Source organism: Pseudomonas sp. 910_23, from assembly GCF_052850795.1.
In genome coordinates, this window is sequence record NZ_VXCZ01000013.1 from 53,357 (window position 1) to 111,027 (window position 57,671).

Annotated in this window: 43 protein-coding genes (2 of these 43 running past the window's edge); 29 read left to right on the forward strand and 14 right to left on the reverse strand. The window is 59.9% G+C overall.

Annotated features, from left to right (window positions below; all coding sequences use genetic code 11):
* Window positions 1–52, reverse strand: partial view of an FAS1-like dehydratase domain-containing protein gene (locus tag FW800_RS16850; protein ID WP_446438046.1) — the 5' end (the start) only. Its footprint begins 767 nt before the window's first position; the window shows 52 of its 819 coding nt (coding positions 1–52); it begins with the start codon at window positions 50–52; the stop codon falls past the left edge of the window.
* Window positions 53–183: 131 nt separating this feature from the next.
* Here FW800_RS16850 and FW800_RS16855 point away from each other — a divergent pair, with 131 nt between their 5' ends.
* From FW800_RS16855 to FW800_RS16865, 3 genes are all read left to right on the forward strand, one after another.
* Window positions 184–1,065 (forward strand): LysR family transcriptional regulator, encoded by an 882-nt coding sequence (locus tag FW800_RS16855; protein ID WP_005787897.1) that lies wholly within the window; start codon window positions 184–186, stop codon window positions 1,063–1,065.
* 137 nt (window positions 1,066–1,202) lie between these two features.
* Window positions 1,203–3,029, forward strand: coding sequence for a serine hydrolase domain-containing protein (locus FW800_RS16860; RefSeq protein WP_446438047.1), 1,827 nt, complete (start codon window positions 1,203–1,205; stop codon window positions 3,027–3,029).
* Between the two features lie 16 nt (window positions 3,030–3,045).
* Window positions 3,046–3,837: a MipA/OmpV family protein gene (locus FW800_RS16865; RefSeq protein WP_446438048.1), complete on the forward strand. Its 792-nt coding sequence runs from the start codon at window positions 3,046–3,048 to the stop codon at window positions 3,835–3,837.
* 89 nt (window positions 3,838–3,926) lie between these two features.
* Here FW800_RS16865 and FW800_RS16870 read toward each other — a convergent pair whose 3' ends face one another.
* Together FW800_RS16870 and FW800_RS16875 are read right to left on the reverse strand one after the other, a co-directional pair.
* Window positions 3,927–5,204 carry an ATP-binding protein gene (locus FW800_RS16870; RefSeq protein ID WP_446438049.1) on the reverse strand — a complete coding sequence of 426 codons (1,278 nt, stop codon included), beginning with the start codon at window positions 5,202–5,204 and terminating at the stop codon, window positions 3,927–3,929.
* On the reverse strand, window positions 5,205–5,912 hold the full coding sequence (locus FW800_RS16875) for a response regulator (RefSeq protein ID WP_032880845.1): 708 nt from the start codon (window positions 5,910–5,912) through the stop codon (window positions 5,205–5,207).
* 157 nt (window positions 5,913–6,069) lie between these two features.
* On the opposite strand from FW800_RS16875, the gene FW800_RS16880 reads away from it, so the two are divergent.
* Window positions 6,070–7,269, forward strand: coding sequence for an MFS transporter (locus FW800_RS16880; RefSeq protein ID WP_248131409.1), 1,200 nt, complete (start codon window positions 6,070–6,072; stop codon window positions 7,267–7,269).
* Here FW800_RS16880 and miaE read toward each other — a convergent pair.
* Entirely contained in the window at window positions 7,225–7,827 is a 603-nt protein-coding gene (miaE, locus tag FW800_RS16885) for a tRNA-(ms[2]io[6]A)-hydroxylase (RefSeq protein ID WP_032880843.1), read from the reverse strand. The genes FW800_RS16880 and miaE overlap by 45 nt on opposite strands.
* A gap of 147 nt (window positions 7,828–7,974) precedes the next feature.
* On the opposite strand from miaE, the gene FW800_RS16890 reads away from it, so the two are divergent.
* Window positions 7,975–8,838 carry a universal stress protein gene (locus FW800_RS16890; protein WP_446438050.1) on the forward strand — a complete coding sequence of 288 codons (864 nt, stop codon included), beginning with the start codon at window positions 7,975–7,977 and terminating at the stop codon, window positions 8,836–8,838.
* Window positions 8,839–8,961: 123 nt separating this feature from the next.
* Here the strand turns inward: FW800_RS16890 and FW800_RS16895 are convergent, their stop codons facing one another.
* Window positions 8,962–9,432: a DUF1289 domain-containing protein gene (locus FW800_RS16895; protein WP_078821225.1), complete on the reverse strand. Its 471-nt coding sequence runs from the start codon at window positions 9,430–9,432 to the stop codon at window positions 8,962–8,964.
* A gap of 396 nt (window positions 9,433–9,828) precedes the next feature.
* Between FW800_RS16895 and acnB the strand changes: the two genes are divergently transcribed.
* A complete protein-coding gene (gene acnB, locus FW800_RS16900) occupies window positions 9,829–12,438 on the forward strand; it encodes a bifunctional aconitate hydratase 2/2-methylisocitrate dehydratase (protein ID WP_446438104.1) in 2,610 nt (869 codons plus the stop codon).
* Window positions 12,439–12,655: 217 nt separating this feature from the next.
* Here acnB and FW800_RS16905 read toward each other — a convergent pair whose 3' ends face one another.
* Complete coding sequence (locus FW800_RS16905; protein ID WP_005787881.1) at window positions 12,656–13,933, reverse strand: serine/threonine transporter; 1,278 nt, start codon at window positions 13,931–13,933, stop codon at window positions 12,656–12,658.
* Between the two features lie 550 nt (window positions 13,934–14,483).
* Between FW800_RS16905 and FW800_RS16910 the strand changes: the two genes are divergently transcribed.
* From FW800_RS16910 to FW800_RS16940, 7 genes are all read left to right on the forward strand, one after another.
* Window positions 14,484–14,984: a DUF4822 domain-containing protein gene (locus FW800_RS16910; protein ID WP_446438051.1), complete on the forward strand. Its 501-nt coding sequence runs from the start codon at window positions 14,484–14,486 to the stop codon at window positions 14,982–14,984.
* 53 nt (window positions 14,985–15,037) lie between these two features.
* Complete coding sequence (locus FW800_RS16915; RefSeq protein WP_446438052.1) at window positions 15,038–15,472, forward strand: hypothetical protein; 435 nt, start codon at window positions 15,038–15,040, stop codon at window positions 15,470–15,472.
* A 145-nt stretch (window positions 15,473–15,617) separates the two neighbouring features.
* Entirely contained in the window at window positions 15,618–16,571 is a 954-nt protein-coding gene (locus tag FW800_RS16920) for a 2-hydroxyacid dehydrogenase (RefSeq protein ID WP_032880839.1), read from the forward strand.
* A gap of 129 nt (window positions 16,572–16,700) precedes the next feature.
* Window positions 16,701–17,768: a phosphotransferase family protein gene (locus tag FW800_RS16925; protein WP_446438053.1), complete on the forward strand. Its 1,068-nt coding sequence runs from the start codon at window positions 16,701–16,703 to the stop codon at window positions 17,766–17,768.
* Window positions 17,769–17,789: 21 nt separating this feature from the next.
* Entirely contained in the window at window positions 17,790–18,557 is a 768-nt protein-coding gene (locus tag FW800_RS16930) for an SDR family oxidoreductase (RefSeq protein ID WP_198844697.1), read from the forward strand.
* A 70-nt stretch (window positions 18,558–18,627) separates the two neighbouring features.
* The gene (gene pdxR, locus FW800_RS16935) at window positions 18,628–20,061 is read left to right on the forward strand and encodes a MocR-like pyridoxine biosynthesis transcription factor PdxR (protein ID WP_446438054.1); all 1,434 of its coding nucleotides are present in this window, start codon (window positions 18,628–18,630) and stop codon (window positions 20,059–20,061) included.
* A gap of 84 nt (window positions 20,062–20,145) precedes the next feature.
* Complete coding sequence (locus FW800_RS16940) at window positions 20,146–20,547, forward strand: cupin domain-containing protein (RefSeq protein ID WP_446438055.1); 402 nt, start codon at window positions 20,146–20,148, stop codon at window positions 20,545–20,547.
* A 160-nt stretch (window positions 20,548–20,707) separates the two neighbouring features.
* Here FW800_RS16940 and FW800_RS16945 read toward each other — a convergent pair whose 3' ends face one another.
* Window positions 20,708–21,337 carry a DNA-3-methyladenine glycosylase I gene (locus tag FW800_RS16945; RefSeq protein WP_122733838.1) on the reverse strand — a complete coding sequence of 210 codons (630 nt, stop codon included), beginning with the start codon at window positions 21,335–21,337 and terminating at the stop codon, window positions 20,708–20,710.
* 216 nt (window positions 21,338–21,553) lie between these two features.
* Between FW800_RS16945 and FW800_RS16950 the strand changes: the two genes are divergently transcribed.
* From FW800_RS16950 to FW800_RS16960, 3 genes are all read left to right on the forward strand, one after another.
* Complete coding sequence (locus FW800_RS16950) at window positions 21,554–22,879, forward strand: C4-dicarboxylate transporter DctA (RefSeq protein ID WP_177327440.1); 1,326 nt, start codon at window positions 21,554–21,556, stop codon at window positions 22,877–22,879.
* A 158-nt stretch (window positions 22,880–23,037) separates the two neighbouring features.
* Window positions 23,038–23,739 (forward strand): FadR/GntR family transcriptional regulator, encoded by a 702-nt coding sequence (locus tag FW800_RS16955; RefSeq protein ID WP_005787865.1) that lies wholly within the window; start codon window positions 23,038–23,040, stop codon window positions 23,737–23,739.
* A gap of 17 nt (window positions 23,740–23,756) precedes the next feature.
* Window positions 23,757–24,440 (forward strand): GntR family transcriptional regulator, encoded by a 684-nt coding sequence (locus FW800_RS16960; protein ID WP_078821218.1) that lies wholly within the window; start codon window positions 23,757–23,759, stop codon window positions 24,438–24,440.
* A gap of 137 nt (window positions 24,441–24,577) precedes the next feature.
* On the opposite strand, the gene FW800_RS16965 is transcribed toward FW800_RS16960, so the two are convergent.
* Window positions 24,578–29,446, reverse strand: coding sequence for an NAD-glutamate dehydrogenase (locus tag FW800_RS16965; RefSeq protein WP_446438056.1), 4,869 nt, complete (start codon window positions 29,444–29,446; stop codon window positions 24,578–24,580).
* 481 nt (window positions 29,447–29,927) lie between these two features.
* Between FW800_RS16965 and FW800_RS16970 the strand changes: the two genes are divergently transcribed.
* From FW800_RS16970 to FW800_RS17000, 7 genes are all read left to right on the forward strand, one after another.
* Entirely contained in the window at window positions 29,928–30,281 is a 354-nt protein-coding gene (locus FW800_RS16970) for a hypothetical protein (RefSeq protein WP_446438057.1), read from the forward strand.
* A 259-nt stretch (window positions 30,282–30,540) separates the two neighbouring features.
* A complete protein-coding gene (locus FW800_RS16975; protein ID WP_005787860.1) occupies window positions 30,541–31,500 on the forward strand; it encodes an AAA family ATPase in 960 nt (319 codons plus the stop codon).
* 5 nt (window positions 31,501–31,505) lie between these two features.
* A complete protein-coding gene (locus tag FW800_RS16980; protein ID WP_005787858.1) occupies window positions 31,506–32,438 on the forward strand; it encodes a DUF58 domain-containing protein in 933 nt (310 codons plus the stop codon).
* Complete coding sequence (locus FW800_RS16985; RefSeq protein WP_017136650.1) at window positions 32,435–32,929, forward strand: DUF4381 domain-containing protein; 495 nt, start codon at window positions 32,435–32,437, stop codon at window positions 32,927–32,929. Before FW800_RS16980 ends, FW800_RS16985 begins: the two co-directional genes overlap by 4 nt.
* Window positions 32,922–34,010 (forward strand): vWA domain-containing protein, encoded by a 1,089-nt coding sequence (locus tag FW800_RS16990; RefSeq protein ID WP_446438058.1) that lies wholly within the window; start codon window positions 32,922–32,924, stop codon window positions 34,008–34,010. Before FW800_RS16985 ends, FW800_RS16990 begins: the two co-directional genes overlap by 8 nt.
* On the forward strand, window positions 34,007–35,746 hold the full coding sequence (locus tag FW800_RS16995) for a tetratricopeptide repeat protein (protein ID WP_446438059.1): 1,740 nt from the start codon (window positions 34,007–34,009) through the stop codon (window positions 35,744–35,746). Before FW800_RS16990 ends, FW800_RS16995 begins: the two co-directional genes overlap by 4 nt.
* A complete protein-coding gene (locus FW800_RS17000; RefSeq protein WP_446438060.1) occupies window positions 35,743–37,383 on the forward strand; it encodes a BatD family protein in 1,641 nt (546 codons plus the stop codon). Before FW800_RS16995 ends, FW800_RS17000 begins: the two co-directional genes overlap by 4 nt.
* Before the next feature lie 139 nt (window positions 37,384–37,522).
* On the opposite strand, the gene FW800_RS17005 is transcribed toward FW800_RS17000, so the two are convergent.
* Window positions 37,523–37,993: a hypothetical protein gene (locus FW800_RS17005; RefSeq protein ID WP_177327417.1), complete on the reverse strand. Its 471-nt coding sequence runs from the start codon at window positions 37,991–37,993 to the stop codon at window positions 37,523–37,525.
* Window positions 37,994–38,315: 322 nt separating this feature from the next.
* Between FW800_RS17005 and FW800_RS17010 the strand changes: the two genes are divergently transcribed.
* From FW800_RS17010 to FW800_RS17020, 3 genes are read left to right on the forward strand one after another with little or no spacing between them, the layout of a single operon-like run.
* Window positions 38,316–39,557, forward strand: coding sequence for an exonuclease SbcCD subunit D C-terminal domain-containing protein (locus FW800_RS17010; protein WP_078821214.1), 1,242 nt, complete (start codon window positions 38,316–38,318; stop codon window positions 39,555–39,557).
* Window positions 39,554–43,192, forward strand: a complete 3,639-nt coding sequence (locus FW800_RS17015; protein WP_446438061.1) for an AAA family ATPase — start codon at window positions 39,554–39,556, stop codon at window positions 43,190–43,192. Before FW800_RS17010 ends, FW800_RS17015 begins: the two co-directional genes overlap by 4 nt.
* Complete coding sequence (locus FW800_RS17020; RefSeq protein WP_446438062.1) at window positions 43,189–43,782, forward strand: glutathione S-transferase; 594 nt, start codon at window positions 43,189–43,191, stop codon at window positions 43,780–43,782. Before FW800_RS17015 ends, FW800_RS17020 begins: the two co-directional genes overlap by 4 nt.
* A 66-nt stretch (window positions 43,783–43,848) precedes the next feature.
* Here the strand turns inward: FW800_RS17020 and FW800_RS17025 are convergent, their stop codons facing one another.
* The 3 genes from FW800_RS17025 to FW800_RS17035 all read right to left on the reverse strand — a co-directional run bounded on the left by FW800_RS17025 (window position 43,849) and on the right by FW800_RS17035 (window position 45,643).
* The gene (locus FW800_RS17025; protein WP_005787847.1) at window positions 43,849–44,028 is read right to left on the reverse strand and encodes a hypothetical protein; all 180 of its coding nucleotides are present in this window, start codon (window positions 44,026–44,028) and stop codon (window positions 43,849–43,851) included.
* Between the two features lie 156 nt (window positions 44,029–44,184).
* Window positions 44,185–45,360, reverse strand: coding sequence for a lactonase family protein (locus FW800_RS17030; RefSeq protein ID WP_446438063.1), 1,176 nt, complete (start codon window positions 45,358–45,360; stop codon window positions 44,185–44,187).
* Entirely contained in the window at window positions 45,347–45,643 is a 297-nt protein-coding gene (locus FW800_RS17035) for a DUF5629 family protein (RefSeq protein WP_078821210.1), read from the reverse strand. The genes FW800_RS17030 and FW800_RS17035 overlap by 14 nt, the downstream gene beginning before the upstream one ends.
* Before the next feature lie 292 nt (window positions 45,644–45,935).
* Here FW800_RS17035 and FW800_RS17040 point away from each other — a divergent pair, with 292 nt between their 5' ends.
* Window positions 45,936–51,023, forward strand: coding sequence for a dermonecrotic toxin domain-containing protein (locus tag FW800_RS17040; protein ID WP_446438064.1), 5,088 nt, complete (start codon window positions 45,936–45,938; stop codon window positions 51,021–51,023).
* Window positions 51,024–51,080: 57 nt separating this feature from the next.
* Here the strand turns inward: FW800_RS17040 and FW800_RS17045 are convergent, their stop codons facing one another.
* On the reverse strand, window positions 51,081–53,456 hold the full coding sequence (locus FW800_RS17045; RefSeq protein ID WP_446438065.1) for an efflux RND transporter permease subunit: 2,376 nt from the start codon (window positions 53,454–53,456) through the stop codon (window positions 51,081–51,083).
* 16 nt (window positions 53,457–53,472) lie between these two features.
* The gene (locus FW800_RS17050; RefSeq protein ID WP_248161022.1) at window positions 53,473–54,513 is read right to left on the reverse strand and encodes a WD40/YVTN/BNR-like repeat-containing protein; all 1,041 of its coding nucleotides are present in this window, start codon (window positions 54,511–54,513) and stop codon (window positions 53,473–53,475) included.
* A 297-nt stretch (window positions 54,514–54,810) separates the two neighbouring features.
* On the opposite strand from FW800_RS17050, the gene FW800_RS17055 reads away from it, so the two are divergent.
* Together FW800_RS17055 and FW800_RS17060 are read left to right on the forward strand one after the other, a co-directional pair.
* A complete protein-coding gene (locus tag FW800_RS17055; protein ID WP_446438066.1) occupies window positions 54,811–55,926 on the forward strand; it encodes a Gfo/Idh/MocA family protein in 1,116 nt (371 codons plus the stop codon).
* A 379-nt stretch (window positions 55,927–56,305) separates the two neighbouring features.
* Window positions 56,306–57,671 carry the 5' portion of a M10 family metallopeptidase C-terminal domain-containing protein gene (locus FW800_RS17060; protein WP_446438067.1) on the forward strand. It continues 635 nt past the right edge of the window, so only the first 1,366 of its 2,001 coding nucleotides appear in the window; the start codon lies at window positions 56,306–56,308; the stop codon falls past the right edge of the window.

Here is a 57,671-nt window from a genome sequence, read left to right on the forward strand (position 1 = left end):
TCAGGTGGTCGTGGGCGGTCTCGCTTCGACCGATCCAATCAGTGGCGCTCATCGGGTGCAGATCCTCAGGCAGTGGGTGTCTGCTGCCGATCATGCAAGGGCCTGCCCGTTCTGAGAATTTGCATTTCAATAAACCAGCGTTCGGTTATGCTGAACGCTGCCACCCTGTACCGGGAGTCTTGCATGCACTTTGATCTCGCCGACCTGCGCCTGTTTATCCATATCGCCGAATCCCCCAGCCTGACCCAGGGCGCCAGGCGCGCGTTTCTGTCGCCGGCCGCCGCCAGTGCGCGGATCAAGGCCCTGGAAGGCCAGCTCGACACCCGCCTGTTGTACCGCGACAGCCGTGGCGTGGAGATCACCCCGGCGGGCGAGCGCCTGTTGCACCATGCGCGATTGATCATGCGTCAGGTGGATTACCTGAAAAGCGAGTTCACCCAATACGGCGTGGATTCAGCCGGGCATATCCGCATCTTCGCCAACACCACGGCGGTCACCGAGTTCTTGCCGGAAGTGCTGGCGGGCTTTTTGTCCCAGCGCCCAGGCGTGACCGTCGACCTCCAGGAGCGCCTGTCTCGGGACATCGTGCGCGGCGTACTCGATGGCACCAGCGACATGGGCATTATTGCCGGTCCCGTGGAAGCTGCTGGCTTGCAGGTGCTGCATTTCAGTACGGATGAATTGGTGCTGATGGTGCCCGTCGGGCATCCCTTGGCCGATCAGCCTTCGGTCACCCTCGAACAAACCCTCGCCTACCAGCATATCGGCCTGCATGAAGGCAGCACGCTGCTGAGTTTCCTGCGCGAACATGTCGAGCGCCTGGGCAAGCAGTTGTCGCTGCGCATCCAGGTGTCGAGCTTCGAGGCGATCTGCCGGATGGTCGAGGCCGGCGTGGGCATCGGGATCATTCCCGAGTCCGCCGCCCAGCGCCACAGCCGCACCATGCAGTTGGTGACGGTGAAGCTGGACGAGCCTTGGGCGATTCGCGAGCGCAGCATTCTGGTTCGGGAACTGGAGGCATTGCCGGGGACCATTCGGGCACTGATCGCCACATTGATGCCCTGATCTTGTAGGCGCGAGCAAGTTCGCTCCTACAGTTGGCCGTTAACAGTCTTTGACAGTTTCCCGACAAAGCACTCAAAGATTCTCAGCCCCCGCCGCCCTAGCATTCCAGCATCCAAATCATCATTCGGGTGCTCTTGATGTTTCGCAGACTGCGCGGTATTCCGCTATTGGGTTGCCTGCTGAGCAGTATCGGTTGCCACTCGCAACCGCCTGCTCCGCCGCCGATTCAAAAAGGCGATTACGGCGCGATCATCCGTTACCTGCAAACACGCATACCCCGGGAGATGGTCCGGGAAAATGTGGCAGGCTTGTCGATTGCCCTGGTCAATGGCCAGGAGTTGATCTGGGCCCGTGGCTTTGGCCTGGCCGACAAGGCCCAGGGCGTGCCGGTTACGCCCAACACGGCGTTTCGCGCCGGGGGGATTTCCAAACTGATCACCGCCACGGCGGCGCTGCAGTTGGTGGAGCAACAGCGTCTGGCACTGGATGCACCGATCCAGCAAACCCTGCGTGAGTTTTACGTACGCTCGCGCTTTCATGACGACCAGGCCGAAGCAGATCGCGCCATCACGTTACGGCGTTTGCTCAGCCATCAATCCGGCCTGCCCAGTGAGCACCTGCGTGACCTGCACAGCACCTATGCCATGGGGCAAATGCCGATGCGCGTGTCGGGCGTATGGCTGAGCAGCCCGCCCGGTTTTCAGGTGGCTTATTCCAACCTGGGCTATTCGCTGGTGGGTGCCGCCATCGAGCGCAGCAGCGGCAAAAGCTTCGAAGCCCAGCTACAAAGCAGCCTCTTGACCCCCTTGCACATGAACCAGGCCAGTTTCCTCGGCACCGGCGCGCAATTGAGCTTTCGCGCCCTGGGTTATGAGGACGGCAACGCCAGCACCGACGCCCAGGTACGCGACCTTGCCGCCGGTGGCCTGTGGGCCAGCCCCAAGGATCTGAGTCACTACGTGCAGATGTTGTTTGCCAAAGGCACCTACAAGGGCAACCGCGTGCTGGGCAGCGCTTCAATAGATCAAATGTTCACCCAGCAAAACACCGGCAACGCCTTGGATTTTGACTGCCAGATGGGCCTGGGCTGGTTTCTGGCGCCATGCGGTGACGAGCCGATTGCCCCCGGTGTGCGTACTTACCAGCACAGCGGCGGCGGCGATGATTTCGCCACCCAGGTGACCCTGCTGCCGGACCAGCAACTGGCCGTGATCATCATGGCCAACGACAGCAATGCCGAAGAGATGGTGGTGTCGCTGTCCATCGACAGCCTGCGCCTGATGCTTGAGGCACAAACCGGCGAGCACGCCTGCGCCGACGACTGCCAGGCCCCCAGCCACGGTCTGAAACTGCGCCACGTGCCAGCGGCCGTCGACCGCAAGCGCCTGGCCGGGTTCTACGCGACCCCCTGGGGCATATTCCGTATCAAAGATGACCGTGAGCGCCTGGCCGGCGAACTGGCCGGCTACACCTTCGACTTGTTGCGCGATGACCAGGGCTGGCTGCGTGCGCAGAAAAAGGTCCTGGGTTTTTGGCTCAAGGACCTGGGCGACCTGGGTCGCATCCAGCTTGATGTAGTGACGGTACAAGGCCGGCAGATGCTCACGGCGGCCCGCAGCCACGGCCAACGCATTGCTATCGGTGAGCGCATCGAGCCGCCGACCCTGTCTACGGCTTGGGCCGACACCATCGGCACCTATCAGGTACTCAATAGCCATGAACCCGACGCACCGTTGAGCGGTATCAGCGTGCGCCTGGAAGACGGCTTCCTGGTGATACGCGGCCAATTGCACGACGAGCCTCTGACTGACTACATCCTGCTGCCGGTCGACAACGCCCACGCGGTACTCGCCGGCACCGGCTACGGCCTGGGCGACACCGTCAGCCGCCAGGTCAACGGGCTGAGCGCTTCGGGTTATTCCTTCAAACGCACCCAGTCCCCCCACACACCCTTGAATTTCTAACCTGGAGAAACACCTGATGCACGCAAAAAAACTGTGCCTGTCAGTGACCTCACTGTGCCTGCTTGCCGCCGCCGACACGGCGCTTGCCGAAGACTGGCAATACAGCCTCAAGGCCGGCGTAGCCAACGCACCCCGCTACAGTGGCAGCGACGAGCGCATGACGGCGCCTGTGCTGGGCGGCAAAATCATCAGCCCCTGGGGCGTCTTCCTCGACACTGATACGGGCCTGGGCTGGGGTTACGAAGGCAATGCCTTGAGCTTCAGCGCATACGTTGGCGCAAGCGATTCGCGCAAGGATAAAAACGAAAGCATGCATGCCGGTTCCAAACGCCTCAAAGGCATGGGCGAGATCAAGTCACGCCCGCAACTGGGGGTGAGTGCCGCCTACAACCTCGGCGGCGTGATCATCGGCGCCACCCTGGAACATGCGCTTGAAGAAGATAAACACAAGGACACCGGCAAGGCTTTTACCCACGTGGAGTTGAGCTTGGGTACCAATCTGTATGAGGGGCGCTTCGGTTCCGTCGATGCTGCCATCAACAGCCACTTTGGTGACCGCGACTACCTGCAGACCTGGTACGGCGTGACCACCGGCCAAGCCGCGCGCAGCCGCTTCAAGGCATATACGGCCAGCGGCGGCAATATCAGCAATGGCATGAACCTTACGTGGAGCTTGCCAATCAGCGAGCACACACAGTTCTCGACGCTGCTGGATGTGCAGTACCTGGCGGATAAAGCGGGCAAGAGCCCGATTGTGGAGCGCCGCTTGCAGACGTCGGTGATGGGGATGGTGGAATACACCTTCTGATTCAAGTTGGTAACCCAATCAAAATGTGGGAGCAAGTCGAATCGTCGCACCGCCCCTCCCACATTTGATCTCCACAACGTTCAAGAGTGTTACTCGGCATACGCCCAGGTCATCCGAAACGACGCCCCGCCCCACTCCGAATCCAGCACTTCCACCTGCCCGCCATGCCACTGGCTGACGCGCTTGACCAACGCCAGGCCCAAGCCAAACCCTCCAGTGCGGCGGTCGCGGCTGGCGTCGAGGCGCAGGAAGGGTTCGAAGATCTTGGTGCGGCCCTCCAGTGGCACGCCTGGGCCATCGTCATTGACCCGTACTTCATAGCCGTTGCCGAACTTGACCAGCGACACTTCCACGCGGCGATCGGCATAACGGATGGCGTTACGCAGCAGGTTGATCACCGCCCGCGCCATAAAGCGTGGCTCGATGCGGATAAAGTCGACCTCACAGGTACGCAGCGATAACTGCACCCCCTGTGCTTCGGCCTCCAGGGCCACACTGCCGATCACGCTGTCGAGCCAGCTGTGGGCTTCGATGTTCTCGCGGGTGACCTGGGTGGCACCGCGCTCCAGGCTGGCGTAGGTCAACAGTTCGGAAACCATTTCTTCCAGCTCGCCGAGGTCGGCGTACATATCGGCAATCAACTCGCTGCTCTGGCGTGGATCGATCTGCTGGCGCAGTTGATCAAGTTCAAACGACAAGCGCGCAATCGGCGTGCGCAATTCGTGAGATACGGCGTTGGTGAGTTCGCGCTGGTTGGCGATCAGGCTCTCGATGCGCTCGGCCATCTGGTTGAAGTGCCCTGCCAGTTCGCGAACGGTGGAGCGCCTTGGCAACAGGATGCGTGAGCCGAGGTCATTGTCACCAAAACGTTGCGCCGCCAGGCGGATATGCTCCAGGTCACGCCAGTGCGGGCGTACCCAGAAATACAGGACGATGGCCAGGCCTGCGCCCAGAAAGCCATAAGCCCACAAATACAGCCATTTGGGTTCTTCCGGCAGCTGGATCTCAAGTAATTGCGGGCCGCCGTCAATCGCTGACAGGAACTTCATAAAATCCTCGCGTACCACCACTTGGTCACTCGCCAGGAGTTTCTGTTCGCGCTCGCTCAGGTGCTGGGCGTCGCGCTGCACCAGTTTCAGGCGCAAGCCATAATGCGGTTGCAGCTCAGCCAGGCGTGCCTGGCGCGCCTCTCCCTGTACCGGTCGCAATTGTTCCACCAGGGCCCACGCCGGGCCGCGCAAGGCTTCACGGTTATAGGTCTCGTTGGACTCGGGCATGTACGCGTCCAGGCCATAGTTGACCAGCCAGACCGACCCGGCCAGGCCGAGCGCGAGGATCACATAGAGGCGCAGATACAAGCGCAGCATCTAAACCTCCCACGCGAACGGATTGAACAGGTAACCCTTGCCCCAGATGGTTTTGATGCACACCGGCTCGCGTGGGTTGTCGTTGAGCTTACCGCGCAATTTGCTGATGTAGACGTCAACGCTGCGATTGAGGCCATCAAAGGCAATGCCACGCATACGGTTGAGGATGTCATCGCGCGAGAGGATCTTGCCCGAGCTGCTGGCCAGTAACCACAGCAACTCGAACTCCATGGTCGTCAGATCGATGGTCTGACCGCCCAGGCTGACGACCCGGCAGCTGCGATCAATCGACAAGCGGCCGAACTCCAGGGCACCCCGCGCCGCGGGCTCGGGCACCTGGCGGCGCTGCAACGCACGCAAACGTGCAAGCAGCACCGGCGGCTTGATCGGCTTGATCACGTAATCGTCAGCCCCAGACTCAAGGCCCAGGATATGGTCCAGATCGTCTTCCTTGGCCGTCAGGATCACGATGGGCGTGTCTGACACATTGCGAATTTCGCGGCAAACATGCAGCCCGCTCTGGCCTGGCAGCATCAAATCGAGCACGACAATCCTGGGTTTGAAGTCCAGGAACGCTGCCAGGGCTTCATCGCCCCGGTGCACGACACGCACCTCAAAACCATGCTGCGACAGGAACTGCGCGATCAGCCCTGCCAGCTTTTCATCGTCCTCAACGAGCAGGACCTTGCCCAGACCCAGGTTTTCCATAAGTTCTCAGTGTAGAAACGCAGATTGAAGTGCGCGCATTATAGGTGGCAAGCAGGCGCACAGAAGCAGCTGGCCAGTACGAGCTGATGAAGCTTCATGCTTTTAAGAGTTTTTAACAAATAGCCTGCAATCTTTAACGCCATTCTCAAGGAGTTGTATGCGCAAGGATTATCTGGCGTTCTTCGTTTCGCTGTTCCTCTCGCGGCTGGCCGACCAGATCCTGCTGTTCATCGTGCCGCTGATCGTGTTCCAGACCACTCAAAGCGTGTCGTGGGCGGGCCTGGCGTTTTTTGTCGAATCGCTGCCGCGCTATCTGGCATTTCCGGTGTGCGGAGCCTTGTGCGACAGGTTTTCACCCGTACGCATTCTGCATATCAGCCAGGTGTATCGGGCACTGGCCTGCGTGGTGGCGGTGGCGCTGTATGGGCTGTTCGACGGGATCCATTGGCTGGTGATGCTGTCCGCGTTGTGCGGGGTATTGACCACTCAGGGCATCATGGCGCGGGAGGTGGTGATGCCGCATGTCTTCCAGCATTACACCTACGCCAAGACCTTGTCCTATTCGCAGATTGCCGACCAGAGTGGCCTGGTGCTCGGGCCGTTGCTGGCAGCGTTGATGCTGCAGGTTTGGGCCTGGCCCTGGGTGGTGCTGGCCATCGCCGCACTGTTTGTTCTCGCTGACCTGGCGATGCTGATCTGGCAGCGCAACACCACGGTGAGCCTGCAAAGCCATGAGCAGCACCCGGGTATCTGGCTGCAACCGCTGCGCACCGCGTTTGGCCACATCCGCAACCTGGTGGAACTCAAGCGCATCATCATTCTGGCAGTCGGCGTGAACCTGATTATCGGGGTCACACTGGCCACCTCGGCCGCCATGGTTACCGGCCAATACGCCGCCGACAAGGATGCCTACGCCCTGCTGCAAGCCGCCGGCGCGCTGGTCACCATCGGGATTCTGTTTTACCTGGCACGCTCGTCACTGCCGTTGAAAGTAATGGGTGGGCTGTCGTATTCGATGATTGCAGTCGGCGCGCTGATCACCGCCGTCAGCCCCGGTGTGTGGGCGTATGCCGTGGGCTTCCTGCTGGTGACGGGCTTTGACAAGATGTTCAACGTGTACCTGCGCAGCACCCGTCAAAAAGTGATCCCGGTGCAGGATTTCGGCAAGACGGTAGGCGTGATCACCTTGCTCAACAACCTGCCGCAGCCGTTGGCGGGCCTGATGATCGCCGTGCTGGCAGCGCCGTTGGGCACGCAAACGGTGATCCTGCTGCTCGCCGGGATCACCGCCTTGATCGGCGTGGCGGTGGCCTCAGGCTGGCACGCCACTGTGAAAGCGGAACTCGATGTCGGGTGATTCGATCAGCTCCTGCTCGGCCGCCCTCACCCGCTCGATCACCTGGGCGATGTCCTTGGCGTCGCCATACTGGTAGGCCAGCTTCAAGTAACCCTGGAAGTGCCGGGCTTCGCTTTTGAGCAAACCGAAGTAGAACTTGCCGAGCTCTTCGTCCAAATGCGGCACCAATGCTTCGAAACGCTCGCAGCTGCGTGCTTCGATAAAAGCGCCGACCACCAGGGTGTCCACCAGCTTGACCGGCTCGTGGCTGCGCACCACCTTGCGCAAACCCGAGGCATAACGGCCCGCGTGCAGTTGGCGCAGTTCAACCTTGCGCTTCTTCATCAGGCGCATGACTTGCTCGTGGTGCACCAGTTCTTCGCGGGCCAGGCGCGACATCATATTGATCAGGTCAACATGGCCGTGGTACTTGGCCATGAGGCTCAGGGCGGTGCTGGCGGCTTTGAATTCGCAGTTCTTGTGGTCGATCAGCAGGGTTTCCTGATCGGCCAGAGCGGCCTGGACCCAGGCGTCGGGGGTGCGGCAGCCGAGGAATTCGTGGATTTCGGGCAGGTTCATCGGGCTCACGGGCAAAGGATCACAAAAGGGCGCCGATTATACCGACCCCGCCGCAGACCACCAGCCACCGGCCTTGATGTGCATCAACATGACGTCTGGCGGGCAGCAACTATAGTTGTTGCATGCCCCTTCCTGGAGATCCCGATCATGCAAGCCATCCGCAGCATCCTGGTGGTCATCGAGCCCGAGCATTCGGAAAGCCTGGCCCTCAAGCGTGGCAAGCTGATTGCCGGGGTGACCGACGCACATCTGCACTTGCTGGTCTGCGACAAGAAACACGAGCATTCGGCGCTGTTGAGTGTGCTCAAGGAGGGTTTAAAGAACGACGGTTACAGCGTCTCCACCGAGCAGGCGTGGAACGAAAGCCTGCATGACACCATTATCGAGGTGCAGCAAGCCGAAGGCTGTGGCCTGGTGATCAAACAGCATTTTCCCGACAGCCCGCTGAAAAAAGCCCTGTTGACGCCGGCGGACTGGAAGCTGCTGCGCTATTGCCCCACGCCGGTGTTGTTGGTCAAGACCGCTACGCCATGGGCTGGCGGAGTGATTCTGGCGGCCATCGATGTAGGCAATACCGACAGCGAGCACCGCTCACTGCACAATGCGATCATCGACCATGGCTTTGATATCGCCAGCCTGGCCAAGGCGCAACTGCATGTGATCAGCGCCCACCCGTCGCCGATGCTGTCGGCAGCCGACCCGACCTTCCAGCTCAAGGAAACCATCGAGGCGCGCTATCGCGAACAATGCAAGGCATTCCAGGACGAGTTCGACGTGGACGACAGGCACCTGCATATCAAGGAAGGCCCGGCCGATGTGCTGATCCCGCATATGGCCCATCAGTTGCACGCGGCGGTGACCATCATCGGCACCGTGGCCCGCACCGGGATTTCGGGGGCGTTGATCGGTAATACAGCGGAGGTGGTGCTGGATGCGGTGGAAAGCGACGTGCTGGTGCTCAAGCCGCAGGCGTTGATGGATCATCTGCAAGAACTGGCAACCAAGCCCTGAAGAACAATAGAGGGCAAAATGTGGGAGGGGGCTTGCTCCCGATAGCAGTGGGTCAGTGAAGGATGGGCTGACTGACACACTGCTATCGGGAGCAAGCCCCCTCCCACATTTGGATGCATGCTGTCAGGTAGACAGCGCATCTCTCAGGAACCCCGGGGCGATATAGCGCTGGTAATGCGCCTCGGACAAGATAAAGAACTCCCGGTCAATCGCATCGCGCAGGTCCGGCAAGGGCCAGTCGCGAAACTCCGGCAACAGCACCATGCCGTACGCCTCAAGGTTATTGATCACCCGCGCCCCGCGTGCGATCAACTGGTAGGCCCAGCAATACTCGGACTGGTGCGGCACGAAGCGGATCTTGCGTTGCTCCAACTGCCCGCGCAGGGTCTTGGGGTCAAACACCTCCACTTTGCCGGCCATCACCTGCACCAGCAGTTGCTCAAGCCTAAGCCAGACTGCGCGCTTTTCTTCTTCGTTATAGCCATTCCACTGGATCACTTCATGGTGGAAACGCTTGCAGCCGCGGCACACGAGGTCGCCGTAGACCGTGGAGCACAAGCCGACGCAGGGGGTCTTGATGGTTTGGTTGGACATGGGCGATAACACGCAAATCAGCGAAACAGTGCGCCATGTTAGCCCTTTGTCTAAGGTTGATCACCCAGCAAACTTGGCCAGGCAACTTACCTTTAGATTTTTTTTGCCGTAGAATCACCCGGCCTTGTAAGGCGCCAATAATCCGCTGGAAGCTGTTTTCAAAGCGTCACGAGCACAGTCGTTCCTTCAGAACGGTGTTGGCGTGGTTTCGACCCGGTAGGTCAGAGCCCACGCCAACCCTCATCAGCTCCGTTCTGCAGGCGTAAAACTTTGAAAGCAGCTTCTGTAAAGGAATGCCGGCAGCGCTGGCTTTGCGGCCCAAAAAGCCCCTGAGCGCATGCGTGCCGTTCATTTCTGGATGAGCGTCCCGTGGGACCACTGATGAGGGTAATAACTGTGCTTGAAGCCTACCGCAAACATATCGAAGAGCGTGCAGCACTGGGTATCGTTCCCCAGCCGCTTAACGCCGAACAAACCGCAGGCCTGGTCGAGCTGCTGAAAAATCCTCCGGCTGGCGAAGAAGAATTCCTCGTTGACCTGATCACCAACCGCATTCCACCAGGCGTTGACGAAGCTGCCTACGTCAAGGCCGGTTTCCTGTCTGCCCTGGCCAAGGGCGAAGCCACTTCCCCCCTGATCGACAAGAAACGCGCTGTTGAACTGCTCGGCACCATGCAAGGCGGCTACAACATCGTGACGTTGGTCGAGCTGCTGGACGACGCCACCCTGGCGCCCGTCGCGGCCGTCCAACTCAAGCACACCCTGCTGATGTTCGATGCGTTCCACGACGTCGCCGAAAAAGCCCGCAACGGCAACGAACACGCCAAAGGCGTGATCCAGTCCTGGGCTGACGGCGAGTGGTTCCGCAACCGCCCTACCCTGGCCGACAAGATCAGCCTGCGCGTGTTCAAGGTTACCGGCGAAACCAACACCGACGACCTGTCCCCGGCGCCTGACGCCTGGTCCCGCCCTGACATCCCGCTGCACGCCCTGGCCATGCTGAAAATGGCTCGTGAAGGCATCGTGCCGGACGAGCAAGGCAAGACCGGCCCGATGAAGCAGATCGAAGAAATGCGCGGCCAAGGCTTCCCGATCGCCTACGTCGGTGACGTGGTCGGTACCGGTTCGTCGCGTAAGTCGGCCACCAACTCGGTACTGTGGTTCTTCGGTGACGACGTGCCTTACGTGCCGAACAAGCGTGCCGGCGGTTTCTGCTTCGGCAGCAAGATCGCTCCGATCTTCTACAACACCATGGAAGATGCTGGCGCACTGCCAATCGAATTCGACGTCACCAACATGAACATGGGCGACGTGATCGACCTGTACCCTCATGCTGGCAAAGTCTGCAAACACGGCACCGACGAAGTCCTGACCACCTTCGAAATGAAGACTCCGGTACTGTTGGACGAAGTTCGCGCCGGCGGCCGTATCCCGCTGATCATCGGTCGCGGCCTGACCGACAAGGCCCGCGCCGAACTGGGCCTGGGCCCTACCGACCTGTTCAAGCTGCCTGAAGCGCCTGTCGACACCGGCAAGGGCTTCACCCTGGCACAGAAGATGGTCGGCAAGGCGTGCGGCCTGCCGGAAGGCAAAGGCGTTCGCCCTGGCACCTACTGCGAGCCGAAGATGACCACCGTGGGCTCCCAGGACACCACCGGTCCCATGACCCGTGATGAACTGAAAGACCTGGCGTGCCTGGGCTTCTCGACCGACCTGGTGATGCAGTCGTTCTGCCACACCGCGGCGTACCCGAAGCCGATCGACGTGACCACCCACCACACCCTGCCTGACTTCATCATGACCCGTGGCGGTGTATCGCTGCGTCCGGGCGACGGCATCATCCACAGCTGGCTCAACCGTATGCTGCTGCCGGACACCGTCGGTACCGGTGGCGACTCCCACACCCGTTTCCCGATGGGCATCTCGTTCCCGGCCGGTTCCGGTCTGGTCGCGTTCGCCGCAGCCACTGGCGTGATGCCACTGGACATGCCGGAATCGATCCTGGTGCGCTTCAAAGGCAAGATGAAGCCTGGCATTACCCTGCGTGACCTGGTTCATGCCATTCCTTACTACGCGATCCAGGCTGGCCTGCTGACCGTAGAGAAGAAAGGCAAGAAAAACGCCTTCTCCGGCCGCATCCTGGAAATCGAAGGCCTGAACGACCTGACGCTGGAACAGGCTTTCGAGCTGTCCGACGCCTCGGCTGAACGTTCGGCTGCCGGTTGCACCATCAAGCTGTCCAAAGAGTCCGTGACCGAGTACCTGAACTCCAACATCACCCTGCTGCGCTGGATGATCGGTGAAGGCTACGGCGATGCACGCACCCTGGAACGTCGCGCCCAAGCGATGGAAGCCTGGGTTGCCAACCCGGAACTGATGGAAGCCGATGCCGACGCCGAATACGCCGAAATCATCGAAATCGACCTGTCGGAAATCAACGAGCCGATCCTCTGCGCGCCAAACGACCCGGACGATGCCCGTCTGTTGTCCAGCGTTGCCGGTGAGAAGATCGACGAAGTGTTCATCGGTTCGTGCATGACCAACATCGGTCACTTCCGCGCTGCCGGCAAGCTGCTGGAGCAGGTCAAGGGCCAGCTGCCGACTCGTCTGTGGCTGTCGCCGCCGACCAAGATGGACGCTCACCAGTTGACCGAAGAAGGCTACTACGGCATCTACGGCAAGGCTGGCGCACGCATGGAAATGCCGGGCTGCTCGCTGTGCATGGGTAACCAGGCACGTGTGGAACCGAACTCCACCGTCGTGTCGACGTCGACCCGCAACTTCCCGAACCGCCTGGGTGACGGTGCAAACGTCTACCTGGCATCGGCCGAACTGGCGGCAGTGGCCTCTACCCTGGGTCGCCTGCCGACTGTCGAAGAGTACATGGGCTACGCAGCGAAACTGGACACCATGGCCAGTGACGTCTACCGCTACCTGAACTTCGACCAGATCGCCGAGTTCCGCAAGATCGCAGCAAGCGCCAACATCCCGGTGATTCAAGCTTAAGGGTGTGTTGATGTGAAAGACGCCGCGTATCGCAAGATACGCGGCGTTTTTTATGCCTGGAACTAACCTTTACTGCCAACACAAAACCAATGTGGGAGCTGGCTTGCCTGCGATAGCGGTGTATCAGTCATGAATGTAATGACTGACACATAGCTATCGCAGGCAAGCCAGCTCCCACACTTTTAGAGCTGTGCAGTCAGATAGACCGCATCAGGGCTCAGGCAACCAGCGAATACACCAATGCCGTAATCGCCACCAGGCCGACGGCGGTGACAAACACATTCGATGCCTGCCCACGGTACTTGGCCATGGCCGGCACCTTGCGGATCGCATACATCGGCATCAGGAACAGGATCGACGCAATCACCGGCCCACCCAGGGTCTCGATCATACCGAGGATGCTTGGGTTAAGCGTGGCGACGATCCAGCACACCACCAGCATGAAGGCGGCGGTCATGCGGTCCAGGGTCTTCGGTGCCGGGCGGCGACCGGTCTTGACCACCAGCCCCTTGAGACCCTCGCTGGCACCGATGTAGTGGCCCAGGAACGACTTGGCAATCGCCACGAACGCAATCAACGGTGCGGCAAAGGCGATGGTCGGGTTGTCGAAGTGGTTGGCCAGGTACGACAGGATCGACAGGTTCTGCGCTTTCGCCTCGGCCAGTTGCGCGGGCGACAGGGTCAGCACGCAGCTGAACACGAAGAACAGCACCATCGCCACCATCAACAAGTGAGCGCGGGACAGGATCTGCGAACTGCGCTCCTCGGCGTGTGCGCCGTACTGGCGTTTCTGGTCAACCGCGAAAGCCGAGATGATCGGCGAATGGTTGAACGAGAACACCATCACCGGAATCGCCAGCCACAGCGTATTGAGCAGCGCCGACGGTGCTGGCACCTCGCTGGCAGTGCTGAGAATGCCGCCATTCCAGTGCGGCACCAGGTACACGGCCAGGAACAGCAGGGCGACGATAAACGGATACACCATCAGGCTCATCGCCTTGACGATCACTTGCTCGCCGCAGCGCACCACGGCCAGCAGGCCGAGGATCAGCACAAATGCCAGGATCGCACGAGGCGGCGGCATGATGTGAAGTTGGTGTTCCATGAAGCTGCTGACGGTATTGGTCAGTGCCACGCTGTAGATCAGCAGGATCGGGAAGATCGCGAAGAAATACAGCAAAGTGATCAACGCACCCGCCTTGATGCCGAAATGCTCTTCGACCACATCAGTGATGTCGGAGCCTTCACGGCCAGACAGCACGAAACGGGTCAGCCCACGGTGGGCAAAGAACGTCATCGGGAACGCCAGTAACGCCAGGATCACCAGCGGCCAGAAGCCCCCCAGGCCCGCGTTGATTGGCAGAAACAAAGTACCGGCGCCAATGGCGGTACCGAATAGCCCGAGCATCCAGGTGGTGTCCTGGCGGCTCCAGCTTGTGAGGGTTGCAGGTGTCGTTGCATAGCGTTCGTCGACGCTATTGGCCTGATCATTCATCCGGTCGGATCTCCGCATTCACACGGCCAGCACGAGTCAGAAAAACCTGACAGGCAGCGCCCTGGCCGTAACAAGGGCCGGATTGTCCGGGATTCTCTCGAATAAGCAAAGACTTAGCTGAGGAATGGCAATGCAGTACAAAGGCTGGAAGGCAGTCCATGGGCGGCTCAGTTGATGCAACGCCAGATGTCCACCGCCTTTACCCACCTCACGAACGCCCCTGCCAGCGGGGCATTGAGAGGGTCGATCACGCAAGGCCGGCGAAGCTTTGTTTAAACAAAGTCCAGTCACTCAAAGTTCGCCAGTGGCAAGTTGCTGACAGAAACCCAATATTAATTAAAGTTAAACACCCTCACACGCAAGAAAGTTCTTACATACAGTTAATCAATGCATCTCGATTGAAACTCTAATTATTGCGGCTTTGTTGCAAGGGTTTTCCCAGGTATTGAGAGCCCTTTCTATCACGTCTATATTCCAGTCCAGCTCAAAAAACAAAAGCCTCTAACCCACGACAGCAGAATTAAAACCCTCACTCGCCAGGAGCGACTTGATGAACAAACACAACCTTATTTTCTCCCTGATACTTGCCACAGGAATACTCAGCCCATTGGCCAGTCAAGCACAACCGGCAGTAGAAAACTCAGACGCAAGTGCCCTGGGTACATCCCCCCGCTGGCTGACGACAAAAGTTTATATAGAAGGCGCCCCGGAGATCGACGTAAAGGACAAGTACCCAGGTGTCGTTGGAATATCAGCGTGGGACCCTGAACGTAATCGCTACGAATTTTTCTACACCGATACCGGGCTATCAAAATATGACAACGGCGGCGGCGGTTACTTCATGGTAACGGGTGACAAGAAAAACCATATCCTGATACCGGATAAAGGTGCAACGAAAACCATCGTCAGAAAACTTGAGACGTTGAACAATCAGGAATTCACTTATTCTCGTGAAGTGCCGCGCGACATGATCGACGCCAACCCTCTTGTTCGAATACATGTGGTTCATGCGCCCTATACCGGATCAGTCAAAACCACCCCCACCCACTAACCCTCAACACTCATCCCACGAGTAGCGACAATACTCATAAAAGGCCTCACTCAATGAAAACACTATTAAAGCCTTTACTGGCGTCTGTTTTATTGCTCTCTACCCTTGTTTCAGGCGGCCTTCATGCGCAGGCTTCCACGTCAGGAAAACCTGTCGCCATCAGCGCTGACAATGCGGTCATGTTGACCGTCTTCCTCAAACATGACCAATCTCGCAACTTGAACGAAATAAGAACAAAACTCACCGAACAGGAACTCTTTAAAGTATTCCCTCCTGAAGGGGTAGAGATTGTCAGTTGGAACATCGCCATGGGGATCGGTCACGTCATTGTTCTACGCTTCCCCGCCTCGCACCTGCGGGAAGTCAATCTCGCCATCGAACGCTCTGCATGGGGCCCCTTCAGGACGGAGTTCTTTCCTACCTACGATTACATGGACATCGTAGCGGCCGAACAGAGCAAGGTACGCAAGCCCGTACCCGCTAAATAATTCGCACGCGTGCAAACAGCGTCTCCCACTCGCCGAGACGCTGGCACTTTTCGCAAAATCAGTGGCGCTTTCTCTGCGCCCTCAGCATTTCACACAACACAAATGCAGCATAATCCGAGCATCGAACTCACCGGAGAGCTGCCCCATGCCCACCACCGTTCTAGTCCTGGTTGAAACCATCAACGAATACCTGCAAATCATCGAAAGCAATGACTTTCACGTGATCCTGGCGCCGACGCCCGCAGAACGGGCTCAGGCGATCAAGGCCCACGCAGGGCAGATCAAAGCCGTGCTGACCCGCGGGCCGCTGGGGCTGTATGCCGAGGAAATCGCCGCGCTGCCATTGCTGGAGATCATCTGCGTGATCGGTGCTGGCTACGAACATGTAGACCTGCAAGCGGCAAGCAACCGTGGGATCGTGGTCACCAACGGTGCCGGCGTGAACGCCCCCTCGGTGGCCGATCACGCCATGGCGCTGCTGCTCTCGCTGGTGCGCGGGATTCCCCAGACCGATGCCGCCGTGCGGCGCAGCGAATGGCCGAAGGTCATGCGCCCTTCCCTGGCCGGCAAGCAACTGGGAATTCTCGGGCTCGGTGCGGTGGGGATGGAGATCGCAAGGCGCGCCGCCCTGGGCTTCGGCATGGAGGTGAGCTATCACAACCGCCAACCCCGCGATGACGTGGATTACACCTACTGTTCAACGGCCGTCGAACTGGCGCGCACCTCCGACTTCCTGATCCTGGCCACGCCCGGTGGGGCCAGCACTCGCCATCTGATCGATAAACATGCGCTGGATGCGTTGGGGCCCAATGGCTATCTGGTGAACATTGGCCGCGGCAGCGTGGTGGTGACCGCCGACCTCGTGGCTGCCCTGGAGCAACGGCGTATCGGCGGCGCCGCGCTGGACGTATTCGACGACGAACCCAAGGTGCCCGACGCCCTCAAGCGCCTGAGCAATACCGTCCTGACCTCCCATGTGGCCGGCCTGTCACCGGAGGCTGCCCATGACACCGTGCAGCGGGTGGCCGATAACCTGGTGGAATACTTCGCCGGCCGTCCGGTGCTCACGCCGGTTGCGCTGCCAGCGCCTGCAAAATGACCGATCAGGCACGCTGATCACCCTTCAACACGCTAACCTATTAAGCCGCCCCGACCTTGTCGCTGGGCGGCGGTGCGCATTAGATTAGGAAATAGTCCAAGGCCTTTAGAATAAGCAGAAGGGATAAGCATGGCGCTGAACGACCAATCGACCCAGATTCGCCCCGGCGAAGAACTTGATGCGAGCCTGATCGATCCCTACCTCAAGGCCCACATTCCGGGCTTGAACGGCACGCCTGCGATCAGTCAGTTTCCCGGCGGTGCATCGAACCTGACCTACCTGCTGGAATATCCAGGCCAGGAATTCGTGCTGCGTCGCCCGCCGTTTGGCCACAAGGCCAAGTCCGCCCACGACATGGGCCGCGAATACCGCATTCTCAACCAGCTCAAAGATGGTTTCCCGTATTGCCCCAAGGCGTACGTGCACTGCACCGATGAATCAGTGATCGGCGCCGAGTTCTATGTGATGGAACGGGTCAACGGCATCATCCTGCGCTCTGACCTGCCGCCCGAACTGGGCCTGGACGCGGCCAAGACTCAAGCGCTGTGCAAAAGCTTTATCGACAAGTTCGTCGAACTGCATCAAGTCAATTACGGCGCCTGTGGTCTGGCCGACCTGGGCAAGCCTGAAGGTTACGTGGCGCGGCAGATTCGTGGCTGGAGCGAGCGCTACGAAAAGGCCCTGACCCCTGATGCGCCAAAATGGGAAGCGGTGCGCGCCTGGCTCAACGACAAAATGCCAGCCGATTCGCCCACATCCAGCATCGTGCATAACGACTACCGCTTCGATAACGTGATCCTTGACCCGCACAACCCGATGCAGATCATCGGCGTGCTGGATTGGGAACTGACCACCCTGGGCGACCCGCTGATGGACCTGGGCAACACCCTCGCCTACTGGATCGAAGCTGCAGATCCGGCACCGGTGCAACTGATGCGGCGCCAGCCGAGCAACGCCCCGGGGATGCTCACCCGCCGTCAGTTTGTCGACTACTACGCCGAGCGCTCCGGGCTTGCGATCGACAATTTCGATTTCTATTACACCTACGGGCTGTTCCGGCTGGCCGGCATCGTGCAGCAGATCTACTACCGCTTTTTCCACGGCCAGACCCAGGACAAACGCTTTGCGCAGTTCATCCATATGAACAAGCTGCTGGAGCAAATGAGCCTGAATGTCATTGGCAAATCAGCGCTCTGATCGCAACTTCAAGGAACCTTTATGTCCAAGACCAACCTGTTTGACCTTGACGGCAAGATCGCCTTCGTTTCCGGTGCCAGCCGTGGCATCGGCGAGGCCATTGCCAAGCTGCTGGCCCAGCAAGGCGCCCACGTGATCGTCTCCAGCCGCAAGCTGGAAGGTTGCCAGCACGTCGCCGACGCGATCATTGCCGACGGCGGCAAGGCCACGGCGATTGCCTGCCATATCGGTGAAATGGAGCAGATTACCCAGGTGTTCGCCGGCATCCGCGAACAGTTCGGCCGCCTGGATATTCTGGTCAACAACGCCGCGACCAACCCGCAGTTCTGCAACGTGCTGGATACCGACCTTGGCGCATTCCAGAAGACGGTCGACGTGAATATCCGCGGTTACTTCTTCATGTCGGTGGAAGCCGGCAAGCTGATGCGCGAGAACGGCGGCGGCAGCATCATCAACGTGGCGTCGATCAACGGCATTTCGCCGGGCGTGTTCCAGGGCATCTACTCGGTCACCAAGGCTGCCGTGATCAACATGACCAAGGTGTTCGCCAAGGAATGCGCGGCATTCGGCATCCGTTGCAACGCACTGCTGCCGGGCCTGACTGATACCAAATTCGCCTCGGCGCTGGTCAAGAACGATTCGATCCTGAAAGTGGCCCTGGCGCAGATCCCCCTCAAGCGCGTCGCCGCCCCCAGCGAAATGGCCGGCGCGGTGTTGTATCTGGCCAGCGATGCGTCGAGCTACACCACCGGTGTGTCGTTGAATGTAGACGGCGGCTTCCTGTCCTGACACTGCCTGGTTTCTTCAGATCGATTTACGCGTAACCTTGGCGCGGATCGATCTGTCTCCAGGATGAAACATGGAACTGCACCTCGTCATCAATGGCCGCAAGGACCTGGCTGCCCAGCTTTATCAGCAACTGCGCGAAGCTATCGCCACCGGGCGACTGTCGGCGGGTGCGCAACTGCCACCGAGCCGCCTGCTCGCCGAACAACTGGGCGTATCGCGCAAGACGGTGTCGGATACCTACACCACCCTCACGTACGAAGGCCTGCTGATCGGCAAGATCGGCCGCGGCACTTTCGTCAATGCGTGGGCGCCCCAACCCGATCGTGTGCAAACCGCCACCGACCTGGCCTGCGCCGCCAACCTGGGCAAGTGGGCAGCACTGCCCTCGCCCATGGGCCACCCTTCCCGTGAGGGCATCCTGCGCTACGAATTTATCGGCGGCGCGACTGCACGCAACCAATTCCCCCAGGACGAATGGCGACGCTGCACCCAGGATGCGCTGCGCCGTATCGCCCAGAACAGTGGTTTCTACAGCCAACCGGAAGGGTTACCGGCATTGCGCGAGGCCATCGCCGGGCATATCGCGTTTTCCCGAGGGGTCAAATGCCACGCCAGCGATATCGTGGTCACCAATGGCGCGCAGCAGGCGCTTGACCTGATTGCCCGCGTGGTGCTGGAACCCGGCAGCATGGTCGCGATGGAAGACCCAGGCTATAGCCCCGCGCGCCAAATGTTCGTAGCGATGGGCGCCAGCGTCGCCAGCGTGGCCGTCGACAAACAGGGCCTCCAGGTCGATCAGATCCCCGATGGCACCCGTCTGATCTACGTAACCCCGTCCCACCAGTTCCCCCTCGGCATGCCGATGAGTCAGAGGCGCCGCCAGGCACTGCTGGACCGCGCAATCGAGCTGGGTGCGATCATCATCGAAGACGACTACGACAGCGAATTTCGCTACGAAGGGCGCCCCACCGACTCCCTGCAAAGCCTGGACACCCGAGGCGTGGTCACCTACGTCGGGACCTTTTCCAAAACCCTATTGCCCGAGTTGCGCCTGGGCTACGCGGTGCTGCCGCCAGCGATCTATGGCGCGGTGCTCAAGGCCAAGCAGTTGACCGACCAGCACAGCTCAACCCTGCCGCAGTGGGCATTGGCCAAGTTCATCAGCGAAGGCTACCTGCTCAAGCATATTCGCCGTTGCCACAGCATCTATGCTGGGCGTCGCGAACGAATACTGCAGCGTCTGGCGGGCGATCTGTCACCGTGGTTCGAGGCGGTTCCGACGGTGGCGGGCTTTCACCTGGCGGCATTGTGCAAGGTGGCGTTGAATATCCCCTTGCTGATAGAACAGGCGCGTCAGGTCGAGGTGGGGTTGTACCCTCTGGACGTATTCTTCCACGACGTGCCATTACGCTCGGGGCTGATTTTCGGCTTCGGCGCCATCGAGACCCTGGACATCGACCCGGCGCTGGACAAGGTGCGCGATATTCTCCGGCAGATTGGCTAAGGGGTTTTCCGGTGTATTGGTCATTGGTGGCGTACAGGCTACGGCGTAGGGTGAAGAGGTCTCGAACTACGCGGAATCCTGATCATGAAACGATTGCTCGCCACCACGCTGATGCTCACCTCCCTCAGCGCATTTGCCCACGACCCGGTATACAACCAGGAAACGCTCAAGGTGCTGCAGGAGCACCCCTTGACCAACGTGCCCGGCAAGAAAACCATCATGCTCACCGTGGACTATGCCCCCGGCCAGGCCACCGTGCCCCATAGCCACACCGGCACTGCGGTGGCTTATGTGCTGCAAGGCGCGATCACCTCGCGGGTCAATGATGAAAAGGCGATCACCTACAAAGCCGGGCAATCGTTCTACGAACCGGCAGGCTCACGACACTTTGAATCCAGCAATGCCAGCCAGACCCAACCGGCCAGGCTGCTGGTGGTGATGGTGCTGGATGACAAGGCCGAAGTGCTCACACCCCTGGCGCAGTGACCAGCGCCACCACACTGAACCATTGCCCTCTGTAGGAGCGAGCTTGCTCGCGAAAAACATCAACGATAAAGCGTGCTTCCTGAATGAACGCGGCGCCTGTGAGTTTTTCGCGAGCAAGCTCGCTCCTACAGGCATTAGGGCTTGCCCCCTCCCACAACGCTCAGGGACGTTTGAACTGGCGCCGCAGGCCTTCGATGCCCGGGCGGCAAGCGCACCCCTGCAGGTGATCATTGACCATCCCCATCGCCTGCATCAGCGCATACATCGTGGTTGGGCCGACAAAGGTCCAGCCACGTTTCTTCAGGGCCTTGGACAAACGCACCGAAGCCGGTGAGGTCGGATTAGAGGACCAGTAGGCAATGTCCACCACGGCCGGGCGTTCAGCTTCGCCGGGTTCGAATGCCCATAACCAGCGTGCCAGCGAGCCGGTTTCTTCCACCAGCTCACAGGCCCGGCGCGCATTGTTGATGGTGGAGACGATCTTGGCGCGGTTACGCACGATCCCCGGATCCGTCATCAAGCGCTCGATATCCGCCTGGTCATATTGCGCGACCCGGCGAAAATCAAATCCGTGGAACGCCTGCCGAAAATGTTCACGCTTGCGCAAGATCGTGATCCACGCCATCCCCGCCTGAAAGCCCTCCAGGCAGATTTTCTCGTACAACTGGATGTCATCCGCCACCGGCACGCCCCATTCGTGGTCGTGGTAATGGAGGTATTCCGGGGCGGCGTTGCGCCAGCTGCAATGGGTACGTCCTGCGGGGTCAGTTGTCAGCCCTGGTTGATCCATCCATCACCTCGTGTGCCGTGGGCCGATGATACGCAAAAAACTTTAAAGCCCGCCAACCGCTCAAGCACCGTACTTACCGACCAACTGGTCAGACCGGGACCTGCCAACCGCTGAATATTTACTTGTTGTTTGAAAAAAACCAAGCGTAGACTGGCCGCGCACTGGACTTACCGGTAAGACCACAACAATTAAGCCCTGGAACCACCAGGGCACCGAATAGAGATCCCTCCCATGCTCAGATGGTGCTCGCGTTCGATTTTCCTGCAAGTCGTGATTGGCCTGATGCTCGGCATCGCCTGCGGCCTGGCCCTTCCCGAATTTTCCTCACAACTCAAACCCCTGGGCGACGGCTTTATCAAGCTGATCAAAATGCTGATCGGCCTGATCGTGTTCTGTGTCGTGGTCAGCGGTATTTCCGGCGCCGGCGATTTGAAGAAGGTCGGGCGTATCGGGCTCAAGTCGGTGATCTACTTTGAAGTGCTGACCACCGTCGCCCTGGTGCTTGGCCTGATCATGGCCTTCAGCACCGGCATCGGCAGCGGCGCCAATATTCATCTTGAGCAACTCTCTTCCGCCGGCTTGAATGAGCTGGCCGACAAGGGCCAACACATCAAGGGCACCAGCCAGTTCCTGATGGACCTGATTCCCAACTCGGTGATCGGTGCGTTTGCCGATAACAACGTGTTGCAGGTGCTGCTGTTCTCGGTGCTGTTCGGCAGTGCGCTAAACCTGGTGGGCGAAGCGGCCAGCGGTATCTCGCGGCTGATCAATGAGCTTAGCCATGTGATCTTCCGCATCATGGGCATGATCGTGCGCCTGGCGCCGATTGGCGTATTCGGTGCCATCGCGTTCACCACCAGCACCTACGGCCTGGACTCGCTGCAACACCTGGGCAGCCTGGTTGGGCTGTTCTACCTGACGTGCTTTGCCTTTGTCGCGCTGATCCTCGGGCTGGTAATGCGCTTGTCCGGCCTGCGGATGCTGCCGCTGCTCAAGTACCTGCGCGAAGAGCTGCTGATCGTGATGGGCACCGCTTCGTCCGACGCTGTGCTGCCGCAGATCATGCGCAAGCTGGAACATTTGGGCATTGGCAGTTCCACCGTGGGTTTGGTAATTCCCACCGGGTACTCGTTCAACCTCGACGGTTTCTCGATCTACCTGACCCTGGCCATCGTGTTTATCGCCAACGCCACCGGTACACCGCTGTCGATGACCGACTTGCTGACCATCCTCCTGGTATCGTTGATCACCTCCAAAGGCGCCCACGGCATTCCGGGCTCGGCATTGGTGATTCTAGCGGCGACACTCACGGCGATCCCGGCAATTCCGGTGGTGGGCCTGGTGTTGGTGCTGGCGGTGGACTGGTTCATGGGGATCGGTCGTGCGCTGACCAACCTGATCGGCAACTGCGTGGCTACCGTGGCGATTGCTCGCTGGGAAAAAGATATCGATATTCAGCGTGCCAACAAGGTGCTCGACGGCCAGCAGGGTTATGCCTTTCAGGCCAAGAAGCCGGTGCTGCCGGCGCATCAGGAGTTCTAGGACGACACCCATCCAATGTGGGAGCTGGCTTGCCTGCGATAGCGGTGAGTCAGCGTCAAATGTAGTGCCTGACACTCAGTCATCGCAGGCAAGCCAGCTCCCACATTGGCCCTTTGCCAGACTGAATACTGTATGAGCAACATCAAGGAGCCTTCGACGTGATCAGCACCTCAACCGTCGTCAATTCAGTGGTAGAAAAACTGCGCGCCGCCTTGGCGCGAGGCCAGTGGCGCCGCGGTGAAATGCTGCCAGGCCAGCGTGAGCTGGCCGAGCAACTGGGTATCAGCCGCCCGAGCCTGCGTGAAGCGGTGATCGTGCTGGAGACCTTGGGCCTGGTGCGTTCCATGCCGGGCAAAGGTGTGGTGGTACTGGAAACCAGCGTCAGCGAGCCGCAGTCGAACGACGCGGTGGCCGACGCCAGCCTGGAAGACATCCTGCAACTGCGCTATACCCTCGAACCCTTCATCGTCGGCCTGGTCGCCCAATCCATCAGCAGCAAGGAAATCGGCCAACTGCGCCTGACGCTGATGGACATGCGCGAAGCCCTGGATGCCGGCGACGCCGAGGCGGGCATGAACGCCTACATCGACTTTCACGAAGAACTGTTTGCCCTGACCTCCAACCCGATCTTCCAGAACGTGGTGCAGCAAACCAGCACCGCGCTCAAACAAAGCGCCCAGGTATTGCGCAACTCCCCTGAACACCTGGCCGAACGCCTGCAAGAGAACGAAGCCGTGGTACGCGCCATCCGCAACAAGAACAGCGCCCTGGCCAGTGCCGAAATGCGTCGGCACATCCTGCAGGAAGGCTTGCGCATGGGCATTCGCTTGAATATCCCGGATGACCATCTGGGCAGCTGAATAATTGGAGACCGGCCATGAACGTCCACGCCCTGCAACGTGACCCTCTGCCCTGCCTGCGCCTGGTGTCGGGCAAGAAGCCTTCGGTTGACGACATCTACCCGCGCTTGTTCGACGCGATCCTTGAGCAACGCATTGCGCCTGCCAGCCGCTTCACCGAAGAAGGCCTGGGCGAACTCTTTGGCGTGAGCCGCAGCGTGATTCGCCGGGTGCTCGCCAAGCTGTCCCATCAGCAAGTGGTCATCCTGCGCCCCAACCAGCGCGCCCAGGTCGCCGCGCCGGATGCCCAGCACACACGGCAGATTCTTGAAGCACGGCGCCTGACCGAAATGACCGTGGTGCAACTGGCCTGCGCCCAGGCCACAGCGATGCAAATCCGCCAACTGCGCGAGCTGATTGCGCAGGAGCGCGACGCCATTGAGCGTGACCAGCGTGGGCCGGCGATCCGGTTTTCTGGGGAGTTTCATCTGCAACTGGCGCACATGGCAGGCAATGCGCCGTTGGCACAGTTTCTCAACAGCCTGGTGCCGTTGACGTCGTTGATCATTGCGCAATTTGAAACGAAGGCCTGCACGTATTGTGCGTGGCAGGAGCATGTGGCGATTGTGGATGCCGTGGAACAGCGCGACGCCCACACGGCTGTCGCCCTGATGACCCAGCACCTGGATCACCTGGAAACCCGGCTACTCAAACACCACTGACCTGCGGATAATAAGGAGATCCAAATGTGGGAGGGGGCTTGCTCCCTCCCACACTAGCCCTTCAGTGTTTGATAAATGGTGTTCCAATAAAAAGCCCCCGCATCTCACGATGCGGGGGCTTTGGGTTTACCGAAGCATCAAGCCGGCTGCAACACCGACTGACCACTCAACGCCAGGTCCAGCAACTCACGATTGGCCACCGCGTACATGGCGTAGTCCGTGCCAACCGCAGCACGAATTTCCACCATCATGGCACGCCAGCGATCAGCCATGTCCTGGTGCTGTTCAAGCCACAGGGCCACGCGGGCTTCCATGTCTTGTGGCGCGTCGGCCATTTGCAGTACCGAAATGGTAATCGCCCGTTGCTGCCAGTCCACGTCATCGCGGAAGGCCTCACGGGCCTGGGCCTGCCAGTTGTTGGCGACAGGCAGATCGCTGATCTGCTGCAGGTACCACGGCAGGTCCAGGGCGCTGCCAACGGCGAAGTAGGCTTTGGCCACTTCGGCGGCGTCATGCCCGGTCACGTCGGCGGCTTCGATGATCGGCAGCAAGGTGTACAGGTGGGTTGTGCCTGCAACCATGCGTGCCAACAACTCCGGTACGCCGGCCTGGGTGTAGGCCTGGTAACGGTTCTGCCAGCCTTCACGGGTCGGACCTTCCAGCAGTTCGTCGAGCTTGAGGCCCAATGCCGCCAGATGCGGACCGAAGTGCGCAGTGTCACGCCCGGCGTCCTGTTCGTTGCGACGGCTGCGCAGGAACCAGCGCGTAGCACGACGGCCCAGGCGCATCAGCTCGTCCATCAGCTCCAGTTGCACGTCGGCCGACACCTGGTGGTCCAGGGCTTCGATCTGACGGAACCAGTGCGGGAGGTGGAAGATATCGCGCACGATCACATAGGCACCGGCGACGTTTGCCGGGCTCATGCCGGTCGACTCTTTGAGTCGCTGCACGAAGGTGATGCCCATGTGGTTGACCAGGTCGTTGGCGATCTGGGTGCTGACGATCTCGCGCTTGAGGCGATGGCGACGCATGGCTTCGGAGAACTTGGCCACCAGGCTCGGTGGGAACGCGGTCTCCATGTCACGGGTCAGGTATTCGTCATCCGGCACCAGGGATTTGAGCAGCGCTTCCTTGAGGTCGATCTTGCTGTACGAAATCAGCACCGACAACTCCGGACGGGTCAAGCCCTTGCCGGTCGAAGCGCGCTCGGTGAGCTGCTCTTCGGTCGGTAGGTACTCGATGGCGCGGTCCAGCTTGCCACGGCCTTCCAGGTCGCTCATCAGGCGTTTGTACTCGGCGGCGCGCTCGTAAGCCTTGCGTGCGGCCAGGGACAGGGCCTGGGTCTGCTTGTAGTTGTTGCCCAACACCAGGTGGCCGACTTCGTCGGTCATGCTCGCCAGCAACTGGTTGCGTTGCTTGTCGGTCATGTCACCGGCCTGCACCACTTCGTTGAGCAGGATCTTGATGTTCACTTCGTGGTCGGAGCAGTCCACGCCACCGGCGTTGTCGATGAAGTCGGTGTTGGAACCGCCGCCATTGAGGCCGAATTCCACACGACCCAGTTGGGTCATGCCGAGGTTACCGCCCTCGCCCACCACCTTGCAGCGCAGCTCGTTGCCGTTCACGCGCAGCGCGTCGTTGGCCTTGTCGCCCACGTCGGCATGGCTTTCGGTGCTGGCCTTGACGTAGGTACCGATACCGCCGTTCCACAACAGGTCCACCGGCGCCTTGAGCAAGGCGTTGAGCAGTTCGGTCGGGGTAAGCTTGTCGGCCTGGATGTCGAAACGCTCTTTCATCTGCGCCGAGATCGCAATGCTTTTGGCGCTGCGCGAGAAGATACCGCCGCCTTCAGACATGATGCTGGTGTCGTAGTCGGTCCAGGACGAACGCGGCAGCTCGAACATGCGCTGGCGCTCGACGAAGCTGGTGGCCGGGTTAGGGTTCGGGTCGATGAAGATGTGCAGGTGGTTGAAGGCCGCCACCAGTTGCAGCTTGTCGGACATCAGCAAACCGTTACCGAACACGTCACCGGCCATATCGCCGACGCCCACTACGGTGATGCTGTCTTCCTGCACGTTGATGCCGCGCTCACGGAAGTGACGCTGCACACCCACCCACGCGCCCTTGGCGGTGATGCCCATTTTCTTGTGGTCATAACCGGCAGAACCGCCGGAAGCGAACGCGTCACCCAGCCAGAAACCGTAGTCGATAGCGATGCCGTTGGCGATGTCGGAGAAGGTTGCAGTGCCCTTGTCCGCCGCCACCACCAGGTAGGGGTCATCGTCGTCATGGCGCACGACGTTGGCCGGTGGCACCAGGGCGCCGTCCTTCAGGTTGTCGGTAATGTCCAACAGGCCGGAAATGAAGATGCGGTAGCAGGCGATGCCCTCGGCCGCGATCTCGTCCCGGCTGCCGCCCAATGGCAGGCGACGCGGCAGGAAGCCGCCCTTGGCGCCCACCGGCACGATCACCGAGTTTTTCACTTGCTGGGCTTTTACCAGGCCGAGCACTTCGGTACGGAAGTCTTCTTCACGGTCGGACCAGCGCAGGCCGCCGCGAGCGACGTTGCCGAAGCGCAGATGCACACCTTCAACCCGTGGCGAATACACGAAGATTTCAAACTTCGGCACCGGCTTGGGCAGCTCAGGGATCGCACGCGGGTCGAACTTGAAGCTGAAGTACGACTTGTTCTGGCCGTTTGCGTCGGTCTGGTAGAAGTTGGTACGCAGGGTCGCCTTGATCAGGTCCAGGTAGCGACGCAAGATACGGTCTTCGTTGAGCACCTGAACATCGTCCAGGGCGGTGAGGATCGCTTGTTCCAGGCGTTGCTGCTTGTCTTCCAGGTCGTCGGCGGTGAGCTTGCGCGCCAGGTAGAAACGGGTCTTGAACAACCGGGTCAACTCGCGGGCGATGTCGGTGTGGTTGTTCAGGGTGCTGGCGATGTAACCCAGGTCGAAGCCCAGGCGGATCTGCTTGAGGTAACGGGCGTAGGCACGCAGCAGCGCAACGTCACGCCATGGCAGGCCGGCGGTCAATACCAAGCGGTTGAATGCATCGTTCTCGGCGTCGCCATGCACGATGTGCACGAAGGCGTCCTGCAGGGTGTCGTTGAGCTGCTGGATATCCAGGTTCACGCCTTCGGCGGCGATGAATGCAAAGTCATGGATCCAGAACTCACGGCCATTGGCATGGCGCAGGCGATACGGAAACTCGCCCAGCACGCGCAGGCCGAGGTTTTCCAGGATCGGCAGCACGTCGGACAGCGCCAGCGGGGTGTCAGCGTGATAGAGCTTGCAATGCAGTTCGCGCTGACCGGAGACCTGGCCCAGCGGCTGATAGAAGCTCATCACCAGCGGGTTGGCTTCGGTGAGGCTGTTCAGATGCTGCATGTCGACCACGGCCGAATGCGCGGCGAAACGCTCGCGGTAGCCGGCCGGGAAGCCTTTGGGGAAGTCCGCCAGCACGTTGGTGCCGTGGGCTTCGCCGAAACTTTCCACGACCAGACTGGCGTAGTCGTCCTGCCAGCTGCGGCAGGCTTGCACCACTTCTTTTTCCAGTTGCAGCGGGTCGATGTCCAGGCGGTTCTTCGGGTCGACCCGCAGGATCAGTTGCACACGGGCCAGCACGGACTCGGAGAAGAAGGTCCAGAACTCGCAGTCCGAAGCCTTGAGGCGATCCATCAGCACTTGCTGGATCTTCTGGCGCACTTCGGTGGAGTAGATGTCGCGCGGCACATAGGCCAGGCAGTAGCAGAAACGACCGTACGGATCTTTGCGCAGGAACACGCGGATCTTGTTGCGTTCCTGGATCTGCACGATCGACATCACGGTGCTGAACAGCTCGTCGACCGGGGTCTGGAACAGGTCGTCACGGGGCAGCACTTCAACCACTTGGGCCAGTTCCTTGCCCAGATGCGCCTTGGCCTGGAAGCCCGAGCGACGCTCGATTTCCGCTACCTTGCGGCGAATGTACGGGATCACTCGCACGCTTTCGCCGTACACCGAGGAGGTGTAGAGGCCCATGAAGCGGTGTTCCTTGATGACCTTGCCGTCGGCACTGATCTCGCGGATCGACACGTAGTCCGGATACGCCGGGCGGTGCACGCGGCTTGGGTGTGCAGCCTTGGCGAACGACAGCACCGTCGGTTCACGCAGGTAGGCCACGGCGTAGTCTTCGATGCGCAGGTCTTCGGCGGTGAGGCCGGCGCGCAACAGCTTGGTCAGACCGAGGAAGGAGCTGGCGTCATATTCGATATGACCGCCGTCCGCCTCGTCACGTACCACGAACTCTTCATAGCCCAGGAAGGTGAAGTGGTTGCCCACCAGCCATTCCAGGAAGTTCTTGATCTCGGCTTTTTCTTCACCGTCGATCGTGAATGCGCTGGCGTCGATACCGGCCAGCAGGTCCTGGACCTTGGCTTTCATCGGTTCGAAATCGGCCACGGCCACGCGCACTTCGCCCAGCACCTGCTCCAGCTCTTTGCTCAGCACGTTCAGCTCGGCGGCGTTGGCGCAGCGGTCGATCTCCAGGTACATCAGCGACTCTTGCAGGATGCCTTCGCCCTGGGTGCCCTTGGGCAGGATTTCCAGCAACTCACCCTTGCTGCCACGGCGCACGCTGAGCACGGTGGTTTGCAGGGTATGGATGCTGTAGCCACGGCGGTTCAACTCGGTGCGTACCGAGTCCACCAGAAATGGCAGGTCATGGTGCAGCACTTCGACCGCGGTGTGGGTCGATTGCCAGCCATGTCGTTCGTAATCGGGGTTGTAGACCCGCACTTGCGGTTGGGTGTGATCGAAGCGCTCAAGCAGGCGCCAGGCAGACAGGGTGCAACCGGCCAGGTCGGAAAGGCGACGCTGGGTCAGTTCGTCCAGGGAAATGATGCCGAAGAATTGCTCAGCAAACAGCGCCACTTGTGGCAGTGCCTGTTCACTGATGTGCTGCGCCAGTGCCGCTTGCAGTTGGTGCTGGAAGTCGGCCTTGCTGGCTGCGGTGAAGAACGCCATCTGTGGTACTCCGCTTGGGCTTGTTATTGATGGAAGCGTCGCGTGTTATCCCCTTGCGGGGAGACCGTCAGCTCTGTTCGTGGGTCACGATAAACGAATCAGGCCGACAGGTGGGTGAAGCTGGACAGGACAGTCAGGTCACATACAACTTCCACAAGATGCACACCTTGCCGGGTGACGGTACGACGGGCAGGTCAGGCGCCGGGCGCGGGGCACATCCGTTGCGCAGCTTAACGAGTGTAGGAAGACCGCTGCTTGCGACGCTGCGACATATTCGGTCATCGGTAAGCAGGCAATAGGTTGCAACTTGGGCAACCGCGTTTTTCCGGGCAAAAAACCTGCGTTTTTCAGCCCTCTGAGTACCGAAAATGACTGATACCGCACGCCAGGTCATGCCCTGGGTCTGACACACCCTGCAGCATAAAATTCGCCGCAATGGCACAATTGCCAGCGCAACGCCCTCCTTCACACAGGATTTCCCATGCTGCAGCTGAAAACCGACGCCCTGATGGCCACCCCGTGCGACGAAGAAGAAGACAACATGGCCATGCTTTGCTGCCACGGCAAAAACGGCGAAATGTTCATGTTGAGCCGCTACCCGGATGAAGAGGAAGTGGAACTGACCTGGGATTACGAGCCGTCGACGCTGGATGGGCTGAAGATCACCTTGAGTGCTACGAGGTTGCTGGTCGAACTTGCAGCGGGTGATGCCGATGCATTGGGTGGCAAGGATCATCTGGAGATCACCCACGCCACGGCCGCATCCGACCTGGCTGAAGTGGAGGAAACCTTGCAGAAAATCCTCGCAGGCACTGGCACTTTCATCCGGACTTGAGCTGCACCCTGGTTCAAATGTGGGAAGGGGCTTGCCCCCGATAGCGGCGGGCCAGTTAATACATCGGTGCCTGACACACGGGCATCGGCGGCAAGCCCCCTCCCACATTGACCGTGTTCCCACACCAAAAGCCTACAAGTTTTTCTGAAAATACCCGTGACGTCGTTAGTCGTCACCCCCTTCGATGCATTAAAGTAAGCCTCCCAAGCCTGGCGCTCGCGCTCCACCATCAGGCTCATCTTTCCAGGAACCGTCATCGATGGAACATCGTGAAGCGCTGCTTGCGCTGCGAACCTTTCTTTCTACGCAGATTCTCGGCCAGGAAAAACTCATCGATCGCCTGCTGATCGCCCTGCTCGCCGACGGCCATATGCTGGTCGAAGGCGCACCGGGGCTGGCCAAGACCAAGGCGATCAAGGAGCTGGCCGAAGGCATCGAAGCGCAGTTCCATCGTATCCAGTTCACCCCCGACCTGCTGCCCGCCGACATCACCGGCACCGAGATCTATCGCCCGGAAACCGGCAGTTTCGTGTTCCAGCAGGGGCCGATATTCCACAACCTGGTGCTCGCCGACGAAATCAACCGCGCCCCGGCCAAGGTCCAGTCGGCCTTGCTTGAAGCGATGGCCGAGCGCCAGGTCAGCGTGGGCCGTAGCACTTACGAGCTATCGCCGCTGTTTTTGGTGATGGCCACGCAGAACCCCATCGAGCAGGAAGGCACCTACCCTCTGCCCGAAGCCCAGCTCGACCGCTTCCTCATGCACGTCAAGATCGGTTTCCCGGACGCCGCCGTCGAACGGCGCATCCTGCAACAGGCCCGCGGCGAAGCGCTCAATGGCGAAACCAAGCCTGAGCGGCGCGTCAGCCAACAGGCGATCTTTGCCGCCCGCAAGGAAATCCTTGGCCTGTACATGGCCGATGCGGTAGAGGAATACCTGGTGCAACTGGTCATGGCCACACGTACGCCTTCCAAGTTCGACCCGGAAATGGCCGAGTGGATCGCCTATGGCGCCAGCCCCCGAGGCTCCATCGCCCTGGACCGTTGCGCCCGCGCCCACGCCTGGCTGGCCGGTCGCGACTTCGTAAGCCCCGAGGATATCCAGGCGGTGCTGTTCGACGTGCTGCGTCACCGCATCATCCTGTCGTTCGAAGCCGAAGCTGCCGGGATCGACCAGGACCGCGTGGTGCAACGCATTCTTGACGTTGTTGCCGTCGCTTGAAGCCGATGAACGCCAGCGATGGTATACGCGTAACCCTCAGTGAACTGATTGAGATGCGTCACCACGTGCGCGAAGTGCAGCTGTTCTCCACGCCCGGCCAGCGCAGCCCGTTGATCGGCCTGCACCACTCCAAGCTGCGCGGGCGCGGTGTGGACTTCGATCAGGTGCGGGTATACCAGGCGGGCGACGACGTGCGCACCATCGACTGGCGCGTGACAGCGCGTACCCAGGAGCCGCACACCAAATTGTTCCACGAAGAACGCGAACGGCCGATCTTTATCATGGTGGAGCAAAGCTGCCGTCTGTTCTTCGGCTCGGGGCAGATGTTCAAGTCGGTGCTCGCCGCACAAGCGGCCAGCCTGATCGGCTGGGCGGCCCTGGGGCATAACGATCGGGTCGGCGGACTGGTGTTCGGCGACAGCGAGCACTACGAAATCAAGCCTCGACGCAGCAAACAAAGCCTGTTGCAACTGCTTAACCGCCTGGTGCGGGTCAACCAGAGCCTGAACACCGAAAGCCGCCCCGAAGCTGACGCCCTGGGCATGGCCTTGCGCCGTGGCCGTGAAGTGTTGCGACCGGGCAGCCTGGGAATTGTGATCTGCGATGAACGGGCGCTGACTGACAGCGCCGAGCAACAGCTGAGCCTGCTGTCGCGACATTGCGACCTGTTGCTGCTGCCCATTTCCGACCCGCTTGATCACGCCCTGCCCGCCGCCGGGTTACTGCGCTTCGCAGAACGCGGCGCACAGCTGGAACTGGACACCCTGAACATTGATTTGCGCCAGGCCTACAAAGCCCAGGCCGAAGCACGTATCGCCCGCTGGGAACGGCTCGCGCAAAAGCTGCGGGTGCTGTTGATGCCGTTGAGCACACAGAGTGAAATGGTCGAGCAATTGCGCGAGTACCTCAACCCGCAACGCCCGGTTAAAAAACAATGAGCAGCCTGGACCAACTGCAACCGCTGATCGCCCCGCCGGCCATCGGCTTCTGGCCGCCTGCGCCCGGCTGGTGGCTGTTGCTGCTGGTGATCCCGCTGCTCGGCTGGGGCCTGTGGTGGTTGCGCCGCTTCCTGCCAACCCGCCGCCCCGTGGCCCGCGCCGAACAACCGCTGGACCCGCTGCGCATCGCCGCCCTCGCCGAACTGGCCTTGATGCCCAAGCCCTACGACGGCGCGCCCGCAGGTGCCTGGCTGCAACAACTCAACGGCCTGCTCAAGCGCCTGTGCCGTAACGACTACCCGTATAGCCAGAGCCATACCCTCAACGGCCGCAAATGGCTGGCCTTCCTCGACAACCGCTGCCCCGCCGCCGGCCTGACGCGCTGGATGGTACTGGTGGAAGGCGCCTACAAGCCCGAATGCAAACTCGACGACAAAGCTATCGCCGGCCTGACCCAGGCTGTCGACACCTGGATCCGCAAACATGTTTGAGTTCGCCTGGCCGTGGATCTTTACCCTGTTGCCATTGCCCTGGTTGATGCGCCTGATCCTGCCCGTGGCCGACAGCGGCGAGCCCGCATTGAAAGTCAGCTACCTGAGCGACCTCGAAAGCCTGGCCCGCCGTCGCGCCCGCGCCAACCTGCCAGGCTGGCGCCAGCAGGCCCCCTTCGTGGTGCTGTGGCTGCTGCTGTTGACTGCCGCCGCACGCCCGCAATGGCTTGGCGAGCCTTTGCCAATTGCCGCCAGTGGCCGGGACTTGCTGGTGGCGGTCGACGTGTCAGGCTCCATGGATTTCCCCGACATGCACTGGCAGGGTGAGGACGTGAGTCGCCTGGCCCTGGTCAAACACCTGCTCGGGGACTTTCTTGAAGAACGCGAAGGTGACCGCGTGGGCTTGATCCTGTTTGGTACTCAAGCCTACCTGCAGGCACCGCTGACCTTTGATCGGCGCACCGTACGTACCTGGCTGGACGAAGCGCGTATCGGCATTGCCGGCAAGAACACCGCCATCGGCGATGCCATTGGCCTGGCCTTGAAACGCCTGCGCCAACGCCCGGCGCAAAGCCGTGTGCTGATCCTGATCACCGACGGCGCCAATAACGCCGGGCAGATCGACCCGTTGACGGCAGCGCGACTGGCGGCCGAAGAAGGCGTGAAGATTTACCCGATCGGCATTGGCGCCGACCCGGAGCAAACCGGTTCCCTGGGCATTCTCGGCGTAAATCCGAGCCTGGACCTCGACGAGCCGGCGCTCAAGGCGATGGCCGAGGCCACCGGCGGTCAATATTTCCGCGCCCATGACGGCGAGGAACTGCAGCAGATCAAGGAGACCCTCGACACCCTGGAGCCCGTCGAACAACAACCCACCCAAGCGCGACCGGCCCAGGCGTTGTACAGCGGCCCGCTGGCGCTGGCGCTGATCTTGAGCCTGTTGCTGGTGATCCAGGAACGCTGGCCCAACAACGCCTTGCAACGCGGGTTCAACAAGCTGTCGAGCAAAGGGATCTTCCTGCAACAACACCCTGAATGGCGCCAGCGCCTCAAGCGCTTGCGTTTGCGGAGACGTCGATGATCGCCCTGTGGCCGCACTGGTTCCGGCCCTGGTGGCTGTTGCTGCTGCCGCTGCTCGGCTGGTTGCTGTGGCAGTTGTGGCACCGACAAAAGCGCGCCGGCCGCTGGCAGATGATCCTGCCACCGGCCTTCCATGCCGTACTGCTCAGTGGCGGCAACGGCCGCGAGAGCAAATCGCCGTGGGTGCTGCTGGGCATCGCCTGGCTGTTGGCCGTGCTGGCGTTGCTGGGGCCCAGTTGGCAACGGGTTGAACAGCCCAGTCAGAAACCCGCTGACCCGCTGGTGGTACTGCTGGAACTGACCCCGGAAATGCTTGCCACCGACAGCCCGCCCAACCGCCTGGAGCAGGCGCGGCGCAAGCTGTATGACCTGCTGCAAGCACGCACCGATGCGCAAACCGCCATCGTCGTGTATGCCGGCAGCGCCCATACGCTGGTGCCGCTGTCGGACGACCTGGCCACCAGCCGCAATCTGCTGGAGGCCCTGCGCCCTTCGATCATGCCCGAGCCCGGCCATCGCGCCGATCTGGCCGTGGAAAAAGCCCTCGGCCTGCTCAAGCAAGGCGGGCTCGGCCAGGGGCGCCTGCTGCTGATCGGCTCCTCGCTGTCGAAACAGGAGCGCCAGGGCATCCGCCTGCAACTGCAAAGCGCCCAGGCACCGCCCTTGTCGATCCTCGGCATCGGCAGCCGTGAAGGCACACCGGTGACCCAGGAAAGCGGCGAGTTCCTCAAGGACGACCAGGGCGCGATCCTGGTGCCACGCCTCGACAGCCCGACGCTCAAGGCCTTCGCCAGTGAAATGGGTGGCCGCTACCGTGCAGCGCGCCTGGATGACAAGGACCTGCGCCAACTGGGTATGCTCGACAGCGTACAAGCCCTGCGCAACGACGGCCAAGTGCTGCACCTGGACACCTGGGCCGACCAGGGTTACTGGCTGCTGCTGCCGCTGTTACTGCTGGCCGCCTGCGCCGGGCGTCGCGGCTGGCTGTTCTGCCTGCCGTTGCTGTTGCTGGGCGCACCACAACCCAGTTACGCCTTTGGCCTTCAGGACCTGTGGCTGCGCCCCGACCAGCAAGGTCAATACCTGCTCAAGCACAAGCGCCCAGCCGAAGCCGCCGAACACTTTCAAGACCCGCAATGGCAAGGTGTAGCCCTGTACGAAGCCGGCAATTACGCCGAGGCGATCAAACGTTTTGCCCAGGGCAACGACGCTTATTCCCACTACAATCGAGGCAATGCCCTGGCCAAAGCCGGTGAACTCGAAGCCGCTATCGACGCCTACGAGCAAGCCCTGGAAGCCCAGCCCGATCTGCAACCGGCGCTGAAAAACAAGGCCCTGGTTGAAACCCTGATGCAAGAGCAAGCCGAGCCCGAGCCGACCCAGCCTGCAAAAAACGAAGATGACGAAAGCCCCCAACCCGGCCAAACTGCGCAACCGGGGGTCAGCGGGCAAACGGGCCAGAGTGGCGAACAATCGCCCCAGGGCCAGGGCGAAGCCAGCAGCGGTGAAACCCAGGCCGGCGCCACCCCACAGCCAGGCCACAATGAAGTGCCGGGCAGCGAACTGGGCGACGAGCACACTACCACGCCGCCCCTGCGCCCTGTCGACACCCGCCTTGAAGGTGAACGCCGCCAGGCGCTGGAGCAATGGCTGCAAGAGATCCCGGACAATCCCGGTGAGCTGCTGCGGCGCAAATTCTGGTACGAACAGCAACAACATCAGGACACGACTCGATGAGCCGCCGCACCACCCTTTTGCTTCTGCTCGCGTTGTCGGCAGGCCACGCCCAGGCGGCGAACCTGGTTGCCAGCGTTGACCGTAACCGCCTCAACTCCGGGGAAACGGTGGAGCTGACGGTGGAGTCCAGCGATGTAACCCAATTCGGCAAGCCGGACCTGTCGCCCCTGGACGCACAGTTTGAAGTCAGCGGCACCCGCCAGATCAACCAGCTCACCACCCTGGGCGGCGATAACCACGCCACCACCCGCTGGATCATCACCCTGCTGCCCAAGGAAAACGGCAACGTGATCATCCCGCCGTTGCAAGTGGGCGCACTCAAGACCCAGCCGATCACCCTGCAAGTGGTCGAAACAGCCAGCCAGAACACCAGCACCGAGCTGGCCCCAGTATTTATCGAGGTCAACCTCGACCAGACCGCCGTGTACGTCCAGGCCCAAGCGCTGTTGACCGTACGCGTGTACCACTCGGTATCGCTGTATGACGACAGCAGCCTCACGCCCTTGCAGATTCCCGATGCACGTGTCGAACAACTGGGCGAGTCGCGTACCTATGAGAAGGTCATCAACAGCATCCGCCATGGCGTGATCGAGACCCGCTACGCTGTCTACCCGCAGCACAGCGGCACGGTGGTGATTCCGGCGCAGACCTTCAGCGCTACCCTGGTGGAGTCGCGTCCACCCCAGGAAAACACACTGCAGGGCACCAAGCCGGGCAAGATGATCCACGTCAGCTCTGCGGCCCTGCCGTTGACGATCAAACCCAAGCCGGACCTCTACCCCGCCGACGCTCCCTGGCTGCCGGCGCGCAGCCTGACCCTGAGCGAAGGCTGGAACCCTACGCCGGACCACGTGCAGGTCGGCGACTCTCTGACTCGCAGCCTCACCGTGCAGGCCGAGGGCTTATCCAGCGCACAGTTGCCGGCGCTGCCCAGCGCCGACGTCAACGGCCTGCGCCGCTACCCGGACCAACCGGTACTGGGCAACCAGACCAGCGACCGCGGCCTGATCGGCAGCCGTGAAGACCGCGAAGCCCTGGTGCCAACCCGCGCCGGCGAGCTGGAACTGCCGCCGGTGGAAGTGGTGTGGTGGAACACCCACGAAGATCACCTGGAACGCACCAGCCTGCCGGCGCGCACTGTGCAAGTGGCGGTCAATCCCAGCCTGGTGGTGGACGCACCCGCCACGCCGACCATCATCACTGCACCCGACGATGAGCGCCTGTGGCTGTGGCAACTGAGCACGCTGATCCTGGCATGCACCACGTTGCTGGGCTTCGGCCTGTGGTGGCGCGCCCGTCGGCAGCCGGCCGTACAGCGCGCCGCGCAAACCGGCCCGAGCCCGCGCACCCTGCTCGACGACCTCAAGCGCGCCACCCAGGCCAACGATCCGCAAGCCACCCGCCAGGCCCTCGATGCCTGGGCGCGTCAACAGCCGGAAACACTGGCCGACATGGCGGCGCGGTTTGTGCCATTGTCAGATGCCCTGGATGGCTTGAACGGCGCGCTGTACAGCGAAAGCGGCCAGTACTGGCTGGGTGAAGACCTGTGGCGTGCGATCAAGGCCATCCCCGTGGCCGAACGCGAGCAGGACCCGGCGACCGACACCACCAGCTTGCCGCCGTTGTATCCCAAGTAATACCGCAAACTCATGTGGGAGGGGGCTTGCTCCCGATGGCAGAGTTTCAGTTGATACATCTTTAACTGACCCACCGCTATCGGGAGCAAGCCCCCTCCCACAGTTGCGCGGTGTCGCCTGTTCGACATCCATCTGGATGTTAGTGATTACGGCGCGGCACCTTCCATTCACGATGGGGGAATTTGTACAGATAGTTCAGGTTATCCATATCGAACCGGCCATCTTCCTTGCCGGGGCCACCAAAGAAGCTGATGCCGATATCCAGCTTGCGCAGCAGTTCGGGGCGTGACAACAACTCCAGTGCCGTGTGGTGTGCCTCTGGAGAAAATGACCTGTCGCTGGCTATCAGACCGGCCGCTTCTTTCAATTCATTGAAGTTTACGTAGCTGTCTGTCGCCCCGGCGGCGAACTCGCGAAAGTGGTCGCGGACCAGCCCTATCAGTTGCCGGTCGGTCACTCCACCAAAAGGACGCGCGTGAGGGGCGCCGGCTTGGGCCTCAGCGCTTCGCGCTTGCCGATGGCTGGACGAGGGTGAGGTTTTTTCAGGGTTCACCTGCTGAGGCATCACGTGAAAAGGACTAATAGGGGATGCATTTATTGAAACTGTCATGGTGAGTCTCTGATTCCGAAGGTTAATTAAGGCGTCCACGTGAGTGTGTGGTCCTCCCCTGCCCAACCGTTCCCCACGGCTGGCGCCCAACGCGACATGGCCCGCGCAATGGCCTGCCTGCCCCCCCCAACCCCGTCAACACCCATAACCCCTGTGGGAGGGGGCTTGCTCCCGATAGCGGTGGATCAGCCAGTTAATCCATATCTGATTCACCGTCATCGGGGCAAGTCCTCTGCTATATCGGGTCTGGGCCACTTGCAGGCACTGTGTGCGTGTTTACAGGTAAACTCCCCTCCTTTTCATCTTCTCCACGGAGTTCGCCTTGCGTCTGTTTCACACCTCCGACTGGCACCTGGGCCAAAACCTCCACGGCCAGGAACGCGACTTCGAACATGCCTGTTTCCTTGAGTGGCTGCTGGGCCAACTGAAGGCCCAGCGCCCGGATGCGCTGTTGATCGCTGGCGATATCTTCGACACGGTCAACCCGCCGCTCAAGGCCCAGGAGCGCTTGTATGACTTCATCATCAGCGCCCACGAGCAAAACCCGACGCTGACGATTGTGATGATCGCCGGCAACCATGACTCCGGCTCGCGTATCGAGCTGCCCGCGCCATTGATGCGCCGCCTGCGCACTCATGCCCTGGGCCGGGTGTTGTGGCTCGACGATGGCCAGTTGGACGCCGAACGCCTGCTGATCCCCTTGCCGGATGCCAAAGGCAAGATTGCTGCCTGGTGCCTGGCGCTGCCATTCCTGCGCCCGGCGGAAGTTACCGGTGCGCATCTGGGAGACGACTACTTGCGGGGTATCGGCCAGGTGCATGAATGGCTGATCGCCGCCGCCAATGCCAAACGCAAAAAAGGCCAGGCACTGATAGCCATCAGTCATGCGCACATGGCCGGGGGGTCGGTATCGGAAGACTCCGAGCGCAGCCTGATCATCGGCAATGCCGAGGCACTGCCGGCCAGCCTGTTCGACAAAACCGTCGGCTATGTTGCCCTCGGCCATTTGCACAAGCCGCAACAGGTCAATGGCGAAGAGCGCATTCGCTACAGCGGCTCGCCGATTCCGCTGTCGTTTTCCGAGATTGGCTACAAGCATCAGGTGCTCGACGTGACGTTCCAGGGCGAACGGCTGGTGGGCGTCGAACCGCTGCTGATCCCCCGTTCAGTCAACCTGCAACGTCTGGAAGCCGCACCGCTGGCGGACATCCTCAAGCAGCTGCGCGACCTGCCGGACATCGACCTGCTGGCCGAAACCCAACGTCACCCTTGGCTGGAAGTGCGGGTACGCCTCGACGAACCACAGCCAGACCTGCGCCAGCAGATCGAAACCGCCCTGCAAGGCAAGGCCGTACGCCTGGTGCGCATCGCCGCCGAATACGCCGGCCAGCGCGGCAACAGCGAAAGCGACGATGAGCGCTTGATCGAACTCGACCAGCTCACGCCCCAGGAATTGTTCAGCCGTGCCTGGCAGGACAGCTATGGCAGCGAAGTGGATGAACAAACCCTGAAGGATTTCGCCGTGCTGCTCCAGGAAGTGCAACAGGAGGGCGAACAGCCATGAAGATCCTCGCTATCCGCCTGAAAAACCTCGCCTCCCTGGCCGGCCCGTTCGAGATCGACTTCACCGCCGAGCCCCTGGCCAGTGCGGGCCTGTTCGCTATCACCGGGCCGACCGGCGCGGGTAAAAGCACGCTGCTTGACGCATTGTGCCTGGCGTTGTTCGGCGCGGTGCCGCGCCTGGGCGATACCGGCCAGGCCAAGATGCCGGACGCCGACACTGATATCTCCATCGGCGATCCGCGCACGCTGATTCGGCGCGGCACCGGCGGCGGTTATGCCGAAGTGGATTTCGTCGGCGTCAGTGGCCGTCGCTACCGTGCGCGCTGGGAAGCCAACCGCGCCCGCGACAAGGCCAGCGGCAAGTTGCAGAACAGCCGGCAAAGCTTGATCGACCTGGACAGCGAGCAACTGCTGGCCAGCCAGAAAACCGAATACAAGACTCAGCTTGAGCTGGCCCTGGGCCTGAACTTCGAGCAGTTCACCCGTGCGGTGTTGCTGGCGCAAAGCGAGTTCAGCGCCTTCCTCAAGGCCAATGACAATGAGCGCAGCGAACTGCTGGAAAAGCTCACCGACACCGCGCTGTACACCCAACTGGGGCGACGTGCTTTCGACAAGGCCAAGGAGGCCAGGGACGCTCACAAACAGCTGCAAGACCAGGCCACCGGCGTAGTGCCCCTGGCACCTGAAGCTCGTGCCGAACTCGATCAACAGTTGGCCGAGGCCCAGCAACAACTCAAGACCCAGCAGGCCCAGCTCAAGCAGTTGGAGTTGCAGCACACCTGGCTTAAAGAGTTGCGTGAGTGGCAAGAGCGCCAGCTCAGCGCCGTCGAACAACTGCAGCAGGCCCAGCAGCAGTGGGACAGCCAAGGCCCGCAACGCCAGGACCTCAATCGCCTGGAGCAATTGGCACCGCAACGTCATCACTTCCTGCGCCAGGCTGAACTCGGCACCCTGCTGACGCCACTCGCGGCACAGATTCAGCAACAGCTGGAGCAGCAAGTCGCCCTGCATACCCGCCAGGACCAGGCGCAACAACAGCAAGTGGCCGCCCAAGCGGCGCTGGCCGACGCCCTGAAAAACCAGGCCGAGGCGGCTCCCCTGCTGCGCCAGGCCGTTGAAGAACAGAACACCCTCGCCCACTTGACTCGGGAACTGGCCAAGCGCAGCGAAGAAAAACAACAACAGCAAAGCGCCTGCAACGAAGGCCACGCCCTGCTCAAGGGTCTGCAAGACACGCAAACCCAAGTCGCCGAGCGCCTGCACCGCCTGGCTGCCGAGCTTGAGCACAGCGCCGCCCTTGCCCCGCTGAGCGAAGCCTGGAACGCCTACCGCGACCGTCTGCAACAGCTGATGGTGATCGGCAATCGCCTCAACAAGGGCGAGGCCGAACTGCCGCAACTCGAACAGCGTGCCAGCGCCGCCGCCGATCAGTTCACCCAACAGCGCGAAGCCCTCGACCTGCTCTATCAGGAAGCCGGTGCCGAACCCCACGCGGTGGCCGAGCAAATTCAGTTGCTGGCCAGCCTGCTGCAGGATAATCGCAAGCAACAGCGTGCTTTCGAAGACCTGGCCCGCTTGTGGGACAGCCAGCAGCAATTGGATCAACAGACAGGCGCGCTGACACAACAACTCGCCGATGCCGCGCAACGCCGCGAGCGACTGAACCAGAGCGGTTTGCAAACCAAGGCCGAACTCAGCGTGGCCGAGCAAACCCTCACGGTGACCAAGCAACTGCTGGAACGTCAGCGCCTGGCCCGCAGCGCCAGCGTCGAAGAGTTGCGCGCGCAATTGCAGGATGACCAGCCCTGCCCGGTGTGCGGCAGCCACGAGCATCCGTATCACCAGCCCGAAGCCCTGTTGCAGAGCCTGGGTCGCCATGACGAGAACGAAGAAGCCACGGCGCAAAAGGCGGTCGACGACCTCAAGGAAAAACTCAATGAACTGCGCGGTGAAGTCGGTGGACTGATCGCCGAACAGAAGGAGTTCCTGCGCCAACAGGAACAGCTGGCGATACAACAGCAAGGCCTGGCACAGAGCCTGGAGGCCCATCCGATGTACGCCTCGTTGTTCAATCAGGACGCGGCCAAACGCAGCGGCTGGCTGGCTCAGCAACTGGCCCAACTGACCCAGAGCCTCACTCAGGACGAACAACGCCAGGACGCCCTGCTCAACCTGCAACAAAACGCCGGGCGCCTTCAGCAGCAATTGCAAGCCGCCCAGGAGGCCAGCCAACAAGCCCGGCAATTGCTTGTGGACCAGCAACGGGAATTGGCCAAGGACCGCGAACGCCTCGACGCAGAACTCGCCACCTTCGCCACCCTGTTGCCCACCCAAACCCTGGAGGGCTTGCGCAGTGCGCCTGCGGCGACCTTCATGCAGCTCGACCAGCAGGTCAGTCAACGCCTTGAGCAGTTGGGCCATCAGCGCGATGAACTGGCCGAGCAGCAGGAGCGCCAGCAGGCCATCGAGAAACAGCAGACCCACCAGCAACATCGCCAGCAGCAGCTCGACGCGCTCACGCTGCAAGTCACCGAAGTGGCCTCACAGCAACAAGCTGTTCAAGAAAAACTCAGCGCCTTGCTGGGCGACCACGCCAGCGCCGAACACTGGCAGCAGCAACTGGAGCAGGCCGTCGCGCAGTCACGCCAAAGCGAGACCGACGCCAACCACGAGCTGCACACCGTGCACACGGCCCTGGTCCAACTGGCTGCTGACCTTAAGGCCCAGCAGGACCGCCAACACGCGCTGCAAGCGGAACAACAAGCGCTTGAAACACGCATCAATGAATGGCGCACGCTGCACCCCGATCTGGATAACCAGGGCCTGTCACGTTTATTAGCCTTCGATGAGGCTCAGATCGCGCAGCTACGCCAGGACCTGAACAGCAGCGAAAAAACTGTCGAGCAAGCCAAGGTGCTGCTGCAAGAGCGCGAACAGCGCTTGGCCGAACACCAGGCCTTGCACAACGGCAATCTCGACGCCGATCAACTGGACCACACCCTGGCGGCGCTCAATCAGCGGCTGGCCGAAGGCGAGAAGCATTGCGCCGAACTGCGCGCCCGCCAAGCCGAAGATCAACGCCGCCAGGACGCCAACCAGGCCCTGGCCGAACAGATCACCAAGGCCTATGAAGAATGGCAGCGCTGGGCGCGCCTGAATGCGTTGATCGGTTCGGCCACCGGCGACACCTTCCGCAAGATCGCCCAGGCCTACAACCTCGATTTGCTGGTGCACCATGCCAACGTGCAGTTGCGCCAACTGGTGCGCCGCTACCGACTTAAACGCGGCGGCAGTATGCTCGGGTTGTTGGTGATGGACACGGAGATGGGTGACGAATTGCGCTCGGTACACTCACTGTCCGGTGGCGAAACCTTCCTGGTGTCATTGGCACTGGCCTTGGGCCTGGCATCCATGGCCTCAAGCACCTTGAAGATCGAGTCGCTGTTTATCGATGAGGGTTTCGGCAGCCTCGACCCCGAGTCCCTGCAATTGGCCATGGACGCTTTGGATGGTTTGCAGGCTCAGGGCCGCAAAGTGGCGGTGATCTCTCACGTTCAGGAAATGCACGAGCGTATCCCGGTGCAAATCCAGGTCAAGCGCCAGGGCAATGGCCTGAGCACCCTGGAGGTCAAGTGAGCCAGGCGCTGCTGTATTCGTTCCGGCGCTGCCCTTATGCAATGCGGGCGCGATTGGCGCTGCGCTATTCAGGCGTGCCGGTGGACATTATCGAAGTGAGCCTGAAAGCCAAGCCGACCGAGATGCTGGCGCTGTCGCCCAAGGGCACGGTGCCGGTGTTGAGCGTCGAAGGCCGAGTGATCGAAGAAAGCCTGGAGATCATGCAGTGGGCGCTGGCACAGCACGATCCCGAGGATTGGTTGTTGCAGGGTGAGCCTGCGGTATTGGCGCTGATCAGCGAGAACGATCAGGTGTTCAAACATCACTTGAATCGATACAAGTACGCCGAACGCTACCCGGAGCAACCGATGGAACATTATCGGGCCGAGGGCGAGGTGTTTTTGCGCAAGCTGGAGGGTTTGCTGACAGAGCGGGAGTATTTGCTTGCCGATCACCTGAGCCTGGCAGATGCGGCCGTTGTGCCGTTCGTACGGCAGTTTGCCCATGTGGATCGCGAATGGTTTGCGGGGACGCAGTACTACCGGTTGCAGGCGTGGCTTCAGAAATTTCTGGAGTCACCGCTGTTTATTGCGGTGATGGCAAAATCTTAAGTCCAGACTCAATACAATGTGGGAGGGAGCAAGCCCCTCCCACATCAGGCCTCTATTGTCTGAAGCTCAGTGCTGAGTCTTGTGATCCAGCGCTGCATAGAAATTGGCACTCTGTTGCAGGTATTTCTGGGTGTAGGCCGTGACACTGGATTTCTTGTCAGTGACTTCCACGCTGGCGCTGGCAGGCAATGCCACGGTGGCGGAAACAGCGGAAGCGGCGATGATGGAGAAGAGATTCAAGTTCATGGCGGTAACCCTTGTGTTCGTTTGGTTGAGTGGCCGGTGGAGGCCTTGGAACCAAACTTACGCCCGAGGATTGAACCTTAGAAATGCTTTGAAACAGTAGCCGCTATCAACCGAATTAATACAAAGGCTCAGGCCCCGCACTGCGGGGCCTGTGGCTTATTGACGCACCAGGAACTTGAGGTCGCTGGGGGCATCGATCGGCAATTGCTGCACGGTTTTACCCAACAGACCGGTCTTGGGGTCGCGTTCAACCACCACGATTTCATTGCTTTTCTGGTTGGCGATCAGCAGGAACTTGCCGCTCGGGTCGAGGCTGAACTCACGAGGGTGATCACCTTCGACAGAGCGACGCTGGATCTCCTTGAGGTGCGCGGTGGCCGGGTCGATGCTGAACACCAGCAACTGATTGGCCGTACCGCGGTTGCTCACGTAGAGGAACTTGCCGTCGCTTGACGCATGCAGCGCCGCGCCGGCCTTGTCGGACACCGGTTGGCCAGCGGCATAGTCCAGCAGTTGGGTTTGCGTCAGCTTGCCGTCGCTGTAATCGAACACCGCGACCTGAGCGCTCATTTCGGTGGTCAGCCAGGCGTGTTTGCCGTCGGCGCTGAACAGCAAATGACGCGGGCCGCTGCCGGGTGGCAGTTGCACCGAGGCCGGGTTGGCCGGCGTCAGCGGCAATTCGTGATTGGCCTTGGGATCGTACTGGTAGACAAACACTTTGTCCGCGCCCAGGTCCTGCACATATACGTACTTGCCATCCGGTGACGACACCACGGAATGCACGTGATTGGACGCCTGGCGCACAGGATTTACCCGGCTGGCCGGATGCCCGCTCAACTGCACCGGGGCCGACAGCTTGCCCTCGGCGCCTATCGGCAGCACCGCCAGGCTGCCGCCCGGGTCTTCGAGTACCGAATAGTTGGCAACAAACAGGTGACGCCCATCGGCGGCGACGCTGGAATGGGTCGGCTCGTTGCCCAGGCTCTGCACCTGGTTGATCAGGGTGAGCTGATGATTTTGCGGGTCGATGCTGTAACTGCTGACACGACCCACCGGGTCTTTCTGGCCTGGACCGTTCTCGTTGACCACAAACAGGTACTTCTGGTCCTTGGAAACCGTCAACCACGACGGGTTGGCCGTCTTGGCAGCCAGCACCGGCTTGCCGCTGAACTGCCCGGTGCGGCTGTCGAATTGCAGGCGGTAGATACCTTCGCTGGTGCCGGCGGTATAGCTGCCCACCAGCAGCTCATAGGTGTCAGCCGGTGCAGCCTGCACCGACATGGCACCGACACTGCCCGCCATCAGCAAGGGCCAGAATTTACGCATCATCATCGGCTACATCCTCATCGTTATTGTTGCCGGTGAAGGCGCTCATGCAGATCAAGCGGTGCTCGCCCGATTCACCGGTAAGGGTCCAGCTTTGCAGGGTGCCGTCGAACGTGGCCGCCTGCACCTGGGCCAGGCTGAACGCCCAGCGTTTTTCTGCACGGCCGTCCATGGCGGTGATCAGCAACTTCTCGTTATCGAGTTCGAAGTCAAAGGCGTGCAAGCCATCGATTTCAAGCATGTCGCTGGTTTCAAGGGTGTCCGGCAGGGTGGCAGATTCGGCAGTCATCACATCAGTCGTTCAGAGGAAAGACCTCATGATAGGCCAAATTGTTGCATCGGCCTAAACGCTGCGTTCAACCATCGGGGGCGTTCACATGCCGCCATAATTACTCCCCCCTACGTCGGCCTGCGCATTATCAGCTTTTGCCGCTGATACAGCGTTGCCGGAAACAGCTGATTACTCATTGTTCATTTGACGGTTAAGCACCGGTCGTTAATTTTCGCTCGCCTGTTCGCTTTAGGCGTTCAGGGTCAAATCGCTACGCCGAGCAAGATCTCAACGACAAGGAAGCTACACGATGATCCATGGAAACCACCCTCCAAGACTTTCCGACTACTACTTGAGCCCCGTACCGCTCCCCCCCGTTACCCACAAGTCGGGGAAAGTGCTCGAAATACCCCCTGGCAGCCACTCCGAGGCGTCGCTCCAAACGGACCACGATCAATCACTGCGCAGATCCCGGCGCGATACCAGCGTCCATTACGAAACATCGCCGGGGTCGTCATCGCTCAGATCCGGCTTGAGCTTTGTGCCGCTAAGCCCAACGCCGGCCGCTACGGTCTCAACGCCGCAGCCCGCTGCCGACATCACAGCCAATACGGTTGCACACCAGTTCGCTGGCCGGCCCACGTTGCGCTCAGTGGTGTCGAACCTGCTCAGCGACGCCATCAAAAACCTGTATCCCACCCTGGCGTTTGACCCTCGATACACAGCGTTGGCCGAACCCATTTCCAACAATCCCCCCCAGTACTGCTTGACCCCTTTGCTGGACGTAGCACTCAAGCACCTGACCCGCGACGGCGAGCTGGACTTTACCGATAAACACTCACTGGCCTGCACGCTGATTGATCAAGCCACGGGCCATATGCTCAAACCGGGGCCCTTGGCGGGAGCGCTGGTGCCGGGCATCGATATGCAAGCCATCGAATTGATCATCCGCAGCCTGCGAACCACTCTCAAAAGCGGTTTCGAACAAGCGCTGGTTCGCCACTTCAACGGCAACGCCTATAACACCCAGGACATCCCCAACCTTGAGACAAACCGTTGGCTATGGCTGAGCGACACACTCAGGGACACCCTGCGAACCGCCGCATTGAAACAACCCGGGCTCACCGACACGCAACGCGAGACTCTCGATCAGCTCGCCACCTACCCGGATCAAGTGCACCGCCAAGCCGCAAAAGGCAACGCAGCGGCCAAGGTATTTATCCTCGACACCACCGTAAGCCATGGCGCCAGCAATTCAGCTCAACTGAGCCCGGATCTGTTGATCACACGAGAAGTCGACGGCCGTACGCAAGTGCTGCATACAACCCCCGCTGGAGTCGTCACACCGTATGAATCATTGCAAGCATTCGGCGAAGCCTGGGGGAGAAACCTGGAGAAAGTGTTTGTTTTCGACAGCCTGAATTGGAAGCGCCAGGAAATCGATACAAACATTTTTGATACACAAGCGGCGCTCATCCTCAATGCCATGGTGGAAAACGTCGCATCCATTGAGCTCCCAACGTCGGGCACGCCAGATCAACTGGAGCAGGCCTTCTTCCGTGCAAGCGACCCGAGCCCCTGGTTCACCGGAGCCTATGCTGCAAATGCGGCCGAGCTTGGGCGGCTGCGCGATAATTTGCCAGGCTGGCTCAAAAACGCCAGCGAAGCAGATCGTGACACTTACCGGCGTCACTCGTTGGCACTGGCCAGCAGCGTACAACGTAACAACGGCCGGACGTTTCTCGACGGCATTCCCGATATCCGCACCTACGCCCAGCAGCAACTGGACGAGCAATTGTCCGGTAAGGGCTACACGGCAAAGGATGTGGAGGTGGTGTTCAAGGTCGCCGTGGGTAATCTGGGCAGCGGCTACATCGAGCGGGTGAAGATGAGCCTGGTGGATATGGCTCTGAACAATCTCGCCGGCTTGCCCAAGGGCGAGATGGAAGTCCATCTGCGTGGGCAACCGAGCAGCGACCCGCAAATGCCGCAGATGCTCAAGAACCTGATCAGCAGCGTGGATATCGGTCGCCACTACCCACAACTGCTCAATCGCGAACTGCTCAGCGAGACCCAGCAATCCCGGGACCGGGCAGCGCGTTTTGTCGAGCAGGTACCGATCCAGCTCGCCATGCAGGCGCTGGAGCTCAAGCTCAAGGGCGAAGCCGGCATGAGCGCCCAGGGTTACCGCTTTATTGAAGCACTCACCCAGCCCGGTGCGGGCAGCAAACAGGTGGACGGACAGGAGATTACCGTGCGCCCCCTGGCATTTGTGCGCAAACCAGGGGCAACGCCAGACGTTGTCGACAACATGTTCATCATCGAACCAGTGGCCGGCACCAGCGGCCCACATATTCTCTATCGTGCGCAACTGAAGCCCGCGTTGCTGGAGTTTGCAAGCCGCGACGCGCTGCTGGAAGCCATCCGCCAGCCGGGTGCGTTGCAAGACAGCGTGCTGGCCTGGTTGAAGGATGACAAGGTCAGAGCGGTGTATGGCAATGGCGGTTTTCGCACCCCCAATATTGCACGCTTCACCGTATTCAATGAGTTCGACCCACCCACCACGCCCAAGCCCACCACCCTCGCCGTCGACGGCTATGCTGAGGCCACCACGCTACGCCAGGACCAGCTCAACGGTGGTCTGTTCACGCATTGGTTCCGATCCAACGCCAACAGCCTCGTCACCCTGGCGGAAGGCCAATCCACCTCCGACGCTGAAAGCCGCTGGGCCTCGCACAAGGAACTCGGTTGGCTGCTATTCAACACGTTGCTGCCGGTATTGCGCGGGCCGGGGGCTATGGCGGGCTGGTTACTGCAATTGGCCAACAGCGAAGAAGACATCAAGCGGCTCTCCACATCAAACGACCCGGACCCGACGTCGGCAGTGGTCGACCTGCTGATCAACCTGGGCATGACACTGGGCCACGCCTCCAGCGCGGAACCCGGCAAACCGGCGCACACGTTTGAACGCTTTGAGCCAGACTCTAATCCCGACAGTCCCGGGCCTGGGCGCCGTGACACTCAAGAGCCCGTTGTTCACCAAGCTGTCATCCGCCAGGACCCGCTCCCCCCTGTCACCACCAGTTTCGGTGGCGACGGTGCGGCCATCGATATCCGCCTATCCAGCCCGCGCGGACTAACCCCAAGCCTGCTCGCACACATAGAGTCATTCAAAGTTCCTGCGCCTCAGCACCCTGGTTCCCCCATCGCTGAAGGCAGCAAAAAAGGTCTGTATCAGGTCGGTGACAAGGTATACGCCAACATTGAGAACCAATGGTTTCGCACAGCGACTGATTTGGACGGAACCTTCATCATCGATGAACAAAACAAGTCACGTGTAGCCCCCTCAATAAAGAACGATGCGCAAGGCAAGTGGCGCTTTGATGTGGCGCCCAAACTCAAGGGCGGCATGGAGAACGCTGACAGGGCGACGACCAGTTTCAATAAAGCGTTTCAAGCGAAACAGCAAGCAAATGCTGCTTTTCAGCGCCTCTATGCGAAAGTTGGAAAAATTGCAGAAAGCCATACAGCGCTAGTGACCAAAATCGAAGTTGACATCGAGCAGTACAAAAAAGCTCGATTGAAACTCAAGACGCTTCGCAGCCTGGCCGTCACACAACCCGAGCGATTCAATGAGCCTTATCGACAACAGTTGCAGCAGACCGCAGTATTGATGGGCAACCTGAATCAACAACTTCGGGCACTGAAGACGTTGACACAAACACTCGTGGACACCAGCAAAAGTGCCGTTGACGCCATCGCTCCCAAGAAAATTGGTGGCATTGACGACATCACCGAATTCCAGAAAGCGCGCTCCCTGGAGTACCAGTACACCCTGCAAGCCATATCTAAAGTCATTAACCTGCACGAGAGCCTGATGAGTGACACGCGCATCCACGGAGTAAGTGGTGCCTCGATAGGTGATCTGGACCAGACGGCGATGACCGGTTCCCTGGAGGCTTACGGCGAACTGACTGAAGCGGTAAAAAAGATTTATCTCGAAAATGAACAACTACTGGAGTCGACGCAGGTATTCAATTCCGTATTGGAACGTTGGAAAAGCGATTCGCCCTTTGGCAAAAACAAAGCAGAAGAATTCCTCAATCACATGACCGGCAGGCCACTTGCCCAACATATGCTAATAAATAAGTTGAACCGCCTGGCCTATCTCAAGCGACTGACCACGACATGGGCTGGGCTGTCAGAGGGCTCTAAGCATTTACAGATGAGCAGGCTGTTGCATGAAAACCTGAAAACCGAAATTGTCGCTTTCACGGAATTACGTAACTACAGTGGCTATACACTGAACGAACAAAGTGCCACCTTGAGTAGTGTGATTACCAAGTTCAAGCAGGTAATGAACGATAGTCTCCTGATGCAAGAGGAACACCCAGAGTTTTTTCGTGCCGAGTATCAGCAACGTTTCATCGAGGTGCTCAAAGAGCTCATCGCGCAAACGGAAGCCGAGTTGACCGACGTTGTCAAAGAACAGCAGGTTCTTATTCCAGCAGCGCCCGAGCGCAGCGCCCGACGGACCAAACCGCAGAATCAACGCGTGTTCAAAACCGAACATCAGGAGACGCTGATCGGCACCCTACGGGCACCGCAGGCAGGTCAAACCGTCAACATCATTGATGTGGTCGACCCCACTAGCGGCCAACCGATCGCCAGCTACAGCGAACATCCCGGTGAGCGCGGCTGGGTGAAGATAGTGCGGGGGCAGCCCGTACAACCGCCTCACGCATTCCCGCCCAAATCCCTGGCAAGCTACCGCAGCGAGGCTCAGCGGTTGATTGACGGCTTACCAGCCATAGAACAGACGATTCTTTTCCAGAAAAAGAAGCTTGAAGATCCCTCCAGGCGAAACACCGTCAGCCCCCGTGATTGGAACGATATGCTGGAAACCCAGGCCGACCAGCTCAAGAAGATCGCGCAACAAGCAGAAGCCAGCCAGGGCGCCAAGACGGAAACCGCCGAATGGGTTGCACGCTGGCGTGCAGCTGCCGATGAAATGCTTCAAAAGGCACGCCGACACACCGCCGATGGCTATCTGGTACAAACGCCTACCGCAGAAAACGTCGACTATTTATGGCGCCATGGTTTTGTCGACATCAACCTGGTCCGACGAGACATCCCTACAAAAAGTGGCGATGTATTCACTGAGTACGCCGTACGTAAAAAAGGCAAGGTCGACGTATTGTGGTATGCCCACTTCCACTATCCAAAAATGGGCACTCCAAGGGCCGATCACACAGCGGCGCACCTGAAAATTCCGTCCCAGCGCACCAAGACCCAAAAGGACTTGATCGCCGAGGCGGGAAGCAACGGTATCGTGGAGCAAATCATCAAATCCAGAATTACGCCGCCTTTGGATGAAAAACTGTTTCTACAATTGTGAGTCCGATCGACTGATACACGAAAAAAAACCGCACTACGTGCGGTTTTTTTTCAGGGCTCAGTGGGCAAACAATGAATTGCCCTTCTGCCCCGCAAGCTTCTCGGGCTTGATCAGAAACCTTGCCAGTGCCGGCAACAGCCACAGCGCACCAAACATGTTCCACAGCAGCATGAAGGTCAGCATCAAGCCCATGTCGGCCTGGAACTTGATGGCCGAAAAGATCCAGGTACACACACCAATGGCCAGGCACAGACCGGTGAACAGCACAGCTTTACCGGTGGACTTCAATGTCTGGTAGTACGCCTCTTGCAGCGGCAAACCTGCACGCAGGAAACTTTCCAGACGGCTGTAGATGTAGATACCGTAGTCCACGCCAATCCCCACGCCCAGGGCCACCACCGGCAAGGTCGCGACCTTGACGCCAATACCCATGAACGCCATCAGCGCGTTACCCAGCACCGAGGTCAGCACCAGCGGCAGCACAATGCACAAAGTCGCCGCCCAGGACCGGAAGGTGATCATGCACATGGTCGCCACACACAGGTACACCAGGATCAGGATGATCAGTTCCGACTCCTTGATCACCTCGTTGGTGGCCGCTTCGATCCCTGCGTTACCAGCAGCGAGGATGAACTCCAGGCCGTCCTTGTTGTTTTCCTTGGCGAATTCCTGCACAGCGTGCACCGCACGGTCGAGGGTTTCGGCCTTGTGATCGTTGAGGAACACCAGCACCGGCGCCAGGGAACAGTTGTTGTTGTACAGGCCATCGGCACGGGCGATGGAGTTGTTCAGCACATCGGGGTTACGCGACAGGGTTTCCCATTTCAGGTTGCCCTCGTTCATGCCTTTGATCATTTGTTTGGATACGGTCACCAACGAGATCGCCGACTGCACACCCTCGGTGTTCTGCATCTTCCACATCAACTGGTCGATGGGCGCCATGGCTTCATAGCGCGAGCAGCCTTCGGCACGGGTCTTGACCATCACTACCAGCACGTCGGAGCTGGTGGAGTAGTTGCTGATGATGAAGTTGTTATCTTTGTTGTAGCGCGAGTCCGGGCGCAGTTCCGGTGCGCCTTGGTCGAGATCGCCGATCTTCAGGTTCTGGCTGTACCACAGGCCGCCACCAAAGGCGATCAAGGCCAGGAAAATCGAGACCGGCGCAACTTTCGGGCTGGCGAATTTGGACAGCAGGCGCCAGAACGCATGTTCGCGGTTCGCGTCTTTCTTGCTCTTGGCGATGGCGCGTTTGCTTATCCCTACATAGGAAATCGCTACCGGCAATAGGATCAGGTTGGTGAACACGATCACCGCCACGCCGATCGATGCGCCGATGGCCAGTTCACGGATCACGCCGATATCAATGATCAGCAGGGTAATAAAGCCGACCGCATCCGCGAGAATCGCGATCATTCCCGGCAGGAACAGTTGCCGGAAGGTACGGCGCGCAGCCGTCAGGGCGTTGTCGGCCTCACCGGACTGCAGGGCGATGCCGTTGATCTTCTGTACGCCGTGGGAAATACCGATGGCGAAGATCAGGAACGGTACCAGCATCGAGTAGGGATCCAGCCCGAAACCGGCGGCATGCATCAGGCCCAACTGCCATACCACCGCCACCAAAGTGGTGCTCAACACCGCGATGGTGCTGCGCAGGCAGTTGGTGAACCACAGCAACAGGATCAGGGTGATGCCAAAGGCCACGCCAAAGAACAGCACCACCATGATCAGGCCGTCAATCAGGTCTCCGACTTTCTTGGCAAAGCCGACAATGTGGATTTTTACATTAGGGTTTTGCGCCTCGAACTTGTTGCGGATCTTGTCCTCAAGCTCGTGGGAAAACTTCTGGTAGTCCAGGGCCAGTAGCTTGCCCTGGTCCTGCGGGTCCGGGTAGGACTCCAGCAACGGGATATCGACAATGCTCGATTTGAAATCGTTAGCCACCAAACGCCCGACCTGGCCGGACTTGAGCACGTTGTTGCGCAGTTGGTCGAGGCTTTGCGGCGAGCCGTTGTAGCTCTGCGGGATCACTTCACCGCCGGCAAAGCCTTCTTCGGTCACTTCGGTCCAGCGCACGCTGGGGCTCCACAGCGACTTGAGGCCCGAACGATCGACGCCAGAGATGTAGAACACCTCGTCATTGATCTGACGCAGAGTCTCCATATAGTCCTTGGTGAAAATATCCCCATCCTTCGCCTCCACCGAAATGCGCACGGTGTTGCCCAGGTTGGCCAGGTCGCTGCGGTGCTCCATCATCTTTTCGATGAAGGGGTGCTTGAGGGGGATCATCTTTTCAAAGCTGGTAGACGGGCGAATCAACGTCGCCTGCCAGAACAGGAAAATACTCACCAGCAGGCAGATGACGATCACCGCCGGGCGATTGTTAAAAATCAGGCGCTCAAGAAAGGTCGCTTTATCGTTGTGATGACTGCTCATGCGTTCCCCGCCCTTCTTATTGTTTTACGAGTTCGGCGCCGGCTGGCGTGGCGACACGAACGCCACCCTGCCCCACCAGAATCAAGTTGCCATTGCCTGCGGCTGTGACTGCCGAGAGTGAAATCCGGTCCGGGCGATTGAACACGCTGAACGTCTGGCCGTCGTCATGGCTGACCACCACGCTGCCACCGTTGCCGACGACGACGATGGCGCCATCATCAAGCAAGGTGGCGCCAGACAGGCCGAACTCAAGCGCACCGCGTGTGGCATTGAGTTCGACCTGTTCCCAGGTGCTGCCGAAATCCGTGGAGCGGTAGAGATTGCCGCGCAAGCCATAAGCCAGCAGGGTCTGCGGCTGCGCCGTGCTGATCACGCCAAACAACGAGCCCTCGTAGGGACCTTCGAGTTTCTCCCAGGTTTGGCCATCGTCGCTGGAGCGGAACATGCTGCCCTGTTCGCCGACGATAAACAGGCCGGCGTCCTTGATCCGGGCGATGGCGTTGAGGTGAAACTGGTCTTCGTTATCGAGGCGGTCACTGACGTCGGCCCAGGTGGTGCCGCCGTCGGTGGTTTCAATCAACGCACCGTAGGCGCCGACGGCCAGTCCGTGCTTGGCATCGTTGAACCACACATCGAGCAACGGCGCTTCACGCTTGAGGTCTTCATATTGCTGGGTCCAAGTGGCCCCGCCATCGGAACTGGCAAGAATTTGCGCATCATGGCCGACGGCCCAGCCCTGTTTGTCATCGACGAAAAACACCGCCGTGAGCAGTTGCCGGGTGGGAACTTTGGCTTGGGTCCAGGTGTTGCCCTGGTCATCGGAATACAGGATATGCCCACGATCACCGACCGCCACCAGGCGCTTGCCGGCGTGAACCACATCGATCATCAAGCCTTTGGCGGCCTTGGGGGATTGAATCGCAAATACCGCGGCGGCGGAGGTATCGCTGGCGGCCAGCACGGGCGTAGACAACACCGCACCGGCAAGCAGCGAGAGCGCTGTGGCCAGCAACGCAACCCTGCGTGCGGCGCGTGGGCGGCAAACAACCCAACCCATGACAGGCTCACTCATAGACCTTTCTCCCATTTATTATTGTTAGGTCGGCTTATCTTCCAGGACGTTGAAACCTGCAATCTAGAGCGCCTGGAGTCAGCACAGGCCATCCTATCGGGCTTTGGAATCGTCTGACAATCGGCGCTACGTTATCTTTTGTTAACTGGCGGCGTTTGGCTACGGCTGAATAGGTTCATATCAACTGAAGTGATGAGTGAATTTTTATTCCAACTATTGATATTTGCGAATTTTTATTCCATTAATGCCATCCCTGAAAACAATAATCAAAGGACCACGGCTATGCGTGAACTCGGAATCGGCTTGATCGGCACAGGCTTCATGGGCCGTGCCCACGCGTTGGCGTTCAATAATGCGCGCACAGTGTTCGAGTTGCCGGTACAACTGAAGCTTGCTGCCCTGGCCGATGCCGACACCGAGCGAGCCCAACGCTGCGCCACGGCCTGGGGGTTTGCCCAGGCCCATGGTGATTGGCAGGCGCTGATCGAGGACCCTAAGGTCGATGTCGTGGCCATCACCACCCCCAACCACCTGCACTACCCCATGGCCATGGCCGCGATTGCGGCGGGCAAAGCGGTGTATTGCGAGAAACCCCTGGCCATCAGCCTGGAGCAAGCCGATGCCATGCGCCGTGCAGCCAGCAACGCCGGGGTGGTGACGCGAGTGGGCTACAACTACCAGCACAACCCGATGATCGTGTTGGCGCGCCAGATGCTAGCCCGGGGTGAGCTGGGCCAGATCATCAGCTTCCAGGGTGAGTTCAGCGAAGACTTCATGGCCGATCCGGTCTCGCCGTGGTCGTGGCGCTGCGAAGTGGGACACGCCGGTGGTGCTCTGGCTGACCTGGGCAGCCATTTGCTGTCGATGGCGCGTTACCTTGTGGGCGATGTGATCAGTGTGTGTGCCGATACCCAGACCGTGCATGCTCAGCGCCCCGCTACCCAAGGCAGCACTGATTTGAAATCCATCGCCGTGGATGACCAGGTGCACGCCCTGCTGCGCTTCGCCAACGGTGCACGCGGCACGGTGAGCAGCAGTTGGCTCAAGCACGGCTACAAAAACCACCTGTGCTTTGAAATAAGCGGGACCAAAGGCACCTTGGCGTTCGATCAGGAGCGCTTGAATGAACTGCGCCTGCACCGCGTCGGGCAGGACGGCTTTCAACGCGTGTTGGCAGGCCCTACGCTGCCCGGCTATGCGGCGTTCAGCCCGGCGGCGGGGCATCAGTTGGGCTACAACGAGCTGAAGACGCTGGAGGTGCAGGAATTGATCATGGCGCTGGCGGGGCAAGGTGCGGATGGCACGGACTTTGAGGCTGCATGGGAGGTAGAGCGATTGGCGACAGCGATTCGCGTGGCAGCCCTCGAAGAACGTTGGGTCAAGGTCAGCGCGCTTTAATCAATCCCGGTGCAAATAATCAATCACGTCGCCCTGTCTACGGGCGACGTCACTCATTGTTGCATGTTCTTTGCGCGCACTCATTGCTTGTTTTCTAAATAACGAAAATATGAGAGCACGAGCCATTCAACGCTCATTCCATCTGACAAGATAACGCTCGCCCTTCGATTAACTATCTTGGCACCTCCCCCACAAAGTAATTATTCCGACAACACCTAGCACACTAGCAACATGATCACAGTTACCTAACAACACAATCATATATCGAAATACTGTACCCCTAGAGCAGCCTCCCAAAAGCGTCTAACTTACCCCCGCCTTCAACATCAATTGCAAGCATGGCCAGCAACTAATACCCACTTACTCAAGGGTCTCAATCATGTCGTCGATTCGCGCTTACTGCCCGCCCGCAAAATCGTTCTCTGTGACAACCGAAACTTCCAACTTATCCGCTAGCAACTCACTCTCTTCCGATCCTCCCAATGAAGTTGCTAAAAGTCTCACTCGCAGCAACTATAAAATACAAGATCGCAATGGTGACGGACAACTCACTGTGTCCTATGCATTTACCGAATTCAGCGAGACCAAAAAGAGAGCATTCAGGCAGGCACTTCGGTCTTGGGAAGATGTTATAAAAGTCAATTTTGTCGAAAATGGCAAAAATGCTGACACTCACCTGTCAGTTCGGGAAATCTCAGGTGGGGGCGGTGACGCTACGTTGCCAAATGCTTACGGCGCTCAGGACGTAAATATCGGAAAAAATGAAGGGGCCGGGCTGCATGCGGCAATGGTCCACGAGATCGGGCACACCTTGGGACTTGAGCATCCGGATCTTGACCTCCCTCAAAGCAGCGACGTCTATAGCACTATGAGTTATAACTTCAGCCTGTTTCGCCCCCATGAAAATAATAAAAACTCGTTCGTATCGGACTCTTCCCAAACCCCGATGATGCACGATATTGCCGGCGCTCATTTGCGATACAAGGCCAACGACGAAACCCGTAAAGGCAATACGACCTACGGTTTCAACTCCAACACAGAGCGCGACCACTACACGTTGACCTCCCCCAACGACTTGCCGTTCTTTTGTGTCTGGGATAACGGCGGTGAAGACACTCTGGATTTTTCCGGTTTCAAAAAAAATCAAAGGATCAACTTGAACGCGGGAACACTCTCGGATGTCGGCGGCCGTGAGGGTAATGTATCAATTGCCAAGGGCGTTGTTATTGAAAATGCCATTGGCGGCTCGGGGCACGATGTGCTGATCGGCAATAATGCCAACAACCGCATGAGGGGAGGTGCTGGCGGCGACACGCTGACCGGTGGAGGTGGCGCAGATACTTTTGTATATAACAGTGTCAGCGACTCACCTGGTGAAAACCCCGATACACTCACAGACTTCACAAGTGGCATCGACAAGATTGACCTGACAACCATGTTGAAAGATGCGGGCATCCAGAAACCCAAGCTTGTTGACTGGCACACGGGGAAGAAAGGTGAACTGACGCTGGACTACGATGAGAGTATCAAGCGCTACAGGCTGATCATGAATGTAACTGGCGACCCCTATTCCATGCTGGTGATTCTGAGTGAAAAGCCCATAAAGCCCACAGATATTTTGACGAATGCCACCCCAGTGGTGCCACCTGAATCAAAACTTACACGCCCTTCCGTTCCCACTCCGGTACCCACGACGCCACCCCCGGTTACGCCTCCACTTGCGCAATCCACAGCCGCCGACACTG

Bases quoted from the DNA above. Each gene is read 5' to 3' on its own strand.
- FW800_RS16855 (WP_005787897.1), top strand. From the start codon at position 184: ATGCACTTTGATCTCGCCGACCTGCGCCTGTTTATCCATATCGCCGAA.
- FW800_RS16860 (WP_446438047.1), top strand. From the start codon at position 1,203: ATGTTTCGCAGACTGCGCGGTATTCCGCTATTGGGTTGCCTGCTGAGC.
- FW800_RS16865 (WP_446438048.1), top strand. From the start codon at position 3,046: ATGCACGCAAAAAAACTGTGCCTGTCAGTGACCTCACTGTGCCTGCTT.
- FW800_RS16870 (WP_446438049.1), bottom strand. From the start codon at position 5,204: ATGCTGCGCTTGTATCTGCGCCTCTATGTGATCCTCGCGCTCGGCCTG.
- FW800_RS16875 (WP_032880845.1), bottom strand. From the start codon at position 5,912: ATGGAAAACCTGGGTCTGGGCAAGGTCCTGCTCGTTGAGGACGATGAA.
- FW800_RS16880 (WP_248131409.1), top strand. From the start codon at position 6,070: ATGCGCAAGGATTATCTGGCGTTCTTCGTTTCGCTGTTCCTCTCGCGG.
- miaE (WP_032880843.1), bottom strand. From the start codon at position 7,827: ATGAACCTGCCCGAAATCCACGAATTCCTCGGCTGCCGCACCCCCGAC.
- FW800_RS16890 (WP_446438050.1), top strand. From the start codon at position 7,975: ATGCAAGCCATCCGCAGCATCCTGGTGGTCATCGAGCCCGAGCATTCG.
- FW800_RS16895 (WP_078821225.1), bottom strand. From the start codon at position 9,432: ATGTCCAACCAAACCATCAAGACCCCCTGCGTCGGCTTGTGCTCCACG.
- FW800_RS16905 (WP_005787881.1), bottom strand. From the start codon at position 13,933: ATGAATGATCAGGCCAATAGCGTCGACGAACGCTATGCAACGACACCT.
- FW800_RS16910 (WP_446438051.1), top strand. From the start codon at position 14,484: ATGAACAAACACAACCTTATTTTCTCCCTGATACTTGCCACAGGAATA.
- FW800_RS16915 (WP_446438052.1), top strand. From the start codon at position 15,038: ATGAAAACACTATTAAAGCCTTTACTGGCGTCTGTTTTATTGCTCTCT.
- FW800_RS16920 (WP_032880839.1), top strand. From the start codon at position 15,618: ATGCCCACCACCGTTCTAGTCCTGGTTGAAACCATCAACGAATACCTG.
- FW800_RS16925 (WP_446438053.1), top strand. From the start codon at position 16,701: ATGGCGCTGAACGACCAATCGACCCAGATTCGCCCCGGCGAAGAACTT.
- FW800_RS16930 (WP_198844697.1), top strand. From the start codon at position 17,790: ATGTCCAAGACCAACCTGTTTGACCTTGACGGCAAGATCGCCTTCGTT.
- pdxR (WP_446438054.1), top strand. From the start codon at position 18,628: ATGGAACTGCACCTCGTCATCAATGGCCGCAAGGACCTGGCTGCCCAG.
- FW800_RS16940 (WP_446438055.1), top strand. From the start codon at position 20,146: ATGAAACGATTGCTCGCCACCACGCTGATGCTCACCTCCCTCAGCGCA.
- FW800_RS16945 (WP_122733838.1), bottom strand. From the start codon at position 21,337: ATGGATCAACCAGGGCTGACAACTGACCCCGCAGGACGTACCCATTGC.
- FW800_RS16960 (WP_078821218.1), top strand. From the start codon at position 23,757: ATGAACGTCCACGCCCTGCAACGTGACCCTCTGCCCTGCCTGCGCCTG.
- FW800_RS16965 (WP_446438056.1), bottom strand. From the start codon at position 29,446: ATGGCGTTCTTCACCGCAGCCAGCAAGGCCGACTTCCAGCACCAACTG.
- FW800_RS16970 (WP_446438057.1), top strand. From the start codon at position 29,928: ATGCTGCAGCTGAAAACCGACGCCCTGATGGCCACCCCGTGCGACGAA.
- FW800_RS16975 (WP_005787860.1), top strand. From the start codon at position 30,541: ATGGAACATCGTGAAGCGCTGCTTGCGCTGCGAACCTTTCTTTCTACG.
- FW800_RS16980 (WP_005787858.1), top strand. From the start codon at position 31,506: ATGAACGCCAGCGATGGTATACGCGTAACCCTCAGTGAACTGATTGAG.
- FW800_RS16985 (WP_017136650.1), top strand. From the start codon at position 32,435: ATGAGCAGCCTGGACCAACTGCAACCGCTGATCGCCCCGCCGGCCATC.
- FW800_RS16990 (WP_446438058.1), top strand. From the start codon at position 32,922: ATGTTTGAGTTCGCCTGGCCGTGGATCTTTACCCTGTTGCCATTGCCC.
- FW800_RS16995 (WP_446438059.1), top strand. From the start codon at position 34,007: ATGATCGCCCTGTGGCCGCACTGGTTCCGGCCCTGGTGGCTGTTGCTG.
- FW800_RS17000 (WP_446438060.1), top strand. From the start codon at position 35,743: ATGAGCCGCCGCACCACCCTTTTGCTTCTGCTCGCGTTGTCGGCAGGC.
- FW800_RS17005 (WP_177327417.1), bottom strand. From the start codon at position 37,993: ATGACAGTTTCAATAAATGCATCCCCTATTAGTCCTTTTCACGTGATG.
- FW800_RS17015 (WP_446438061.1), top strand. From the start codon at position 39,554: ATGAAGATCCTCGCTATCCGCCTGAAAAACCTCGCCTCCCTGGCCGGC.
- FW800_RS17025 (WP_005787847.1), bottom strand. From the start codon at position 44,028: ATGAACTTGAATCTCTTCTCCATCATCGCCGCTTCCGCTGTTTCCGCC.
- FW800_RS17030 (WP_446438063.1), bottom strand. From the start codon at position 45,360: ATGATGATGCGTAAATTCTGGCCCTTGCTGATGGCGGGCAGTGTCGGT.
- FW800_RS17035 (WP_078821210.1), bottom strand. From the start codon at position 45,643: ATGACTGCCGAATCTGCCACCCTGCCGGACACCCTTGAAACCAGCGAC.
- FW800_RS17040 (WP_446438064.1), top strand. From the start codon at position 45,936: ATGATCCATGGAAACCACCCTCCAAGACTTTCCGACTACTACTTGAGC.
- FW800_RS17045 (WP_446438065.1), bottom strand. From the start codon at position 53,456: ATGAGCAGTCATCACAACGATAAAGCGACCTTTCTTGAGCGCCTGATT.
- FW800_RS17050 (WP_248161022.1), bottom strand. From the start codon at position 54,513: ATGGGTTGGGTTGTTTGCCGCCCACGCGCCGCACGCAGGGTTGCGTTG.
- FW800_RS17055 (WP_446438066.1), top strand. From the start codon at position 54,811: ATGCGTGAACTCGGAATCGGCTTGATCGGCACAGGCTTCATGGGCCGT.